General features: G+C 39.8%; 53 protein-coding genes (1 of these 53 running past the window's edge). 36 read left to right on the plus strand and 17 right to left on the minus strand.

Going from position 1 to position 57,671, the window contains the following annotated elements; translation table 11 throughout:
- Nucleotides 1–255: 255 nt before the first annotated feature.
- From B554_RS0103005 to B554_RS0103015, 3 genes are all read left to right on the plus strand, one after another.
- Nucleotides 256–687 carry a hypothetical protein gene (locus tag B554_RS0103005; RefSeq protein ID WP_227501322.1) on the plus strand — a complete coding sequence of 144 codons (432 nt, stop codon included), beginning with the start codon at nt 256–258 and terminating at the stop codon, nt 685–687.
- Nucleotides 688–937: 250 nt separating this feature from the next.
- Nucleotides 938–1,528: a hypothetical protein gene (locus B554_RS0103010; protein ID WP_025465065.1), complete on the plus strand. Its 591-nt coding sequence runs from the start codon at nt 938–940 to the stop codon at nt 1,526–1,528.
- 227 nt (nt 1,529–1,755) lie between these two features.
- Nucleotides 1,756–2,706 carry a hypothetical protein gene (locus tag B554_RS0103015; protein ID WP_019456927.1) on the plus strand — a complete coding sequence of 317 codons (951 nt, stop codon included), beginning with the start codon at nt 1,756–1,758 and terminating at the stop codon, nt 2,704–2,706.
- 133 nt (nt 2,707–2,839) lie between these two features.
- On the opposite strand, the gene B554_RS0103020 is transcribed toward B554_RS0103015, so the two are convergent.
- Entirely contained in the window at nt 2,840–3,124 is a 285-nt protein-coding gene (locus B554_RS0103020; protein WP_004794079.1) for a hypothetical protein, read from the minus strand.
- Between the two features lie 745 nt (nt 3,125–3,869).
- On the opposite strand from B554_RS0103020, the gene B554_RS0103025 reads away from it, so the two are divergent.
- Complete coding sequence (locus tag B554_RS0103025; RefSeq protein ID WP_019456928.1) at nt 3,870–5,675, plus strand: S8 family peptidase; 1,806 nt, start codon at nt 3,870–3,872, stop codon at nt 5,673–5,675.
- A gap of 180 nt (nt 5,676–5,855) precedes the next feature.
- On the opposite strand, the gene B554_RS0103035 is transcribed toward B554_RS0103025, so the two are convergent.
- The 3 genes from B554_RS0103035 to B554_RS0103045 form a co-directional block, all read right to left on the minus strand.
- Nucleotides 5,856–7,202 carry an OprD family outer membrane porin gene (locus tag B554_RS0103035; RefSeq protein ID WP_019456930.1) on the minus strand — a complete coding sequence of 449 codons (1,347 nt, stop codon included), beginning with the start codon at nt 7,200–7,202 and terminating at the stop codon, nt 5,856–5,858.
- A 78-nt stretch (nt 7,203–7,280) separates the two neighbouring features.
- The gene (locus B554_RS0103040) at nt 7,281–8,666 is read right to left on the minus strand and encodes an MFS transporter (RefSeq protein ID WP_019456931.1); all 1,386 of its coding nucleotides are present in this window, start codon (nt 8,664–8,666) and stop codon (nt 7,281–7,283) included.
- 172 nt (nt 8,667–8,838) lie between these two features.
- The gene (locus tag B554_RS0103045; RefSeq protein WP_019456932.1) at nt 8,839–9,783 is read right to left on the minus strand and encodes a dihydrodipicolinate synthase family protein; all 945 of its coding nucleotides are present in this window, start codon (nt 9,781–9,783) and stop codon (nt 8,839–8,841) included.
- A gap of 194 nt (nt 9,784–9,977) precedes the next feature.
- Between B554_RS0103045 and B554_RS0103050 the strand changes: the two genes are divergently transcribed.
- From B554_RS0103050 to B554_RS0103060, 3 genes are all read left to right on the plus strand, one after another.
- A complete protein-coding gene (locus B554_RS0103050; protein WP_019456933.1) occupies nt 9,978–10,868 on the plus strand; it encodes a LysR family transcriptional regulator in 891 nt (296 codons plus the stop codon).
- 203 nt (nt 10,869–11,071) lie between these two features.
- Complete coding sequence (locus tag B554_RS0103055; protein WP_019456934.1) at nt 11,072–11,779, plus strand: YoaK family protein; 708 nt, start codon at nt 11,072–11,074, stop codon at nt 11,777–11,779.
- A gap of 147 nt (nt 11,780–11,926) precedes the next feature.
- Nucleotides 11,927–13,840 (plus strand): lipase family alpha/beta hydrolase, encoded by a 1,914-nt coding sequence (locus tag B554_RS0103060; protein WP_019456935.1) that lies wholly within the window; start codon nt 11,927–11,929, stop codon nt 13,838–13,840.
- A gap of 49 nt (nt 13,841–13,889) precedes the next feature.
- Here B554_RS0103060 and B554_RS0103065 read toward each other — a convergent pair whose 3' ends face one another.
- From B554_RS0103065 to betI, 7 genes are all read right to left on the minus strand, one after another.
- Complete coding sequence (locus tag B554_RS0103065) at nt 13,890–15,224, minus strand: basic amino acid/polyamine antiporter (RefSeq protein ID WP_019456936.1); 1,335 nt, start codon at nt 15,222–15,224, stop codon at nt 13,890–13,892.
- Nucleotides 15,225–15,229: 5 nt separating this feature from the next.
- Nucleotides 15,230–16,108: a homocysteine S-methyltransferase family protein gene (locus B554_RS0103070; RefSeq protein ID WP_004703215.1), complete on the minus strand. Its 879-nt coding sequence runs from the start codon at nt 16,106–16,108 to the stop codon at nt 15,230–15,232.
- Between the two features lie 216 nt (nt 16,109–16,324).
- Nucleotides 16,325–16,795: a hypothetical protein gene (locus B554_RS0103075; protein WP_019456937.1), complete on the minus strand. Its 471-nt coding sequence runs from the start codon at nt 16,793–16,795 to the stop codon at nt 16,325–16,327.
- An 89-nt stretch (nt 16,796–16,884) separates the two neighbouring features.
- Nucleotides 16,885–18,525 (minus strand): malate dehydrogenase (quinone), encoded by a 1,641-nt coding sequence (mqo, locus tag B554_RS0103080; protein WP_019456938.1) that lies wholly within the window; start codon nt 18,523–18,525, stop codon nt 16,885–16,887.
- A 510-nt stretch (nt 18,526–19,035) separates the two neighbouring features.
- Complete coding sequence (gene betA / locus B554_RS0103085) at nt 19,036–20,694, minus strand: choline dehydrogenase (RefSeq protein WP_019456939.1); 1,659 nt, start codon at nt 20,692–20,694, stop codon at nt 19,036–19,038.
- Nucleotides 20,695–20,787: 93 nt separating this feature from the next.
- Complete coding sequence (gene betB / locus B554_RS0103090) at nt 20,788–22,260, minus strand: betaine-aldehyde dehydrogenase (RefSeq protein WP_019456940.1); 1,473 nt, start codon at nt 22,258–22,260, stop codon at nt 20,788–20,790.
- Complete coding sequence (gene betI, locus B554_RS0103095; RefSeq protein WP_004703204.1) at nt 22,253–22,876, minus strand: transcriptional regulator BetI; 624 nt, start codon at nt 22,874–22,876, stop codon at nt 22,253–22,255. The genes betB and betI overlap by 8 nt, the downstream gene beginning before the upstream one ends.
- A gap of 264 nt (nt 22,877–23,140) precedes the next feature.
- On the opposite strand from betI, the gene B554_RS0103100 reads away from it, so the two are divergent.
- The 4 genes from B554_RS0103100 to B554_RS0103115 all read left to right on the plus strand — a co-directional run bounded on the left by B554_RS0103100 (nt 23,141) and on the right by B554_RS0103115 (nt 28,347).
- Nucleotides 23,141–24,763, plus strand: coding sequence for a BCCT family transporter (locus B554_RS0103100; RefSeq protein ID WP_019456941.1), 1,623 nt, complete (start codon nt 23,141–23,143; stop codon nt 24,761–24,763).
- Between the two features lie 117 nt (nt 24,764–24,880).
- Nucleotides 24,881–26,947, plus strand: coding sequence for a choline transporter (locus tag B554_RS0103105; RefSeq protein ID WP_004703202.1), 2,067 nt, complete (start codon nt 24,881–24,883; stop codon nt 26,945–26,947).
- Between the two features lie 11 nt (nt 26,948–26,958).
- On the plus strand, nt 26,959–27,573 hold the full coding sequence (locus B554_RS0103110; RefSeq protein WP_004703201.1) for a MarC family protein: 615 nt from the start codon (nt 26,959–26,961) through the stop codon (nt 27,571–27,573).
- A 258-nt stretch (nt 27,574–27,831) separates the two neighbouring features.
- Nucleotides 27,832–28,347, plus strand: a complete 516-nt coding sequence (locus B554_RS0103115) for an acyl-CoA thioesterase (protein WP_004703199.1) — start codon at nt 27,832–27,834, stop codon at nt 28,345–28,347.
- Nucleotides 28,348–28,475: 128 nt separating this feature from the next.
- Here B554_RS0103115 and B554_RS0103120 read toward each other — a convergent pair whose 3' ends face one another.
- Nucleotides 28,476–28,670, minus strand: a complete 195-nt coding sequence (locus tag B554_RS0103120; RefSeq protein WP_004703197.1) for a hypothetical protein — start codon at nt 28,668–28,670, stop codon at nt 28,476–28,478.
- A gap of 500 nt (nt 28,671–29,170) precedes the next feature.
- Between B554_RS0103120 and B554_RS0103125 the strand changes: the two genes are divergently transcribed.
- Complete coding sequence (locus tag B554_RS0103125) at nt 29,171–30,169, plus strand: CobW family GTP-binding protein (RefSeq protein WP_019456942.1); 999 nt, start codon at nt 29,171–29,173, stop codon at nt 30,167–30,169.
- 42 nt (nt 30,170–30,211) lie between these two features.
- Here B554_RS0103125 and dctA read toward each other — a convergent pair whose 3' ends face one another.
- Entirely contained in the window at nt 30,212–31,474 is a 1,263-nt protein-coding gene (dctA, locus tag B554_RS0103130; protein WP_019456943.1) for a C4-dicarboxylate transporter DctA, read from the minus strand.
- A gap of 190 nt (nt 31,475–31,664) precedes the next feature.
- Here dctA and B554_RS0103135 point away from each other — a divergent pair, with 190 nt between their 5' ends.
- The 5 genes from B554_RS0103135 (at nt 31,665) to pgaD (ending at nt 36,631) form a co-directional block, all read left to right on the plus strand.
- A complete protein-coding gene (locus B554_RS0103135; protein ID WP_019456944.1) occupies nt 31,665–32,195 on the plus strand; it encodes a YaeQ family protein in 531 nt (176 codons plus the stop codon).
- An 87-nt stretch (nt 32,196–32,282) separates the two neighbouring features.
- Nucleotides 32,283–32,624, plus strand: a complete 342-nt coding sequence (locus B554_RS0103140; protein ID WP_004703189.1) for an FKBP-type peptidyl-prolyl cis-trans isomerase — start codon at nt 32,283–32,285, stop codon at nt 32,622–32,624.
- A gap of 236 nt (nt 32,625–32,860) precedes the next feature.
- Nucleotides 32,861–34,855 (plus strand): poly-beta-1,6-N-acetyl-D-glucosamine N-deacetylase PgaB, encoded by a 1,995-nt coding sequence (pgaB, locus tag B554_RS0103145; protein WP_004703187.1) that lies wholly within the window; start codon nt 32,861–32,863, stop codon nt 34,853–34,855.
- A gap of 13 nt (nt 34,856–34,868) precedes the next feature.
- Entirely contained in the window at nt 34,869–36,125 is a 1,257-nt protein-coding gene (pgaC, locus tag B554_RS0103150) for a poly-beta-1,6-N-acetyl-D-glucosamine synthase (protein ID WP_004703185.1), read from the plus strand.
- Between the two features lie 86 nt (nt 36,126–36,211).
- Nucleotides 36,212–36,631 (plus strand): poly-beta-1,6-N-acetyl-D-glucosamine biosynthesis protein PgaD, encoded by a 420-nt coding sequence (pgaD, locus tag B554_RS0103155; protein WP_004703183.1) that lies wholly within the window; start codon nt 36,212–36,214, stop codon nt 36,629–36,631.
- A 105-nt stretch (nt 36,632–36,736) separates the two neighbouring features.
- Here pgaD and B554_RS0103160 read toward each other — a convergent pair whose 3' ends face one another.
- Both B554_RS0103160 and B554_RS0103165 read right to left on the minus strand, forming a co-directional pair.
- Nucleotides 36,737–37,525 carry a crotonase/enoyl-CoA hydratase family protein gene (locus tag B554_RS0103160; protein WP_019456946.1) on the minus strand — a complete coding sequence of 263 codons (789 nt, stop codon included), beginning with the start codon at nt 37,523–37,525 and terminating at the stop codon, nt 36,737–36,739.
- Nucleotides 37,526–37,683: 158 nt separating this feature from the next.
- On the minus strand, nt 37,684–38,628 hold the full coding sequence (locus tag B554_RS0103165; RefSeq protein WP_019456947.1) for a DMT family transporter: 945 nt from the start codon (nt 38,626–38,628) through the stop codon (nt 37,684–37,686).
- 407 nt (nt 38,629–39,035) lie between these two features.
- Here B554_RS0103165 and pnuC point away from each other — a divergent pair, with 407 nt between their 5' ends.
- The 4 genes from pnuC to B554_RS0103185 are packed head-to-tail and all read left to right on the plus strand — an operon-like array spanning nt 39,036 to nt 41,083.
- Nucleotides 39,036–39,626, plus strand: coding sequence for a nicotinamide riboside transporter PnuC (gene pnuC, locus B554_RS0103170; protein ID WP_004703179.1), 591 nt, complete (start codon nt 39,036–39,038; stop codon nt 39,624–39,626).
- A 46-nt stretch (nt 39,627–39,672) separates the two neighbouring features.
- Nucleotides 39,673–40,272 carry a hypothetical protein gene (locus B554_RS0103175; RefSeq protein WP_019456948.1) on the plus strand — a complete coding sequence of 200 codons (600 nt, stop codon included), beginning with the start codon at nt 39,673–39,675 and terminating at the stop codon, nt 40,270–40,272.
- Nucleotides 40,273–40,293: 21 nt separating this feature from the next.
- Complete coding sequence (locus tag B554_RS0103180) at nt 40,294–40,761, plus strand: hypothetical protein (protein ID WP_019456949.1); 468 nt, start codon at nt 40,294–40,296, stop codon at nt 40,759–40,761.
- A gap of 22 nt (nt 40,762–40,783) precedes the next feature.
- On the plus strand, nt 40,784–41,083 hold the full coding sequence (locus tag B554_RS0103185) for a hypothetical protein (protein ID WP_019456950.1): 300 nt from the start codon (nt 40,784–40,786) through the stop codon (nt 41,081–41,083).
- A 44-nt stretch (nt 41,084–41,127) separates the two neighbouring features.
- On the opposite strand, the gene B554_RS0103190 is transcribed toward B554_RS0103185, so the two are convergent.
- A complete protein-coding gene (locus B554_RS0103190) occupies nt 41,128–41,940 on the minus strand; it encodes an IclR family transcriptional regulator (RefSeq protein ID WP_004703172.1) in 813 nt (270 codons plus the stop codon).
- Between the two features lie 273 nt (nt 41,941–42,213).
- Between B554_RS0103190 and B554_RS0103195 the strand changes: the two genes are divergently transcribed.
- The 14 genes from B554_RS0103195 (at nt 42,214) to B554_RS0103260 (ending at nt 55,669) form a co-directional block, all read left to right on the plus strand.
- A complete protein-coding gene (locus B554_RS0103195) occupies nt 42,214–42,519 on the plus strand; it encodes a non-heme iron oxygenase ferredoxin subunit (protein ID WP_000118513.1) in 306 nt (101 codons plus the stop codon).
- Nucleotides 42,520–42,546: 27 nt separating this feature from the next.
- Nucleotides 42,547–42,846 carry a recombinase-like helix-turn-helix domain-containing protein gene (locus B554_RS0103200; protein ID WP_019456951.1) on the plus strand — a complete coding sequence of 100 codons (300 nt, stop codon included), beginning with the start codon at nt 42,547–42,549 and terminating at the stop codon, nt 42,844–42,846.
- A 16-nt stretch (nt 42,847–42,862) separates the two neighbouring features.
- Nucleotides 42,863–43,930 carry an aromatic ring-hydroxylating oxygenase subunit alpha gene (locus B554_RS0103205; RefSeq protein ID WP_004703167.1) on the plus strand — a complete coding sequence of 356 codons (1,068 nt, stop codon included), beginning with the start codon at nt 42,863–42,865 and terminating at the stop codon, nt 43,928–43,930.
- Nucleotides 43,923–44,687, plus strand: a complete 765-nt coding sequence (locus tag B554_RS0103210) for an SDR family oxidoreductase (RefSeq protein ID WP_005303273.1) — start codon at nt 43,923–43,925, stop codon at nt 44,685–44,687. The genes B554_RS0103205 and B554_RS0103210 overlap by 8 nt, the downstream gene beginning before the upstream one ends.
- Before the next feature lie 11 nt (nt 44,688–44,698).
- Nucleotides 44,699–45,628: a VOC family protein gene (locus tag B554_RS0103215; RefSeq protein ID WP_019456952.1), complete on the plus strand. Its 930-nt coding sequence runs from the start codon at nt 44,699–44,701 to the stop codon at nt 45,626–45,628.
- A gap of 28 nt (nt 45,629–45,656) precedes the next feature.
- Nucleotides 45,657–46,868 carry an NAD(P)/FAD-dependent oxidoreductase gene (locus B554_RS0103220; protein ID WP_019456953.1) on the plus strand — a complete coding sequence of 404 codons (1,212 nt, stop codon included), beginning with the start codon at nt 45,657–45,659 and terminating at the stop codon, nt 46,866–46,868.
- A 42-nt stretch (nt 46,869–46,910) separates the two neighbouring features.
- A complete protein-coding gene (locus tag B554_RS0103225) occupies nt 46,911–48,134 on the plus strand; it encodes an MFS transporter (protein ID WP_019456954.1) in 1,224 nt (407 codons plus the stop codon).
- Between the two features lie 23 nt (nt 48,135–48,157).
- Nucleotides 48,158–48,679 (plus strand): cupin domain-containing protein, encoded by a 522-nt coding sequence (locus B554_RS0103230; RefSeq protein ID WP_019456955.1) that lies wholly within the window; start codon nt 48,158–48,160, stop codon nt 48,677–48,679.
- Between the two features lie 36 nt (nt 48,680–48,715).
- Nucleotides 48,716–49,540: an alpha/beta fold hydrolase gene (locus tag B554_RS0103235; protein WP_019456956.1), complete on the plus strand. Its 825-nt coding sequence runs from the start codon at nt 48,716–48,718 to the stop codon at nt 49,538–49,540.
- Nucleotides 49,541–49,555: 15 nt separating this feature from the next.
- Nucleotides 49,556–50,350 carry an SDR family oxidoreductase gene (locus B554_RS0103240; RefSeq protein WP_004703156.1) on the plus strand — a complete coding sequence of 265 codons (795 nt, stop codon included), beginning with the start codon at nt 49,556–49,558 and terminating at the stop codon, nt 50,348–50,350.
- Between the two features lie 15 nt (nt 50,351–50,365).
- Nucleotides 50,366–51,157, plus strand: coding sequence for an aspartate dehydrogenase (locus B554_RS0103245; RefSeq protein ID WP_019456957.1), 792 nt, complete (start codon nt 50,366–50,368; stop codon nt 51,155–51,157).
- Nucleotides 51,158–51,170: 13 nt separating this feature from the next.
- Nucleotides 51,171–52,637, plus strand: a complete 1,467-nt coding sequence (locus B554_RS0103250) for an aldehyde dehydrogenase (protein ID WP_019456958.1) — start codon at nt 51,171–51,173, stop codon at nt 52,635–52,637.
- 40 nt (nt 52,638–52,677) lie between these two features.
- Entirely contained in the window at nt 52,678–54,318 is a 1,641-nt protein-coding gene (locus B554_RS0103255; protein ID WP_019456959.1) for a thiamine pyrophosphate-binding protein, read from the plus strand.
- A gap of 154 nt (nt 54,319–54,472) precedes the next feature.
- Nucleotides 54,473–55,669 (plus strand): hypothetical protein, encoded by a 1,197-nt coding sequence (locus B554_RS0103260; protein WP_019456960.1) that lies wholly within the window; start codon nt 54,473–54,475, stop codon nt 55,667–55,669.
- Nucleotides 55,670–55,730: 61 nt separating this feature from the next.
- Here B554_RS0103260 and B554_RS0103265 read toward each other — a convergent pair whose 3' ends face one another.
- Nucleotides 55,731–57,029 (minus strand): MFS transporter, encoded by a 1,299-nt coding sequence (locus B554_RS0103265; protein ID WP_019456961.1) that lies wholly within the window; start codon nt 57,027–57,029, stop codon nt 55,731–55,733.
- A gap of 234 nt (nt 57,030–57,263) precedes the next feature.
- Between B554_RS0103265 and def the strand changes: the two genes are divergently transcribed.
- On the plus strand, nt 57,264–57,671 hold the 5' portion of the coding sequence (def, locus tag B554_RS0103270) for a peptide deformylase (RefSeq protein WP_019456962.1). Its footprint extends 75 nt past the window's final position; the window shows 408 of its 483 coding nt (coding positions 1–408); it begins with the start codon at nt 57,264–57,266; its stop codon lies beyond the right edge, outside the window.

Below are 57,671 nucleotides of genomic sequence, written 5' to 3' on the forward strand. Positions count from 1 at the left end.
CGGGGGGGGGGTCTTTTTAAGATTTAAATTATTCAAGTTATAAAAAATATAAGAAGATAATTTTTAACTTCTCCTAAAACTAGGAAAAGGTTTTGTGTAAAAAAAGAGCAAAATCAAAAACTATTGTTTTTAGAACAAATCTATAGAAGTTAGAATAGTGCAGTACTTTAAAAAGCTAACGAAATAAAGATTATATAAACATCTTGTAATATCTCAAATTCCTAGGCAAAAATGATTAAATCAGGTCATATCAATATGAAATTAACTTTATTAAAAAAATCCCTTACTTCATTTCTTTTAGTCAGCATGTCAATGTTTAGTGCTAATAGCTTTGGCTACACTTCCAAAGATTTACAAGGTATATGGGCAATGCATCCGCTTAATAATGGAATTGCCAACTTAGTTGAGTTTTCGGGAAATACAGCTACTTTACATCCTGTGCAATGTGATTTTGAAACGGGTTTTTATACGGTAGATAGTATTGAAAAATCGAACTTTAAAATTAATAAGCAAAATCAAATTGAGTTGTATAATGAACAGGGGGAGTTCGAGCAAGCATTAAGAATTATAAGTATCACCGATAATCAACTAGTTTTAGAAGAAGCTGCTAGCGATACGATAATGCTGAAATTTCACTACAACAAAATTAACAAGCTAACCCCAAATTGTATTAAATATAAAAAATAATATTTTCAAAAGCTTAGCTTTAATATAGCTGAAATTAAATGTCATTTCAGCTATATAACCAACTTGAATCTAATTGGTAAAAAAGTATTTAAATTTTCATTTTATTAAGCTTGAATGAGTCAAAAAGAAGAAGCAATTAATAGATAAAAAACACAGCAGAAGTAGAATTTTAATATTTTTATAAGGTCTCACTTGCGTAAAGTTTTGTAATCTCGTTATAGTCTAGCTTCTAATATAGAGGGGTTAAACTGTGAAAAAAATAATAGGAATATTTTTATTTTCCTTGATATTAGTTGGTTGTGGTAAATCGGCAGAAGATATTGCAAAAGAAAAGCAGGCTCAAGAACAGGCACTTAAAATTAAACAAGAACAAGAGAGAAAATTAAAAGAACAAGCTGAACTTAAAAAAGTTGAGGATGCTGTTCGCTATTATCTTAAAGATGGTGATTCTGCGAAATTTAGAAATGTTATTAAAAATTGTGGTGAGGTAAATGCTAAAAACTCATGGGGTGCTTATGCAGGTTTCTCCAGATTTATAGTTAAATCAGATAAACAAGTAATCTTTGATGGACCTGATAATTACTACTTTGATAGTTTGGTAAAGTTATATTGCCATAAAGATTATTTGGCTAAGTTTCCAGTAGAAACAAGTGATGAGATAGCAATTGATGCGAATACAACAGAACAAATATCAGCGGTGGCTGCTGCTGATGCGGCAGCGGGAGAAACTTTAGAAAATGAAACAAGATCAGCTAGTAAACATCAGAATGAGGAAGTAGCGGTTGAGGAATTAGCTACTGAAGATACAACGTCAGATACTGGCAGTTCTGAAAATTATTAAGGTATTTAAATTTAAGAACCCGCATATGCGGGTTTCTATATCTAAAGAATATTGTGGCAAGTAATCTTGGTATTTTATACCTAAATTTTTGGACATTATTGAACAGCATGTGAAGACATACTCTGAAATTTGGGGAAATTTCAAAAGATGATTACTCCGCTGGGGAGCGGTTTAAGAAAAGGGTAATCATCGATTCTTAAATAATTTATAAGATTTGGTTAGATCAAATGAATGACTTGATAACGAGATGTGTAAATAATCTGGGGCAGTGGCATGAAGTTGCGCTGACAATAACTAAAGCGATAGTTGCAATAGGAGTGTTGTGCTTAGTTGCATACCTTTTAACAATTAGCTATATCCCTTCAGAAATTAGCTTTGGTGATACACTTATTTTTTTACTGATTTTTGCAGCATTTTCTATTGTCTATACTGCGTTCTGCATGATGCTATTTTTCTTTGGTATCTCTTTAATGCCAGTAACTTGGTTCATCTTAAGTGTGGTTGATAAGTATTTGCCATCTCATGTAAGAATTGGACAGAAACTTCCTTTTCCAAAGATTAGTATTATCACATTGGGAGTATCTATTTACCTTCTATATGTTATTCGTGTTTTATTTTTATTAGATTGGAAAATTAATGCCTATATGGGTATTACAGTAAGTCTAATTTCTTTATTTTATTATGCTTTTTACGTTAATCAGAAGAGAGTCAAAGAATATCGTTTAAAGTTTGAAAATTTAAGAGACATTATTGATGATCCTAAAGCAAGTGAAAATCTAAAAAATTTTGCAGAAACAAAGTTAAAGCAATTAGAAATATGGATTAAAAACTCTATACAATCAGCTCTATTTCTTATTCTTACTCCACTAATCTTCATGTTCTTGATTGGAGATGTTGGCAAAATTTTTTTACATTACACAATGCAAAAAACTGGTGTAAGAATAGAAAAAGCGAATTTATACATCAAAAAACCTTATGCTAATCTAATTGAATTACCAAAACTGACCACTAAAGAACTAAGCCAAGACCAAATTTTTATTTTTAGGGAAATGGAAGTTCCTTTTCAAGGAATCGGCAAAAACACTTTAGTCTCTTACAAAGTGAAAGATATTGAAAAGCAGATTGTGATTCCTAATGAATATATTACTGTAGAGCGTATTTATAAGACTGATAAGTAAAACTATATCTCAGTCATTATTAATCAGTTAGCTTTCCCCCAAGGCCCCCATGCCACAACAGAACTTTAATTTTTGCGCTGATTTAAAGTCATCCACCATTGTGACACAGAGATAAGGGAGCTAAGCCAAACGCTTAGCCCATGTCTTCTTTATCGCACCGCCGCATCACACTAAAAAAAGTAGGAGCAAAGTCCTGTGGGAGAGCAGGACTTTGCAAACTGACATGTTCTAGACGTTGCATAAGCTTATGCGAATACACTTGTTCAAGCCGTTGGTAAATACAGTCGCAACTGGCTTGGGTGTGCCCACCAGACAGGCAAATTTCTTCAAAATCCTGCTGAGTGTGAATGTCGCAACCAGAAACACCGTAATCGCCTATTAAAAGGCTTAAAGCCAAAATAGGTTTATAAAGTTTCATATTATTCTCGTGATAATTTTCACTAAGTTATTAATAAAAAATAAGCTGCATATATTTAAAGTATTAAAATCATTTAAAAAGGCAATAGTTAACCCGCCTGAAATACAGGAAAATAAAATGATTAAAATTTTAAAATAAAATTATTTATAAATTTAAAATATTTTAGGTGAGAGAAAGCCTAAATTTTAAATAAATAAAATTACGAGAGAGGATAGGGAATTAATATAAAAAAGGTCATGGTCAACTCCTTAAAATGTATGGAGTCCTACCACCAAAAATCACCGTCAATTGATTTGGGTGGTAGAACGAAAAGGGGTTAGCAGACTGGGATCCATGGAACCAGCACGCGCAAGCGCGTCCCCCTCTCGTCCTACCGCAAAGAAAAGGGACGCAAGGGTCTAACGACTTATAGAAGAACTATAACCCGCCGTGGATCTACGGTCTGCTAAAACCGACTGGCAATGTAGGCCAGCGAGACAATAATAATCATAAGTTTTTAAACGGTCAATTCAATTTAAATAAAATATTATAAAAATTTTAATTATTAAAAAATAATAATTGATTTAATTCATTTGTTTTTATTTTAGTGATTAAAATGGTTTGAATTATTATAAAAACTTAATAAATTATATATTGTTATATTTTGTTTTGTAATTTAAGATTAAGTGAAGATAGTTTTTAAAATTAAATTATTAAAATTATCTAAATATAATCTTAACAATAATTAAAATATGGGGAGATAGCTATGACTATTTCTAGTAACGGAAAACTATTAATTCGCGTACCTAATGAGCATTTCGAAGAAATCAAAAATGTTCAGTTTAGTTATTCAATTCTCACCGAAAATTTAAAGCAACCTACCGATGGTTTGACTGGTTTAACAGGGGTTACAGAACCTCTGTTTCCAGATGAAGCAAACAATACCATGCTTAAGGGTGCATTAGATTTTACGAAAAAAAGCACTTGGCTATTGCATTCACCTACACAAAGAATTGCAATTCATCCATGGGATAAAGCTCATCAAATATATCAACAATATCAAGATGCTAAGTTAGCGGGAGATTTGTCAGATCAGGTCTATATTGAGCCAGATTTAGAACATTTCATAAGTACTAAAGAAAATGATGATACTCAAAGAAAATCATTACCTGTAGATGGAAAATCGACAGAGAATTATCCGGTAGAACCATTAAATACTCACTATCCACCCACCATGTCTAATTTAAGTAGCTTAGATTGGTATATTAAAAGAGATAACTTTGATAAAGCTTGGGCAGCAGGTTATTTGGGGCAGGGAATACGGATTGCCCATGTTGACACAGGCTATTCAGATCAGCATCAAACAAAACCATTGAATCTATTACCAGAACAAGGCTGGAACTATTATGACAATAATGCCGATACGGTAGATCCGGGCAAGCATTTAAATGCAGGCCATGGAACCGCGACATTAGCAATATTGGCTGGTAATAAAATAACCTTGAATATTCAGAATAATCCATCTTTAACTTATAGTGGTTATATTGGTGGTGCGCCAGAAGCATCTGTTGTGCCTATTCGTATTGGTGGCGTAGGTGGTTCGGTTGCACATATCTATAGCTCTAATCTCGCTCAAGGTCTAAAGCATGCTTTGGGTACTTACAATACTGCAAACGGTCAATACTGCCCGCCATGTAATGTTGTCACTTTAAGTCATGGGGGGCTGCCAACAGCAAGTTGGGCCGATGTCACAAACCAATTATATGACCAAGGTATTGTTTTAGTCGCTGCATCGGGCGACAGCTATAATGCTGTAGTCATAGATATCGCAACACATTTTACGGTTTATCCTTCTGCTTTTTGGCGTGTGATTACGGCAACAGGAGTGACCTATGACAACAAACCATATATCACTAATGATGCTGGTGTCATGCAAGGCTCTTGGGGGCCTGATGCGGTCATGAAAAAAGCAGTTGCCGCCTCAACACCAAATGTCCCTTGGATGAAGTTGGGAAGTGCTACGGGTTGGGCTTTAGATGGGGGAGGTACATCGGCAAGTACGCCTCAAATTGCTGCCGCTTGCGCTCTTTGGCTCCAAAAAAATAAAGCTGCGCTTGCTGCACTAGAAGGATGGCAAAAAGTAGAAGCTTGTCGTTTTGCTTTGTTTGATAGTGTCGCAAATAAAAATCTTAATTTAAAACAAATAGGCTTGGGTACTTTAGATGTAAATGCCATGCTCGGTATGGATATTAATCAAATTGTTGCAAAAGTAACCGATCCAAAATTTGAAAAAATAGGGCCAGATAAAGTCTCTTTTCCGTTCTGGCGTTTACTGTTTGGCTTAGCTCCTCCACAATCGGGACGCGAGGAAATGTATGAGGTTGAAGCACACCAATTACTTTATCGCTCAAAGAATATCGCGCTACAAAAAGCGTATGAGCAATATAGTGAAGCCAAAGATTTAAATGAATTGAGTCCGCAGCTTGTCCAAGACTTGAGAGAGCAATTTTTACAAGAGCCAGACATGTCGATGGCTCTAAAAAGTTATTTAGAAGCTAATTTAAATACTTAAATGATTTGATGATAAATAACCAAACCAAAGCGTAAAAGTGTCAACATAACGGTGTTTAAAACGTTATGATTGGTACTTTTACGCTTCATTGAGAACATAATTTTCAAAAAAAACCGATATTTTTCGGATTTTATAAATCAATCTAGATGAGTATTGATGATCTAAGTCGTTAGCCAACTCTTAAAATGTATAGCGGTAATTAATAAATACACGGTGCTGGTCCCAATCTTTACGGGTCATACCATTTATTTTTTCACCTAGGTTTGCATTTTCAAACTTTGACTCATAATGCAAAAATGAATAACGCACATCTAAGTTTTTTACCCACGGCAAGGTATAACTCACCATAAAGTCAAAGTAACGCTCTTTACCTTCAATATCACTGCTGATGTTACTTTGGTGCGCGCCAAAGCCATAAATATATTTCGCTTCGGTTTTTAAACCTTTCACATAGTCTTTCCAGTTATATTTCAAGCGAAGGGCAACAGCGGTTTCATCGTTATTGGTAAAGTCAGGGCCAATGGTCGCAGAAGTCGGAAACGGGTTGGTGCCGTGGTCTTGCGTTAAAACCGAGTTGCGGGCGGAGTGCACAGCAAAGTTATCTTCAATCCAAAAACCATCAAACTTTGAAACGGCAATGCCACCTTCGAGGTTATTCTTGGCTACATTTACATCGACAAAATAACCATTGCCACGGTTGTTAATGTCTTGACCTTTGACACAGTCCAGCTCGGACTCGGCACCACATTTAAACAGCTTGCCATCGTCACGTGAGAAAAATGCGCCTGTATTGAATGTCCACACAAGGCCATGCAAGGGCAATTTATATTGAGCAATTGCCCCGTACTTTTTTAAATAATCTTTGCTATTTAAATATTCGGCATTCACGCTCCAGTTTTTGTATTGATACTTGGCACCAAGCAAACCGACATAATCAATTCGTTCGTCATTCTCAGTCACCAGTTTTTCAAAAGAGTCCATGCTGCGCGGTTTCCAGCGGTCATAGTAAGCCATGTAAGTCTTTAGCTGATCATTCAGTTGAAACTGACCACTCGCACCCGAAAAGGTATCGGGCACCGCGCGGTTATTGGTGCTTTTGAGTAAAAGCGAATCGTGCAACTGACGGCCTAATTTAATTTCGCCTTTATCGCCGAGTTTTGCTTTGATGTAGAGCTGCCCTAAAGTTGCAAAGTTTTGATCGAGCTTGCCGTTATTTTCGACCTCTAAAAGCTGAGCGCTAGGCTTGCCAGAGTCAAACAACTTGGTGACCGCATAGAGTGAGCCATCTACACCTAGCCAGTCCCACATGTACGGTGACTGATAATTTAACTCAAGCCCTAAAGCGCTTTGTTCATATTCACTCGACGAAGGCGAAGGATTAGCAAGCGTGGGGTGGGCAGTGCCTTCATCGTTCCAGTAACGGGTGTTGAGTTTTAATTCTAACTTGCCAAATTCTTGAGGAAGCTCTGCATAAGCATTGCTCACACTGCCTAAACCAATACAGCCCCATAGCAAATATTTATTCATTTTAAATTCCTTTTTTAAGCATGAATAAGCCCTTTGCCTAACGCTGTGGTTAGGCAAGCTTTTTATGAAATGGATGAATTAAGGAGAGAGTTTTTCGAGCACTTGGCCTTTGGTTTCAATGGCGAACAAGAAGGTCACTAGGCCACCAATCAGCGCCACAACGGCCAGCACACTAAACACATATTGAATGCCATAGCCACCAACCACGAGGCCGACCATAATCGGTCCAATTGCAGAGCCTGCACGTAACCAAGCGGTACTAAAACCAATACCCATCGCACGTAGGCGAGTAGGGTAAAGTTCGGCAGCGTAGAGGTATAAAGAGAATGAAATGGTCTGCAAAATGGCATAGCTAATCGTTGCGAAAATTACAACTTCCATCGCCGATTTTGCGCCTAAAACCGAGAGGCTCATGAGTGGAATGATTGCCAAGAAAAACGCTGCACTGTACCAAGGGCGGCGACCGACTTTATCAATCATTAACGCACAGATAATAGAGGCAATGACACCCACACCCGAAGTAATCCAGCCATAACCTAAACTGGTTTGCAGCGACAGGCCAAAGTGTTGTTTGTAAAGAGATGGGAGCCAAGTCACCATGGCATTGTTCACCATATACACGCAAAACCACATGCCCCATAGGGTAAAGGTACGTTTACGGTAAATGCCACGGAACAGCTCACGCCAGTCGGTTTTTGCCATGCCTTGTGGATTAATTTCTTTAACCACAGGTTCAGCCAAAGTTTTACCGCTTTTGATGGCACCATCTTCAAAGCTTTTGACGACTTGATCCGCTTCTTTAAAACGGCCTTTTGAAGCAAGCCAGCGTGGTGACTCAGGCAAGAAAAACCGTAAAGGAATCACCAGTAAAGATGGAATTAGGCCCACAATAAACATGACTTTCCAGCCGTAAATTGGCATGAGGAAAAATGCCGCCATGCCTGCAAACATAAGACCGAGTGGGAATAAAACTTCATAGAGCAAGAAAAACTTACCGCGCTTTTCTGCACCAATAAACTCATTAATATAGGCACTCGCAACAGGCACTTCGCCACCTGTTCCAACACCTTGTAAGAAACGGAAAATTAATAGCGACATTCCGCTCCAAGCAAACAGACAAGAAATGTCCATTGCTACAAACAGTAAAATGGTAAAAGACAGCACTTTTAAACGACCAACTTTTTCGGCAAGAGAACCAAAAAAGATCGCACCAACAAGTTGCCCGACATAGCCCGCGGCAATGATCGCACCGACATAGGCAGGCGTCAGGTGCCATTCGGTAATGAGTTGGGGTAAAGCAAAGGCAATTGCTAGAACAGTATACGCGTCAAAAAAGGTCGCGATACCGATGGTAATACGCATAAATTGCAATCGACCAGTGACGGGTAGCCGTTCAAGTCGTGCAATAATTTCCGCATTTTTTTGATGATGACTAATTTGTTCTACATCCGCTAGATTTGTCATCTTCTATCTCCTTATTACTACATTCCTCGTAGTTTTTTTGTTCTATTTCGCACTACCTGTTCACCACAGTTTGCATGCTTTTTATTATTGTTTTTAAGAGACATGCCCGATATTTGGCCTCAGGCAGCGTACAGGAAAAAAAGGCTAGCGTACATGCTAGCCCGAATAGAATTTAAGCAACGGCTTGGGTTAAATCGACCTTGCCAATTCCAGCTTGACGCATCGCATCATGAATTTCTTGCTCAGCACCATCTGCCAGTGGAAGCAGAGGCGAACGCACAGTGGCATGGTCCAAAATTCCGCGAGCAACCAATGCATGTTTAAGCGCGACAGTGCCTTCCATGTGTGAACCGCGGTGATAGACATTGCGAGTCACTGGTAATAATTGGTCGTGAATCGCACGAGCTTTGGCGTAATCTTTAGCTTTACCTGCTTTAATCATTTCAATTAACAGTTCAGGGGCAATGTTGCCATAGCCAACCAAAGCGCCGTCTACATCAAACATGGTGTGAAGCAAATATTCATCGTGGCAGGTCAACACCTGTAAGTCTGGGCGTTCACGGCGAATAATCGGAATTTCGACATCCCAGCGGCGCATGTTACGCACACCATTTTTCATGGCAAACACGCCTGGCTGTGCAGAAATATCCAGTAGAGTTTCTAGGTCGTAAGTGGCCTTCGTTGCATCTGGATATTGGAATAAAATAGATGGCAAACCACTTTCTTCATAAATCGCTTTATAGCGGTCTTGCGGTGCGCCTTTTTGATAGCCAAAACGCAACCAGCCGTGTGAAGGATAAATCAAACCTGCCGAAGCACCTGCGCTGACTGCACGTTTTGCTTCTTCTGCTGCAACCGAAGTACCTTCGAGCGTAATCCCTGCGATTATCGGAATTTTGTCATCTACCGATTTAACAAAGCTTTCGATGACCTGCATTTGTTCTTTTTGTGACAAGAATGTTCCTTCACCTGCATGCCCAAGAACAACCAAGCCTTTCACACCATCAATACTGCCTAACCATGAACCTAAACGTTGAATTGCATTATGGTCTACTTGTCCGTCACGGGTAAAAGGAGTCACAGGTGCTGGGGTTAATCCACGTAAATCTAAACTCATAATCGTACTTCCTATACAGTGTAATTAAATATTCTCTGGTTCTTAATCTGACTTAAATCGTGTTGTAGAGAACATGATTGGAGTATAGAAATAGGTGAGCTATGTAGGAATTACCAATTCTTGAATTTCAGTTATACTGAAAATGTATAGCTCAAAATATTGCCTATTTACGATTTAGGAAGAATCGATGAATTATGAATTATGAATTATGGAAAATATTTTTAGACGCGGTAGAACTCGGTAGCTTAAGCAAAGTCGCGATGCTGCATAACACCAACCAACCGCAAATCAGTCGGCAAATGAACGAGCTTGAAGCGCAATGTGGTGGTCGATTGTTTAACCGAACTGGACGTGGCGTCGAACTCACCGATTTAGGTCAGCATTTACTTCCTAAAATTCGTTCATGGCTAAACGTAACCGATCAACTCAATAATGAAATTTTGCACTCGACCGATACACCGATTGGTACGGTGCGCATTGCCAGTTTGCCGTCTACTGCACATCCGTTGTTATCGACGCTCTATAAAGTGCTTCAACAAAAATATCCCTTAATTAAACTGTCGGTGCGTGAAGGGCAAGGGGTGCATTTGGAAAAATGGCTTGAAGATGGCAGCGTCGATTTAGCCATACTTTATCGCTTTAACCCGACACCTAAACAAGGCGATGTTTACCTTACCGAAGCCGATACTTATTTAGTCGGCTGCGAAGGTGATGAGTTAACTCAGGCCAATGAAGTCGACTTTAAAGAAGTAAGTCAGTTACCACTGGTCACGTTTTGCAGGCCAAGTAACTGGCGCAATTTTTTAGACCACATGGCTTATGAAAATGGGGTAGAGCTGAATATTGTTTTTGAAGCCGACTCGATTAGTTTACAAACCCATTTGGTTTCCGAATCTCGCATGTATACCATGCTGGGGCCGCAAGCTTTAAAAAAGGCCAGCCAATACACCTCAATTCAAGCCGCAAAAATTATTAACCCAGCACTCAAGCGCTATATTTCTTTGTCTATTTCTAAGCACGGCTATTTAACGCCTGCGTGTAAGGCAGTGATGGAAGAAATTAGGAATTTGGCTGATTTGCTTTAATCAAACCGTAACTTTATGACTGATACTGTTGCATGGTACGCATCATAATTGTTGCTATTTTGAAGACAGTGTTGCGACATTAAACAGTCTATGTTTTTACATGCTTTTTTGTTTTTATAAATGCTTTAGCTTTGATTTGTTTTTAAATATTTAAAACATCTTTGTAGTGAATTTAATGACTTTAAAATAACAGGATGCTGTTTATGCCAGAGACCTCAATTCAACAAGAGACACAAAGTACATGGGCACTATGTCGAGATCCTGTTTTACTGACTATGGTGGGTGGAGCAATTGATACCATTGGTTTTATTGCGTTATTTGGTTTTTTTATCGCGCATGTCACGGGTAACTTGGTACTTGCAGGAGCAGCCTTGGTGAAGGGCGGCACAGGTGTCTGGATTAAACTTGCTGCTATTCCATTGTTTATTTTGACGGTGGTGATCACCAAACTGTTAATTGACCGTAGTCAGGCCAAACACAAAACGCTGTCTTATTTATTTTTGTTTGAAGCTATTTTTCTATGTGCCTTTATGGTTGCTGGGCTTTACTTTGAGCCATTTAAAAATGCCGATGCGATTACCGTTGCTATCACAGGTGGACTCGGTTTAATTGCTTTAGCTATTCGTAATACTTCAAGTAAAACCCTCATTAAAAATATTAGCCCAAGTACCATGATGACAGGCAACACTACCCAGCTTGGGATTGATATTGCCAACTTGCTAAAAAACAATAATGAGGCCAATCGAGCCAGTCTGCTTAAAAGTGCCAGTATTGTCATTGGCTTTGTGATTGGTGCTTTTATGGGGGCTGTGCTTTATGTCTATTTTGACTTTTGGAGTGTAGCGCCGTTTATTTTACCTATCCTTTATTTTTCTTATTTGGCTTCACAGCAGAAGTTTAAACAAGCTTAAACAGAGCTGTTGAAAGAGCCTGAATTTAAAAAATTCAGGCTTTTATTTTTTCAATAACGCACCATTGAAGTTGAGCTGAAATTGTTCGTTCACAGCTTTACAGGCATAATGACGAATGGGGAAATACATTCGATAAAGGAATGCACAATGACAAAGTCTGGCCATTATTTAGTGCTTGCAATAATGGGACTGCTCAGCGGTTGTCAGGTCATTCATTTAAAAGAAAGTAACTTAAGTAGCGCTTTAAAAAGTAAAAATGAAAGTATTTTGACTGACAATACTTTAAGTCATCAAACCCAAAACTTACTGTATTTGGTCAAAGAAAATGAAAAGTCTTGTCTGCAAAATTTTGATGATTGTTTAAAGAAAATTCAGGGGCTGTCTGAAAATAGTAGCCGAGAAGAGCGTTATGCTGCGCTCAGTGAAATTTACTTGGCAAAAGCTTTAGATGTTGGGCGTAGCAGTCAGTGTAATGTTGGCACTAAAAATAATAGCTGTGTCGAGCAAGAGTTAACACTGTTTGATAAAAGCTTGCGTTATAGCTATGTCTATTTGTTTGACTCTGAAGAGTCACCGTTCGATCGAGTGTTTGACCATCGCCAAAATCAGGTGCGTATTTTTTATAACGTGGCTTTGTCAAAGCTTATGACCACGTATTTTAATCATTTAAATACGCTTCATTTTCCACCTTTACTAAAAGCAGATGGGCATGAGTACCAAGTCAACTTTGATCATGCCGCAGATGTACAAAAAATTGAAGTCGATACTTTTCGCTCTAGCTATAACATGAACTTTTCAGGGTTTAATACCGTCAACCGTAAGGATGGTTTAGGCGCCGAATTTATCGTGGGGCGTAAGGAGCATGATGTAAATCATGGTTTCATTTTAGACCCCGACGCTTTTTACGCTCACCAGAGCAATCCGAATATACATTTACCACGCTTCTTTCCAGTAACTGCTATTGCCTACCCAAAACAAAAGGCCACAGCCGATCAAGTCATTGCTGGAGCAGATTTAGAAATTTCCATGTTCGACCCTTATCGGCAGGACCGTGTAAAAGTTGAAGGTGTGGATTATCCACTTACTGCAAACTATTCGGCGCCTTATGGGCTGTGGCTGTCGAAATATAATTTAGGGGCAGCGGGTTATTGGTCTTTAATTAATAAAGAAACCAATTTGATTATGCCGCATTTATATATGCTGGAGCCTTTTAACCCGAATAAAAAAATCATTGTGTTTATTCATGGCTTAGCAAGTAGTCCAGAGGCTTGGGTGAGCCTAACCAATGACATTATGGGAGATGCCGAATTAAGACAAAACTACCAAGTTTGGCAGGTGTTTTATTCAACCAATATGCCGATTTTTGAAAGTCGTTTTCAGATTTATTCATTGCTGAATCAGGCTTTTCAAAATGTTGCCAAAGACAGCTATGCTGCACATGATGCAGTGTTGGTTGGGCATAGTATGGGCGGAGTGATTAGCCGCCTATTGGTAAGCGATGCTGATGTTTCAGAGCAAGCCATGCAAAAAATGAATGAAGCACAGCTAAATCGGTTAAAGGAAAATCCTGTTATTCGAGAGCGTTTTCAGTTCAAGACTTTGCCTTATTTTAAGCGGGTAGTTTTTGTTTCGGCGCCGCATCATGGTACTGACTACGCTGATCGATGGTTTACTCAAATTGCCCGCCGTGTTATCCGTTTGCCTGCTGACTTTTTTATTGCGGTTGAAATGCGAGATGAGAAAAACACAAAACTCAAAAAAGGTTTAATTGAAAATGGAGCGAGTAATTTAAGTCGCTCTTCTAGCTTTATGCAACTTACGCAAGCCATTCAGCCATCGTCCAACGTGGTCTATCACTCGATTATGGGCAATATAAATGGCACCACAGATAAGTCAAAAATGAGTGATGGGATTGTGCCGTATCAAAGTTCACATTTAGGTGGGGAGCAGTCCGAGCTGATTATTAAAGGTGGACATTCAATTCAAACTAGCCCTGAGGCAATTTTAGAATTACGTCGTATTTTAAGGTTACATTTAAAGCAGTCGCAGCTTTCAAAATAGAATTTTTTTAGAAAACCACTGCTGACGGGCTCAACAGTGGTTGAAATGATTAATTAAGCTGATTTTGTTTGAGCGATTTTTTATGCTCAAAGTAGCTGATTGAAAAAATAACCAAGCCAACCAAATACAATACGCCAGACAACAGCAGCAAGTCTAAGCCTGCTGCATAGAGCAACCAAAGTGCATAGATTGAAGCGACACTTGCAATCGCAATATGCGGCGTGCGTTTATGGCGAATCGATTCTTTAAGATAAAAAGCCGACACCAGGAAATAAGGCAGCAAAATCATCACCGATGAAATCAATAAAAGCTGAGTGTAGTTTTTATTGAAAAAATACACGGCAATCAGGGAGCCTTGTACCACAATAGTAGTGAGCCAAAGTGATGAAATCGGTACATTGTTCTGATTATTCTTTAAAAATAATTTAGGGAATGCACCATTTTTTGCGGCTAAAAATGGAATTTCGGTCGCAAATAACGTCCAGCTTAAATAAGAAGATGAAACTGAAATAATCAGGCCGATGGTAATAATGATGGTACCCGGTAAGCCGATCAATTGCTGCAAAATGGTCGCCATTGATGGGTTATGCATGCCTGCAAGGGCTTCACGACTTGCCACACCATAAGCCAGTACTGTCACCATGACGTAAAAACTTAACGCCAGTAACACACCTAAAATGGTCGCTTTACCAATGTCATTACGGTTCTTTGCACGCGATGATAAAACCACAGCACCTTCAATACCCGTAAATACCCAAAGGGTAATCAGCATCAGGTCTTTGACTTGCTGCCAAAGAGGAACTTTTAAAGAGAAGTCATTTAAGTTGAGTTTGAATAAATCAAACTTAAAGGCAATGAAAGTAAAGAAGATGAAAACCACCATTGGAATAATTTTGGCAATGGTAGCCAGCAAATTTACAACAGCGGCTTCTTTAATGCCTCGGCTCACTAACCAATGCACCAGCCATACAAAAATGCTTGAGCCAATCAGAGAGTAGAGCGTGTTACCTTCACCAAAAATAATATGGTCTTTGCTGTCGGTAAACATGCCAACGCCTGAAAAGGCAATGACCACATAGCCGACAATACCAATGGTGGTACATAACCAATAACCCCACGCCGAGCAAAAACCGATGAGATCTCCAAATCCTTCCCGTGCATAGTTATAAATACCGCCGTCTAGATCTGGTCGTTGACGGGTTAAATGCAACAATGACAGGGCTAAGAAAATAATGCCGACCCCAGTAATGAGCCATGCAACAAGAAGGGCAGATCCGTTGGCAACTTGAGCCATATTTTGGGGAAGGCTAAATACACCAGACCCCACCATAGAGCTAAATACCAGCGCTGTAAGAGACAACAATCCGATTTTGGCAGCAGACATGGTATTTATTCTTTAAAAAATTGAGAAAGTTCAGCAATGTGTTCTGGTCCAATACCACAGCAACCGCCAACCAGACTTGCACCTGCTTGTTGCCACTGTTTAGCAAAACCAAGATAAGCTGGAGCATCTAAGTCTTTACGAATTTCATCTAAGCCATCATTGGCTGTAGCGCTGTCATCTTGCGGTGGGAAAGCGTTGGCATAGGCGCCAATTTGTACAGACTCTGGAATGAGTCCTTTAATTTCATTAATCGCCTGCAAGATCACTTCAGGTTGGCAGCAGTTAAACAACACTGCTTTGGCATTGGATTGTTTGATGAAATCAGCCACTTGTTGCATGTTTTCGCCTGAACGAAGTAACGCTTGCTCTTGTTTAATTTCATCTTGCAGCGTAAATGACACCCAATAGTCCTTACCATCTTGTGGTAATAACGCGTGTACTGTTTCAACTTCTTTTAAGCAAGACTGAGTTTCAGCGAGCCAAAAGTCTACTTCTGGTGCCAATGTGTTAATGATAGGCTCAGCTAGGTTTTTAGCCTGTTCTGGTTGGAACAAGTCGGCGCGGTAAGAACCAAATAACGGTGGTAAGCAGCCTGCAATTTTGACATTTTTGCCGCTTTCTTTAACTGCATTTTTCGCTTGTTCGATGGCAACTTTAATTAAACGCACGCCGTCAGTTTCAAAGCGTTCTTGCCCAATGTGAAATGGCACAACAGCGTAGTTATTAGTCGTAATGACTTCTGCACCAGCATTAATAAAGTCTAGGTGAACTTCTTTTACTGTTTCAGGTGCTTCAATAAGTGCAAGCGCAGACCACTCTGGTTGACGAAATGGAGCGCCACGACGGGCCAATTCACGGCCTAAACCGCCATCTAAAATTTTCATAGAATTACAACATAAAGGGAGAAAAATAATTCAGGTAATCTAACGCGTAGGTGAATTCTATTCAATCACTAATATGCTCGATATATTTCAAAAAAAATGAGATGGTTATGAAAATTTTTTCTTAAAAGGAATTCTGTAAATGCTGTTCAGTTTTACTGATGAACTTCACGTGAAAATGAGCGTGTATTGGTTTGGAAACATAGAATGAAAACGATCTTACAAAGCGCCATATTGTTGCCAGCTTTCACCTGTATGCTGTGTTTTATAATAGGCTTGAAGTTGTTTAAGCTGTGAAAAATGTATACCTGACCACACCAATAAACTGATCACTATTAAAACCTTAAATACATTACGAAGTTTATTTAGGCGGGAAAAAGCCAGTAGAACAAAAAATAGTGCAGGTAAAAATATAAAGAACTGGAGAGGTGAAAAAAATAAATGAGTACTACTGAAATATAACGCGGCTGCAATTAGCAGCACATTTAAAACTGAACAGATTTTCTGGTACTTGCCGAGCTTAAATGCATAGGCAGTGATAATAAATAATACGGCTGAGCTGACATAAATTGCTGTACCACCAATCATCCATATATAAAACCCGCTTAACAAAAGATAAGCCAGTAGCAAAACAAGTACGAGCTTAAAACAAAATGATAAGAGGCGAGGTGATGCGTTTAAAGGCGTCATAGCGAATCTATATCTCAACTAAGGTCTTAAAAAACAAAAGGACGAATCGAAATTCATCCTTTTGATATTTTACTTATACATCGTCAAACTTAGTTTGCTTTTGCAACAGGGGCAGCAGCAGATTCATCGTTTGCAGCTTTGAATGGAGATGTATAGTTCAAGCCAAGCGTAGAACTTGTGTACTGACGAACTTTGTCGAGTAACACAGGGTCTTTGCTCAAGTCTTGTTTATAAGAAACCACGATTTCATGAAGCTTCTGGTTCCACTTACCTTCAGTTTGCTGAGGGAAAGCTTTTTCAAGCAAGTTAAGCATGATGTATGGAGAAGTCGAAGCACCCGGAGACGCACCTAACAACGCAGTTACAGCGCCATCTTTAGAAGCAAAGATTTCTGTACCGAATTGAAGTGTTGCAGGTTTACCCGGTTCTTTCTTGATGATCTGAACACGTTGACCACCTTGGCTTAAACGCCAGTCTTCAGCTTTCGCATCTGGGTAGTATTTACGAAGTTCATTTAGACGATCTTGGTCTGACATCATCACTTGGCTCACCAAGTATTTAACAAGATCAAGGTTTTCCAATCCAACAGTCGTCATTGGTAAAATGTTGTTTTTGTTGGTTGATGCAAGCAAATCAAGCTGTGAACCATTTTTCAGGAACTTGTTTGAATACGTTGCAAATGGTCCAAACAATACATATTTTTTACCGTCGATATAACGTGTATCAATATGTGGTACAGACATTGGAGGCGCACCAAGTTCAGCACGACCATATACTTTTGCGGTATGTTGAGCAGTAATTGCTGGGTTATCAGTAATTAAGAACTCACCGCCTACAGGGAAGCCAGCATATTGTTTCGCTTCTGGTAAACCAGTAAGTTGCAATAATTTAACCGCTGCACCACCTGCACCGATAAATACAAAACGTGTTTTAACGTGATCTGTTTTACCAGTTTTCAAATCTTTGAAAGTTACAGTCCAAGTTTTGTCATCATTTTGGCTGATGCCAGAAACTTCAGTTGAAGTCTGTAATTTGAAATTTGGGTTTTGGCTTAAGTGTTTTACTAACTGATTCGTGATTGAACCGTAGTTAACGTCTGAACCAACTTCCATACGCGTCGCTGCAACTTTTTGAGTTGGGTCACGATCGTTCATCACTAAAGGTGCCCATTGCTTAATTACAGCTGGATCTTCAGTAAATTTCATACCTTTGAACAACGGGCTTTGAATCATGGCAGCATAACGTTTTTCTAAGAACTGAACGTTATCGCCCCAAACGAAAGCAATGTGCGGAACAGGGTTAATGAATGATTTTGGTTCAGCTAAAACGCCTTGTTTTACCTGATATGACCAGAACTGTTTTGCTACTTCAAACTGAGAAGCAACTTTTTCAGCTTTGGCAATTTCCATCTTACCGTTTTTCTCTTCGGTATAGTTCATTTCCATAAAGCCAGAGTGGCCTGTTCCGGCATTGTTAAAGCCGTTTGAACTTTCTTGAGCAACTTGATCAAGACGCTCATACATACGAATTTGCCAATTTGGTTCAAGCTCAGTGAAGTAAGTACCGAGAGTGGCACTCATGATGCCGCCGCCAACAAGAACGGCATCAACAACTGGCTCATCTTTTGCAGTTTGCACTTGTTTTGACGCAATCGGTCTAAACAAGAAAACAATACCTGCAATTAAAATAATAATGATTAATACCAGAAGGTATTTCAAAAACTTTTTCATGCAAGGGGAACCTTAAAATAAGTTATTTGAGTCACTTAAGGTGTGAGGAAACCTAGACAGCGTATCCAGACAAAACGGATATAAATGCGAAAGTAAAATTCTCCAAAACAGAGAACTTTAAAAAAAGAAAAATTACTTGGGATTATCGCAAACACTCTATATTTTAGACTAATTTTGCATTGACAAGACAATTTTTATAATAAATGGGTTCTATCAAAATCATAAATATGATTTATATTTAATCAAATTAAGCTTTTATAAGATTATTTTTTGCTGATATTTTTATATAAGCATTTGAAAATTATTAATTTAGATAATTGTGGTTAAAATTAAATCATTTGATGGTAATTTGCATATAAAAATAGATTAATTTTTATTTCATGCCATATTTGTGTAAATGTTTAGCTTATAGCCGCTTATTTTTTGTCATACATAGTTCTTATTAATGTTTATGCAGTACCTATTAAATTAAGGGCATATTTCTGTATAAGAAATATGCCCTTAACGGTTTTATGACGCGACATAGAACGGTGCAGTTGAACGTGGTAATGCTTCACGTCCACGAATTTGGTCTGCAATTTTCTCGGCAATCATAATGGTGGTGGCGTTTAAGTTACCAGTAATAATGAGCGGCATAATTGAGGCATCAACTACACGTAAACCATTCATACCGTGTACGCGGCCTTGACCATCTACAACAGCCATCTCGTCTTCGCCCATCTTACAGCTACAAGACGGGTGGTAAGCCGTTTCTGCATGGTTACGAACAAAGTCGTCAAGCTCTGCATCACTTTGCAAATGTTTACCCGGACTAATTTCTTCACCACGATATGGATCAAGCGCAGGTTGCTGCATGATTTCACGTGTAATACGAATTGCATCGCGGAACTCACGCCAGTCTTGTTCAGTCGACATGTAGTTAAACAAAATACTTGGATGTTCAAACGGATCTTTCGATTTAAGTTTGATACGACCACGTGAAGGCGAACGCATTGAGCCTACGTGTGCTTGGAAACCATGTTCTTTTACGGCATTACTACCGTTGTAGTTAATCGCAACTGGCAAGAAATGGTACTGAATGTTTGGCCACTTGAACTCATCGGAACTACGGATAAATCCACCCGCTTCAAACTGGTTACTTGCGCCAATACCTGTACCGTTAAATAACCACTCGGCACCAATGGCAGGTTGGTTATACCATTTTAAAGCAGGGTATAAAGAAACAGGTTGCTTACATTTATACTGTAAGTACATTTCCAAATGGTCTTGCAGGTTTTCACCTACACCCGGCAAATCATGAACCACATCAATGTCCATTGATTTTAAGAAGGTACTTTGACCTACGCCTGAGCGCTGTAAAATTTGTGGTGATGCAATTGCACCTGCACATAGTAAGACTTCGCGTTTAACCAAGGCACGTTGCAAGTTGTTTTGATCAGCACCAATAATGTATTCAACACCAATCGCTTGTTTTTGATTAAACAAGATTTTATTGGTTGTGGCGTGGGTCAAAATAGTCAGGTTTGGACGACCTTTTGCCATATCTAAATAACCACGTGCAGTACTTGAGCGACGGCCTTTTGGGGTAACCGTGCGGTCCATTGGACCAAAGCCTTCTTGCTGGTAACCATTTAAGTCATCAGTACGTGGGTAACCTGCTTGTACACCTGCTTCAACCATGGCATGGAACAGCACATTGTTGCCATTTTTAGGTGTAGCAACGGATACAGGGCCATTGCCGCCATGATAGTCATTTTCACCAATGTCACGGGTTTCGGCTTTTTTGTAGTAAGGCAAACAATCGGCATAAGTCCAGTTTTCAAGACCTTTATGAGTTGCCCATTGTTCTAAATCCATTGCGTTACCGCGGATATAGCACATGCCGTTAATTAAAGATGAGCCACCTAAACCTTTACCACGACCACATTCCATACGGCGGTTATTCATGTGTGGTTCAGGGTCGGTTAAATAAGCCCAGTTATAGCGACGACCTTGAAGAGGGTAGGCCAAAGCTGCCGGCATTTGTGTACGGAAATCTAAGCGATAATCTGGTCCGCCCGCTTCTAAGAGTAAAACGGTGGTATCTTTGTCTTCAGTCAGACGCGCAGCAAGTACATTTCCGGCAGATCCTGCGCCAATAATAATGTAATCATATTCTTTAATATTCATAACTATCCTTTTTACTAACAGTTTGCCTGAGCAATCTATAAAGACTGCTCGGCATATGTGATTTAGGTTGAAGGTTTTAGTGCGATTGAGGCATTAAAAAATACTTTGATAATCGCCAAGTTCAACTTGAATAGATTTGATACGGGTATAGTGCCCAAGTGTAGTCAAGCCATTTTCTCGGCCCACGCCAGATTGTTTGTAGCCACCCACTGGCATCTCGGCAGGCGATTCGCCCCACGTGTTAATCCAGCAAATACCGGCTTCAATTTGGTGAATAATGCGATGAGCGCGGCTAATATCTTGCGTAACAACGCCAGCAGCTAAACCAAAGGTCGTGTCGTTAGCACGGCGGATGACTTCTTCTTCGGTTTCATAGCTTAAAATGCTCATGACAGGTCCAAAAATTTCTTCTAGAACAATGGCCATCTGGTCGGTGCAGTCACTAAATACTGTCGGTAGTACATAAGCGCCTTTGGCAAGCTCGCCTTCGGTCGCACGGCCGCCACCAATTAACACCTTAGCGCCTTGTTGTTTGCCTGACTCAATGAAAGACAACACTTTTTCCATATGAGGGAAGCTAGTGAGCGGACCAAAGTTCGTGTCTTCAGCCATTGGGTCACCTATGCGAATACGTTTTACACGCTCTACAACCGCTTTTTCAAAGTCGGCTAAACGTGATTTTGGAACAAATACGCGCGTACCGTTGGTACATACTTGACCTGAGCTAAAGAAGTTCGCCATAACCGCGATATCTGCGGCACGGTTCAGATCGGCATCTTCACAAATAATGAGTGGTGACTTCCCACCAAGCTCCATGGTCACTTCTTTCAGTGTAGAGCCAGCAGCGCTTGCCATGACTTTTTTGCCGGTTTCCACACCACCCGTGAATGAGATTTTTTCAATCACAGGATGTTCAGTGAGCCATTGACCAATTTCACGACCTGCACCTTGCACCACGTTAAATACACCGTCTGGTAAGCCAGCTTCTGTATAGATTTCTGCAAGTTTAAATGCAGTAAGTGGGGTTGTTTCACTTGGCTTGAAAATCATGGCATTACCCGCAGCAAGAGCAGGGGCAGATTTCCATAAAGCGATTTGAATTGGATAGTTCCAGGCACCAATACCGGCAACCACGCCTAAAGGTTCACGGCGTGTATAAAAGAAACTTGATTCGCGAAGCGGAACTTGTTCACCCTGAATGGCTGTTGCAAGTCCTGCGTAATATTCGAGTACATCGGCACCAGTCACAATATCGACGGTAGATGTTTCGCTATAGGCTTTACCTGTGTCGAGTGTTTCAAGACGGGCAAGCTCATCATTACGTTCACGGAGAATGTCGACAGCACGACGTAAAATACGTGAACGCTCCATGGCAGTCATGGCAGCCCAGATTTTTTGTCCTTGTTGGGCACTTTTTACAGCAGCTTCAATGTCTTGTTCAGATGCCTGTTGAAGAGTCGCGATTGTCTCGCCGTTGGCAGGGTTAATACTATTAAATGTTTTACCACTGGTTGCTTCAACGTAGCGTCCATGGATATACAGTTGATAAGCTTGTACATCACTCATTTTGTCTCTCCTGCAAAGGCTTGTTCGCAAATTGCAATTGCGTTTTTACATAATCGTAAGCAATAGAACGGGCCAGTTCGCTGTCAAATTCGTTATGACGGCTTAAACTGCCGCGTAGCCATAATCCATCAATCAATGCTGCCAACCCTCTTGCGGCAACACTGGCCTGTTGTTCATCTATTAACTTGAGGAAATAAAACTTCAAGTTGGAGTACAGGCGTTGATCATTAATCTTTTGCAAACGGCTCAGGTCTGGTACATGCATACTTGCAGACCAAAAGTCTAACCAGACCCGCATTGCTTTTTCATTTACCTGACTAATGTCAAAGTTAGAGTCAATAATTGCCTTAATTTGGCTTTCCGGATGCGAATCTGCTTCTGCTCTGTATTGTTCGGTTTTCCGACGCAAAACATTTAGCATTTCTTGCATACAAGTATTTATTAACCCTTGTTTGTCGCCAAAATAGTGGCTAACAATGCCGGTCGACAGCTCGGCTTTTTTTGCAATTTGTGCAATGGTGGTATTGGATAACCCCACTTCATAAATTACGTCGAGTGCAGCGTTCATAATCTCTTCACGGCGCACATGCTCTGGTTTTACTCTGCGTTTTGTCATGATTTTCCACATCAGCACTTTTATGGGTGCTTTAAATTCAGCATGTTAACTTGCAGAGCATCATAGCACTTTTTTTATCATACTTGTTATTGATTGAACGTTCAATCAATAACAAGTATGATGTGTAAAAATCAATGAATTTTTGAATCTGACTTCGGAGAAGAAGAGATAGAATCGAAAGTTCTTAGGGATATGATGATGCGCATAAGTCCAGTACTTATCACGTTATTTTAGAAAAATACACCGATTGCAAGGAGCAATAAGATGGTGTTGAAAAGTGATAAATATTCTTCAGACCATATTCGGTTAAATCGTTTTGTATTTTTGAGTTCGGCAGTCAGTATCGGTATTTTTGGCCTGTTATTTGTACTGTTTCCGCAAAAAAGTCAGTTTTGGCTGACCTATGTACAAGAGCAAGTAAACCACTTTTTCGGGTGGTATTACATGTTGGTGATTGTGCTGTGTTTAGGCTTTGTGGCGTGGCTTGCCTTTTCAAAAGTAGGGCAGATTCCTTTAGGAAAAGACCACGACAAACCTGAGTTTGGCTATTTGGCTTGGACCTCAATGCTGTTTTCGGCAGGTATTGGTATCGCACTACTTTATTATGGCGTTGCTGAACCTGTTGACCATTTTCTAAGACCACCAGAAGGTGAGGCAGGTACTATTCAAGCTGCTCGAAATGCCATGACCTATAGCTTTTTGCACTGGGGTATTCATGGTTGGGTGCTTTATGCGTTGCTCGGCGTGACATTAGGTTACTTTGCTTTTAGACAAAATTTACCACTCGCGCTACGCTCGGCGCTCTATCCAATTTTCGGAGAACGAGTTCATGGCTTAGTGGGTGATTTTGTCGATGGCTTTGGTATTTTAGCAACCGTCATTTCGCTCGTGACTAATTTAGGTATAGGAGCTTTAGTATTAGTTTCAGGCATTTGTTATTTAATTCCTGAAATACCGCATAGCTCTGCAACCTTAATTACAGCTGTTCTCGTCATGATGAGTGTTGCGACCATTACAACAGTGGTCGGCATTGAAAAAGGCTTGGCATGGTTATCGCGTATTAATTTGCGTTTGCTCTATGCTTTACTTTTATTTGTATTTTTAACAGGGCCAACTAACCATTTGTTAAATGGCCTTGTGCAAAATGTCGGTGATTATCTCAACAATTTTATGGGTAAAAGTTTTGATATGTATTTATACAATCAAAAAGCCAGTGGTTGGTTGGGTTCATGGACTGTGTTTTATTGGGCATGGTGGATTGCTTGGGCACCTTTTGTAGGAATGTTTATTGCCCGAATTTCCAAAGGTCGAACCATTCGTGAAGTGGTGTTGGGTGTATGTCTGATTCCACTCGGCTTTACACTGGCTTGGATTTCAGTTTTTGGAAACACTGCGATTTACTTAATTCTCAATCAAAAACATAAAGTTTTAGGAGATATGGTTTTAAGTGATCCAGCATTGTCATTATTTAAATTACTCGAATATCTCCCGTTTAATCCGTACATTGCGGGGATTGTTGTTGTAATTTGTTTCGTTTTATTTTTGACCCCTGTTGGCTCTGGTACACTAATGATCGCCAATTTGTCCTCGAAAGGGGGCACCAGTGATAGTGATTCACCGATCTGGTTACGCATCTTTTGGTCTGTGGTCATCACCATTGTCAGTATCGGTTTACTCTTAGCCGGTAGTTTCAACTCCATGCAAAGTGCAGTGGTGTTATGTGGTTTACCATTTTCTGTAATTATTTTGCTTTATATGTTTGGTTTAGCCAAAGCCTTAAAGCAAGATGAGTTTGACCCGAATGTTGCGAAAAAGCAGTTAGCTATTTCAAAAGACATTTCTACTCCATCGAATTGTGACCAGAACAAAGTAACCGAGGTTTCATAATCTTGGTTCATCACATTTATTTATATTTTTTTGCGTTCAAAGCAGTCTTTTCATTATGGTTAAATAGTGAAAAGACTAAATTGAATATTTTATTTTCTTCTATTCCTTGAGGATTGTATGGCAACAGATAATCCAAGAGCAGTTGATGATTTAACATTATCTAAATCTAAAAAAGACCCGCTTAATCGTGTGGTTTTTTATATTTCAGCTCTAATTATTTTAATCTTTTCTCTCGTTACTTTTTTGTTTAACGATTTTGCAAATCGAACAATTAACACCGTACTTGCGTGGGTAACGTCAACTTTCGGCTGGTATTACTTACTGGCTGCAACACTGTATATGGTGTTTGTTATTTTCATTGCCTGTTCCAGATATGGTGAAATTAAACTTGGCCCTAAACACTCAAAGCCTGAGTTTAGTCTACTGAGTTGGTCTGCCATGCTGTTTTCGGCAGGTATTGGTATCGATTTAATGTTCTTCTCGGTGGCCGAGCCATTATCTCATTATATGCAGCCGCCTGTTGGCGTAGGCCAGACCTATGAAGCTGCACGCCAAAGTATGGTGTGGACGCTATTTCACTATGGTTTGACCGGATGGTGTATGTATGCCTTGATTGGTATGGCACTTGGCTATTTCAGTTATCGCTATAACTTACCGCTGACCATTCGTTCTGCGCTTTACCCAATTTTCGGGAACAGAATTAATGGGGCAATTGGCCATAGTGTGGATACTGCCGCAGTCATCGGGACAATTTTTGGTATTGCGACCACCTGCGGGATTGGCGTGGTACAGCTGAACTATGGTTTACATGTTTTATTAGGACTGCCAGAGAATATCTGGATGCAGTTTGCGCTGATTGCCATTGCAGTCGGTATTAGTATTATTTCAGTGACATCTGGGGTGAATAAAGGCCTTCGGATTTTGTCTGAAATCAATATTTATGTATCAATTGGTCTTTTGCTGTTTATTTTGTTCTTAGGTAATACCGAGTTTTTACTCAATGCTTTGGTACAAAATATTGGCGACTATTTAACTCGATTCCCGACCTTAGCACTTCAAAGTTTTGCTTTTGAGCAACCTAAAGATTGGATGAGCAGTTGGACCTTGTTCTTCTGGGCATGGTGGATTGCTTGGTCTCCATTTGTAGGACTCTTTTTGGCACGTATCTCAAGAGGGCGTACTATTCGTGAGTTCGTGTGCGGGACTTTAATTATTCCTTTGTTATTTACCTTAACGTGGTTATCCATTTTTGGTAATAGCGCCTTACACAGCGTGATTTTTGAAGGCAACCAGACTTTGGCTGCAACGGTACTATCAAATCCTGCACATGGTTTCTATGACCTGTTAGCGCAGTATCCGGGTTTTACTTTTATTGCTTCAATCGCGACGGTGACTGGTCTTTTATTCTATGTGACTTCTGCCGATTCGGGTGCATTGGTTTTAGGTAATTTCACGACCAAGCTCACCCATATTGATAATGATGCACCACGTTGGTTAAGCGTGTTCTGGGCAATTGCCATTGGCTTATTAACGCTTGCAATGTTGATGACCAATGGGATTACCGCTTTGCAAAATGCCACCATTATTATGGGACTACCGTTTAGTTTCGTAATGTTCCTTGTGATGGCAGGGCTTTATAAGTCACTCAGACTTGAGGACTACAGGCATGCTAGTCGAAGTATGAATGCAGCACCCGTGGTAGGTAACGTCGACATCCTTAACTGGAAAAAGCGGTTGACCCGAGTGATGCACCATCCGGGAACAACTGAAACCAGACGTATGCTCGACACAGTTTGTCAGCCTGCTGTTCAAGCTGTTGCCGATGAGCTTATTAAGCAAGGCGTGAATGTAGATGTACAGCAGACACCACTTGAAGATGAAGAGGCGTTATATCACCTCGATATCACTATTCATTTGGAAGAAGAGCAAAACTTTGTTTATCAGATTTGGCCTGTCCGTTATAGCGCGCCTAACTTTAGTCAGCGTGTAAAACGAGGCAAACAGTTCTATTACCGTCTCGAAACCTATCTTTATGAAGGTTCTCAAGACAACGACCTTGTTGGTTACAGTAAAGAACAGGTCATTAATGACATTTTAGATAAATATGAAAGACATATGACTTTCTTACATATTAATCGTATTAGCCCAGGGAACCGTCCATTGTTCCCAGATCCGCAAGCTTAAGAGGAAAATGCATGGCTTCTCCTTATCTACATTCTTTTGCTTTATTTTTCTCATTGCTCAATCCATTTTTAATGAGCATTTATATGATTGGCCTAATCCGCCATTCAGAAGCTAAGGTGTTTAATAAAGCACTGATTCAGGGAAGTTTGATTGCTTTTATTGTATTCATGCTGTTTGCATGGGGCGGTGAAACAATTTTTAGTAAATATCTGAATGTACGTTTTGAAGCCTTTCAGATTTTTGGTGGCCTGATCTTTTTGGTGATTGGCTATCGTTATGTGTTTCAGGGTGCTGATACCATTGGTGAAATGCGCGGTGCTCCTGAGCATTTAGCTGGAACCATCGCTATGCCATTTATGATTGGGCCAGGTACTATTAGTGCTGCTGTAGTCACAGGCATAGAAATGTCAATTGGTGAAGCAGCCCTAGTGATTGCATTTACGTTATTTTTAACCTGTAGTATTTTGATTTTGATGAAATTTTCACATGATCATTTACGCTATAAACATGCCAAACATATTGACCGCTATTTTGATATTGTCGGGCGTTTATCAGCGTTATTAATCGGTACGATCGCTATTGATATGATTATCAATGGTGTGACAGGTGTGATTAATAAAGTTTAGCAAGTATCAGTCAGCATCGTGCTATGCCATTTAATATCGAAAAATGGCATAGCACTTTTTTATTATTTTTAATTTCTTAATCAATTTTTATTTAAGAAAAACTAAAAAATAATTAAAAATAATAGATTAAAAAAGCTTCGTTCAAAAAAAGAATAAACAATATTAAAAAATACGATGCTATGTTGTGGATTTAAGCATGTTTTTTTTGTGAATTATCAACCATAATGTTTCTGAGCTTGTTTGAGACAGAGTTGAGTCATGCCTACATTAGATGAAATGACAACCGTAACTGATGATCAGTCAGAATTAACCATGTCAGTTTTAATGACCCCTGATATGGCAAATTTTTCAGGTAATGTTCATGGTGGAACAATTCTTAAGCTGTTAGACCAAGTCGCCTATGCTTGTGCAAGCCGTTATTCGGGCAGCTATGTGGTGACTTTGTCTGTAGATAAAGTGAATTTTAAAGAACCGATTTATGTAGGTGAGTTAGTTACCTTCTTGGCAAGTGTGAACCATGTAGGCCGTACTTCAATGGAAGTTGGTATTCGTGTTGAAGCACAAAATATTCAAAAGCGCACCGTTCGCCATACCAATAGCTGTTATTTCACAATGGTTTCGGTTGATGAGCATGGTAAACCACGCGAAGTTCCTCAATTGAAGCTAGATACCGAGTGGAAACGCTGTCGATTTGAAGCGGCAGAGCATCGTAAGGTGTTGCGCCTACAAGAAAATCATAATCCTTCTTGTAGCATGTATAAGAAAACGTCTTAATCAGATCGAATTAAAAAAAGATCGAACCGCAGCATGGTTCGATCTTTTTTTTCATCACTGAAATTTAACGTCCTGTTTCATTTCAGCAAAATTATCTCTGAGCTTGGAGGAGAGTACAGAGATAATAATTATTGAGCAGCAGGAGCGGCTTCAGAAGCTGAACCTACAGCGTCAGATGCAGCATTTGCAGTATTGGCTTGTTCTTGAGTTGAAACTACAACTTTATCTTCTGGAGCATGAACCTTGTCATGTTTAGAAGCAGCGAAAGTTGAAGCAGCAGTTAAAGCTAGAGTAGTAGCAAGTAAAGTTTTAGCTAATTTCATTTTATGGCATCCTTAAAATTCATTAAACAATAAATTAAACCTAATCGTTCTTACCAACATGAAATCAGTATGGCTGAATGATTAAGCTAGGACACATGCTAAGCCGAGCTTTGGATTGCATCAATTAACTTAACAATCTATTACGGCTATCTTAACAATATGAAATATACGGGCCGTTTATGTGCGTCTACTGTAAAATTACCGCGCTGGTTGAACGTTTAAAATGTGAAAAAATATTTCATGTTGAATAAAAAAAAGTCAGGTTGGTTACGTAAACAAAACACTCTGGTATGAATTATGAATTCCTTAAAATAGAATATTCCGTTTGATAATAAATTATTTAAAGTAAATTTAGATAAGTAATGAGACTTTATTCTCATATTTAATATTTTTACCCACTTTTTAAAAAGATGACATCAAAAAGAAAAATCATTTTCATGCCACTTAAACAGTGATATACCTTTCCTAGTTTTTTTGAACCTTGTTGATTTGAGTTGCTTGTGAAACTGATTCCCCAAAAAACTATTCCTACCCATATTATTTCAGGATTTTTAGGGGCAGGGAAAACCACATTATTACAGCATTTATTAAGTCAGAAACCCAAAAATGAAGTGTGGGCGGTCTTAATGAATGAGTTTGGACAAATTGGAGTCGACCAACAACTTTTACCGCAAGAACAAGGCTATGCCGTAAAAGAATTATTAGGTGGGTGTTTATGTTGTAGTAGTCAACTCCCCATGCATATTGCTTTGGCTCGTTTGCTAAGTGAACAAAAACCAGACCGACTCTTTATTGAACCTACAGGGCTTGGACATCCTTCACAACTGTTTGATCAGTTAACAGAACCTCATTGGCAAAACAGTCTGGCTATGCGTGCATTAGTCACGGTTGTCGATGGTAGTCGTTTGCATGACAACAATTGGGTTAAGCAAAATCTTTATGAAGATCAGTTAAAAGCCGCGCAAATTGTTGTGGTTTCTCATGCTGATACGATGTGTTTTGAAGATGAACAAGCATTAGACCAATTGAAACAAGAGTATCAACCTTATCAACAACAATGGTTAACGACAGAGCATGGTCAACTCGAACTAGCACAAATTGATGTCGCTGCTCGTTTAACCGCACGTTCTATACAACCTTTACTTAAGCTTCAAAAGCAGATGAGTGAAGCTGAAGTAGCAAAAGAAATTCGCCAATTGCCTTATCACTATGTTGAGTCAGCGCAGGGATATACTGTTGCAGGCTGGAAATTACCTAAACGTTGGAAATTCGAATTTTATGCTTTGCTCGATTTGCTCTGCGCACAGCAAGACTGGCTGCGTATTAAGGGGATTTTTCATACAGATCAGGGGTGGAAGACTTTTAACTTTAATCCTGAACAGTTTAATTATAAGTCTGGTGAAGAGGGCATTGATAACCGTATTGAAATCATTAGCCAACATGAGCATGACTGGCTGGCATTTGAAACTGAGTTATTAACTTGCAGAATTGATGAATAGAGAACATTGAAAAGATAGCTCAATGTTCTCAAAAATCTTCATCTATTTTTTAATGTCGAGTACAGCTTTGGCTTGGGTATGATCAATATCTTTTTCCCAATGGGCAATGACTACGGTCGCAACACAGTTACCAATTAAGTTGGTACAGGCACGAATAATCCCAATAAACCAATCTACAGACAGTAAAAGTACTAGGCCAATTGCAGGTAAGCTTGGAATAACTGAAAGTGTAGCCGCAAGAATAACTAAAGCTGACCCCGGAATACCATGCGCACCTTTAGAGGTAATCAGTGAAACCAGTAAAATAGCTAACAAGTCATGCATGGAGAGATCGATATTGCAGGCCTGCGCAATAAAAATCACTCCTAATGTTAAATAAATGGAAAAGCCATCTAAGTTAAAAGAATAACCAGTTGGAATGACTAGACCGACTGTTGAGTCTTTTATGCCTAGGTTCTTAAGCTTTTTCATGACTTGAGGAAGAACTGAGTCGGAAGAGGCAGTACCTAAAACAATGGCAAGTTCATCTTTAAAATAGCCTACAAACTTGAAAATGTTGAGGCCAGCAAGCTTTAGAATTAAACCTAGAACAATGACAACAAATAAAATGCAGGTTGCATAAAAGAGTAAAACTAAATAACCGAGTTGTAGGAGTGAGTCTGATCCAAATTTTGCAGTGGTATAGGCAACTGAACCGAATACCCCAATTGGAGCTAAGCGAATGATTAGCCCCATAATTTTAAAGAAGACTTCAGAGAAAGCTTCAAGTGCCTGACGTACTAGCTCTGCTAAATGTTTAGGAATTAAAAGTAGAGATACGCCAAATAAAATCGCGATGAGTAAAACTTGTAAAATATCGCCGTTGGCAAAAGCGCTAGTAAATGTTTTTGGAATAATATTAAGAAGAAAATCTGAACCTGTATGCATGTCGTGAGCACGTTCGGTATAGGTACTTAAATCTTTAGCATCTAAATGGCTAATATCAATATTCATACCGACGCCCGGTTTAAAGACATAAGCAACAATAATTCCCAAAATTAAAGCAATACTTGTGACTACTTCAAAATAGAGAATCGTTTTTGCACCGACTTTGCCCATTTTTTTAATATCGTTTGCACCATAAATTCCCAGTACTACGACACAAAATACAATTGGTGCAATCAACATTTTAATCAGTGAAATAAAACCATCACCAAGCGGTTTTAAAGCTAGAGAGAAGTCATGAAAAGCAAGTCCTACTGCGATACCGAGGAAGAGAGCGCACAGAACTTGTAGGAATAAACTATGTTTAAGTTTTTGCCACATAAGTCATCAAATCAAAAGAGAGGAATACAAACCCTTTAAAGCAAAAAGCCCGCCAACTTGGAAAGCGCTTGGATGTTTTGGAAGAAGATGCAAATTTAGAGTGAAAGAAGTTTTGTGTTACTGCGTTTTTTCTATAATTTTTTAATTGAAATCGAGTATTCTTAGCGCCAAATTTTTGGACATATTAACCATGGCGCTTAAAGCAACAATTTATAAGGCAGACTTGAATATTGCCAATATGGATGACCATATCTATGGCGATTATCAATTGACACTCGCATTGCATCCTTCAGAAACTTTAGAACGGTTAATGGTTCGTGTTATGGCATTTGCACGTTTTGCAAGTGAAAGTCTTGAATTTACTAAAGACCTTTTTGAAACTGATGAGCCTGCACTTTGGCAAAAAGATTTAACAGGTCAGTTAGAAAATTGGATTGAAGTCGGTTTACCTTCTGAAGATAAAGTGAAAAAAGCCAGTGCACGTTGTAAAGCTGTAGCAATTGTTGCGTATGGTTCACAGGTCGAAGACTGGTGGAAGAGAAACAGTAAAATTAAAACATTAAGTAATGTCCAAGTTTGGCAAATTGCACCTGAAAGTACAGTAGAGTTAGAACAGCTTTGTGAACGTACGATGCAGTTACAGTTAAACGTTATGGACAATGAGTGGACTTTACTAGGCGAGAATGGCCAAGCAAATGTAGTGTGGACTCAATTACAGTAAAATTGGAAAGCGCAACAAAATTTACAAAACTAGTTGCTAGACTAAAGATTGAGTCTGGGCTGTGAATTTAAATGAAACGGAAATGTTATGATCACTGAATTAGAAATTATCGATTTAAAAGTAGGCGAAGGTAAGGAAGCGGTTAAAGGTGCCTTAATTACCACTCACTATACAGGTTGGTTAGAGGACGGTACCAAATTCGACTCTTCAATTGACCGCGGAAATTATTTCGAATGTGTCATTGGTACTGGCCGTGTGATTAAAGGTTGGGACCAAGGCATCATGGGAATGAAAGTTGGCGGAAAACGTAAACTTATTGTTCCTGCGCATTTAGCTTATGGGGAACGCAAAATGGGCAAAGTTATTCCGGCGAACTCAAATTTGATTTTTGAAATTGAGTTATTTGACGTAAAAACTCGCGATGAATGAAATCAAAATTTTACCGTTTGATTTTTTTATATAAGCTTTAAATATGAATATATTAGTTATTTATATTTTAGCTTTTTGAATATTTAAGATTATTTTCAGTTTATTTGATTATAAAGGTGAACTGAAAAACTGTTCATTTTGGGCAGTTTAAACTTAAGGGCTAAATAGACGTCGGTTTTAGTTCTTAAGTTTAAATTTCACATAAATAATCTATATTGCTATTGAGACGCTATTTCATGATTACCCGCTTTGCATCTCCTTTGTTGAATCTAACGCTTGGCTTGGCTTTAGCAGGCTTGTCAGGTATGGCATTAGCTGCTCCTCCTAAAATAGATGCTTCAGAACTTACTGTTATTGGCTATCATGAAATTACCGATACTAAGAATGCCTTAATTCCTCAATATGCGGTGACTACGAAACAATTTAGTGAGCATATCGATTGGCTGCAAAAAAACGGTTTCCATTTTATTACTGTAGATCAGTTAATTCGCGCTCATCAGGGTAAAGTTGCACTGCCAAGCAAACCAGTTTTATTAACTGTAGATGATGGTTATCAGACTTTTTATCAAAATGCTTATCCAGTGATTAAGGCTAAGAAAATACCAGTAGTACTTGCTGTTGTTGGTTCATGGTTAGAGCCAAAAGAAAATCAGAAGGTAGATTTTTCTGGTGAAGAAATTCCACGTGATAAAATCTTGAGCTGGCCTGAACTTAAAGAGATGCAAGATAGCGGTTTTGTTGAAATTGCAAGCCATAGCTATCACTTACACCGTGGTATTAATGGTAATCCACAAGGAAACTCTGAACCTGCGGCCACCACACGTTTTTATGATGATAAAACTAAAACATATGAAAACGACAGCCAGTATCAGGCTCGAATCTATAATGATTTAAAAAAGAATAATCAGTTGCTCAAACAACATGGTATACGTTCGCCACGTATTATGGTTTGGCCATACGGTCGCTATAATATGCAAACGGTCCAGATTGCTAAAAAGCTTGGTATGCCAATTACCATCACACTTGATGATGGGGCAGATCATGCTAAACAATCACTACAGAATATGAGCCGTATTTTGGTAGAAGGCGGAATGAGTACCAATGATTTGGCTCAAGAGATTAAAAACCGTGAATTAAACTTAACGGATAACAATCGCCCGCAAAAAATTATGCATGTTGATCTCGACTATATTTATGATCCAGATCCGAAACAACAAGAGCGTAATTTAGGTAATCTACTCGACCGTATTAATGCGATGGGCGTAAACACGGTTTATTTACAAGCTTTCTCTGATGCAGATGCGAATGGTTCTGCCGATATGGTATACTTCCCAAATCGACATATTCCTATGCGTGCTGATCTATTCAACCGTGTTGCATGGCAAATTCAAACACGTACGCCTGTAAGCCGTATTTATGCGTGGATGCCTTTATTGGCATGGGAACTACCAAAAACTGATCCTGTATCAAAAGATTTGGTTGTAACCCAGCAGGATAAAACGAGTGAGCATCTCAATATGGGATACATTCGCTTAAGTCCTTTTTCACCTGAAGCGCGTCAAACTATCCGTGAAATATATGAAGATTTAGCGAAGTCATCGTCTTTCAATGGAATTTTATTCCATGACGATGTGACCCTGTCTGATTATGAAGATGCAAGCCCAGATGCCTTAAAAGCTTATGCGAAACAAGGTTTACCAACAGACTTGGCAAAAATTCGTGGAAATGACGAAGATTTGCAGAAGTGGACTGCATATAAAACAAGATATTTAGATGATTTTGCGATGGAGCTTGTTGGTGAGGTTCGTCAGTATGAGCCATTCCTGCTTACAGCACGTAATTTATATGCACAAGTGGCTTTAAAACCATATGCGGAAAATTGGTACTCTCAGTCACTTGAAGAGTCATTAAACCGTTATGATTTTACTGCTATTATGGCGATGCCTTATATGGAGCAAGTGAAGAACCAAGATCAATTCTATAAAGATATGGTTGATCGTGTGAAACAGTATCCAAATGGCATTAAGAAAACAGTTTTTGAGCTACAAGCAACGAACTGGCGTAATAACGAAAAGGTACCTTCAACTGAAATGGCTGCGACAATTCACTCTCTCTATGAACAAGGTGCAATGCATGTTGCATATTACCCAGATGACCCAATTAAAGATCATCCGGACGTGAACGTGATGCATAAAGCATTTGCTGAAAAGTCATCTCGTCTTGTGCCGTAGACGAGGCTGAAACATGACAATCTTTGCTGCAATATGGTCGCAGGCTCTAAAGTTCGTTTTTTATTATCCATTGTTTATGTCATATCTATGGATGATTGGTGCGATCATTTTCTATTGGAAAGAACGTAAGGCTCCACCTTACGATCAACCAGCTCCATTAGAAAGCTATCCGAAAGTTGCTGTACTTATTCCTTGCTTTAACGAAGGCGATAATGCAGAGGAAACCATTAGTCACGCTTTAAAATTGGATTACCCTAATTTTGAAGTCATTGCGATTAACGATGGTAGTTCGGATAATACGGGTGAAGTCCTAGATCGTTTAGCTGAACAATACGAAAAACTTCGTGTTGTTCACCTTGCACAAAACCAAGGTAAAGCAATGGGCCTACAGGCTGGTAGCCTCATGACCGATGCCGAGTTTTTAATTGGTATCGATGGGGATGCTTTGCTTGACCCGCATGCAGCAAAATGGATGATTCGTCATTTTCTTCAGAATCCAACAGTTGCAGCCGTAACTGGAAACCCACGTATTCGTACGCGTTCAACTTTGTTAGGACGTATTCAAGTCGGTGAGTTTTCTTCGATTGTGGGAATGATTAAGCGTGCGCAGCGTACATTTGGTCGTTTGTTTACAGTGTCTGGTGTAATTACGGCTTTCCGTAAAAGTGCTGTTCACCAAGTCGATTATTGGTCACCAAATATGTTGACCGAAGACATCGATATTACTTGGAAATTGCAACGTGCAGGCTGGGACATTCGTTTTGAACCGAATGCCTTGGTCTGGATTTTAATGCCTGAAACATTAAACGGATTGTGGAAACAGCGTTTACGTTGGGCAATGGGTGGGGCACAGGTATTAATTAAAAATATTGATGTGTTCACCAAACCAAAATTGAATTTTTTATGGCCTTTAATGTTTGAGCTTTGCTTAACTTTAGTCTGGTCATATTTAATGCTGGCAATGGCTTTATTGTGGTTGGTACATTTTATTTTCCCAGTCCCTGCATTGGCCGTTGTGAGTTCCCCATTTTTACCGTATGGTACAGGTATTTTATTGGGGGCAACCTGTCTAATTCAGTTTGCTTTAAGCAAATGGATGGATAGTCGTTATGAACCGAATCTAGGAAAAAACTATTTCTGGATGATTTGGTATCCATTGGTCTTTTGGCTAATTACCATTTCGGCAACCATTGTGGCATTTCCAAAAGTCTTACGACGTGGAGATGAGAAACGAGCACGTTGGGTGAGCCCGGATCGGGGCATTCGTTAGATGAAATGCAAGAGTCATGAGATTTTAAAGATCGTGCTGTATTGATGTCTGGGGAAAACCGCAGCACTTCGTTAGGTAAAAGAGAAATGAAGACAAATTCGTTGATTATTGATTTACGTCGTCAATTACCGTGGCACAAGCGCTATGTTTCTACAACAAGCACAGCCATGATGTGGGGCGGTTGGTTGTTGTTGTGGCGTCCGTTCGTGTTTGTATGGCTATTGGTTGAACTACAAAAAACACATTTGGTACACCGTTTATTTAGTGCCTTTGGTGTGGGAATTGAGCATGGCTTTACAGCACTCATTGCTTGTGCAATTGGTTTGTTGCTATGGAGTCATATTTTGCCTGAACGCCGTGTGGGTGGTGATGAACTTGACATGAAGCAGACAGATGATTATGCACGCTACTTTGATTTACCTGAGCAAGAAATTGAGCAGGGACGTAGCCAAAAAATTACGATAGTTCACCACGATGAATTTGGTAAAATTGTTAGAGTTGAATAAGCCAAATTAATTCAAGAAAGCCCACATCATGTGGGCTTTCTTTTTACATATATGTTTTTAGAGAGTAATAAGTTTTAAATCTTGAAAGCTATGTCTAAGTAGGCTTTATTTACCTTTGAAAACAGGTGGACGCTTTTGTAGCATGGCAAAGACACCTTCTTGAACATCTTCTGTGGTCAGCAAAGGCTGTAAATGAGTTTGCAATTGATCAAAAGCAACCTCATAGCCTTCATTAATGGCTTCGCGTGCAGAGGCAAGAGTGGCTTTGACAGCAAGTGGCGCAGCTTGGGAAATATGTTCCGCAAGTTCTATCGCACGGTTAAGCTCCGTCCCTTCAGGGCATATTTCTGTAATCAGATTCATATCAAATGCTGCTTTTGCATCGAAAGAATCACCAGTGAGTAAATAACGCATGGCTTTGGCCCAACCAGCAGCTTGAGTAAAGCGAGCAGTCGCGCCGCCAAAAGGTAAGATGCCACGTTGGACTTCCATTTGAGCAAAATGTGTATTTTCACTCGCAATCGTAATATCTGCGTTGAGAAATAGTTCGATACCCGCGGTATAACAGTAGCCCTGTACAGCTACAATTAATGGTTTACTCAGTTTTCGGCCAACTGTACCCCATGGGTTAATTTCTTCATCATTAAAATCGAACACGCCTGTAGCAAGCTTAGGTTGTAACTCAACTAAATCTAAACCCGCCGTAAAATGATCGCCATGAGCAAAAATAATCGCACAGCGCAGAGCATCATTATTTTCATATTCGGTAAGTGCTAGAGATAAATCTTTAATGAGGTGGCTATCAAAGGCATTGCGTTTTGCTGCCCGATCTAAACCAATTAAAAAAATATGTCCTCGAGTTTCACGGCTGACTTTTCCTTCTTGATTTGACATATTGTCGCGCTCTGTATTTGTGTTTCATTATCTTTTAAACAATCATTTAAAAACGATCAAATACAATTTGTTGATGAGTTGGTAAGTGAAAATAAAAGCATGCTGTCAATACTCGTCAAAAGTCAACCTGACGCATAGATGTATCAGGTTGAGCAAGTTTATGCAGAGCGCCTTGAATACATTAATAGCCCTAGACATAACAGGGTTAAACCTAAAACAAGATGTGAGCTAAGTTGTTCATGGTTGAACCATGTTCCCCAAAAGGTGGCTAAAACAGGGGTGATAATTGTAATAAGTAGTACCGTCGTCGGTTGGAGTACCTTAATGAGTTGATAATAAAAAATCATGGCAAGTACAGAAGAAAAGACAGCACTATAGAAGACCGCGAGTGAAATTTTCAGACTTGGAAGTTCAGTTGGAAGATGTGACCAAAAGAAAGGCAACAAGCATACATAACCCACCCATGAGACAAGGCTAGAACCCGTCATTTGTATAATGGGATGAATGTGCGCTCCGACAGATTTTACGGCAAAAGTCGACAATACATAAAACAGCATAGCGATTAGCTCTAGCATAATACCAATACTGTTGAGCTGAAAACCTGATGAAGATAGCCCTAATGTAAAACTCATCCCGACAAGCGCAATACCTAGACCAAGCCACTGCCATGATGAAAAACGCTCACGCCCTAATACAAAAGAACTGACAAGCCCAGATACTAACGGAGAGGTGCCGTAAATAATTGAAATAATGGCTGATGGAACTTTATCTGCCCCCATGTAGCAAAAAGCCATGGAACCAAATAAACCAATGGCTCCTGCACAGTAGCTTAAAACCGCTTTTTTACTAAAGATCAGTTTTAAACGGAAAAACTTTAGACATAGTAAAGCAATCGGAATAGCGATGCTAAAGCGAAGGAATAATCCCCATGCCCAGTGAAGTTCTTGTACTGTCCAGACGGCGGCGAGTGGTGTAAGCGACCAAATAATAATGACCGCAATAAATTGGCCGGCTGTAGCGAGTCGAGTCGGAGATGAAGGTAATGCTACAGCCGGCTGAATCTGCGGGCTGGACGTACTCTGTTGTTCAAATAAAGGCTTCATATAAAGCTCCATAAATTGATGTTTTGTAGGATGAACGGGCATAAAAAAAGCCGCTTTTTATGGCGGCTTTTTAAGAAAAATCAGAGGAAATATTATGTAAGTAACTTCTTGATTTTTTTATTCAAAGCGCCAAATTGTCTGAAATAAGGGCGTCGGCAATTGACCACACAGAGCATCATCTCTGAGGCGTGGAATTGACGCGCTAGACAATAATGGGCTTTAGATAAAAACATGATAAGTATATTAAAAATATAGATGATATTTTTATAACATATAAACAGAAAAGTACAAATGAGATTCAAGCGTGGAATATAGATTTTTTTGAATACGTTAAATTAGTTGTTTGCTTAGCCCCATATTTTTCTCATAATACCTCGTCAAATTGATCTCAATAAGCAGCTGCTCTTATGTCACCTTTAGAAATCTTTGCGGTCTTAATTAGTCTAATTGGAGTCGGATTAACTGTAATTCGCAATATGTGGTGCTGGCTGTTTAATTTCTTTGCCTTTGTTCTATACGCCTATTTGTTTTATGAATTTAAGCTTTATGGTGAAACGATTTTGCAGTTCTTTTTTATGGCTGTAAATTTTTATGGTTTTTACTATTGGCTCAAAGGAAAGCAGCAAGATCATGACATTCGTATAGAACCAATAGCCCCTAAAGTTGCAATTTTTCAAATGATCATTGCCGCGGTAGGTGGTTTACTTTTTGGTTTGATACTTAAAAACTTTACCGATGCAGCAGTGCCTATGCTCGACTCACAGCTTGCAGCATTTAGTTTGCTTGCAACTTATTGGACCAGCCGAAAACATATTGCGACTTGGATACTTTGGGTATTTGTCGACATTATTTATGTGGGTATGTTTATTTATAAAGATCTATTTTTAACTTCAGCCTTATATGCAGCCTTTGTGTTAATGGCAGCTTATGGTTGGTATCAATGGGAAAAGGTTAAAAGAAAGCAGGTTGATCATATAGACTTGAAAAAAACGATTTAATGTGTGAGAAAATATTAAAACAATAATCCTCTTTGGAAATTATTTGATGACTCATACTTTAAAAAAACTTTTATTTTGTTTATTTCTTTTTTCTGGTTATGCACAAGCTCAGGTTAACGCTGTTCCTTTAAACCAGCTCAGTAAACTACCTGATTCATGTCAGAAAGATGAACCTGTTGAAAATAATAAATTAGTTATACAGACGGCACAGATAAAAATACAAAGCTATTCTTGCTTTAAGCCTGATATGGCTGATGCGCTAGGCTATAATGTATTTGCTATTCATTTAGATAAAAATAAAACTTATTATTTTAAATCGCAAACTCAGGATATATCCTCAATAGCTGGTCAGAACATACATAAAATTGATTCTGAAACTTTTGCAATAGACAACTATCAAGAGCGTGGCGGAAATTTCATTATTTTTTGGATAGCGAATTGGTCAAATATTTATACACAAGATATTAGTTATTATACGGATGATGAAACTTCCATGGATAGCTTTATTAAAGACAGACAGATTTATTTACAGAAGAAAAAATATTTGAATAATACCAAAACTGCAAAAGTTGGATCTCCCTTAATCATTATGAAAGACAAACAAAAAGGTTTGATTATTAATAAGACTAAGGCACAAAACTTTTAAATCATTAATTTCAGGACTTTTATGAAAAATTTAACTCATATATTTTTATTTTGTATTGGCTTTTTAGTAGCAACGACCTCTTATGCGCAAGTAAATATTAAACCTTTATGGCATGGTAAAGTATTGAACAGTTTTGATATTCCCTTAAATAACCTGAAAAAGCCAAAGCAGGTTATTAAAGGTGAGGCTGATGAATGCAATGGTGGTTATTTCCCAGATCAATGGGTATATGAAGATGGAGTGGTACTCTCTACGGGTTCTTTAGATAAGGTATATGTAAGCCAGCAAAATGGTCTAAAGTATGGTTCCCGATTATTTAATCATTTAACTTCTGAGAATGAGTTTAAAAATTTTTTTGGTAAGCAGATAGCTATGTCTGAAAATCATACTTACTCTATCTTTCCTTGGAAAGGGAGTAATGATGGCTTACATTTTCATTTCCATAATGGAAAACTACATTACTATACGCATTCTATTGATGACTGCTAGTAATTAACTTTTAAGAATAACCATGATCCTGAATTTAGTCATATATAAACAGCAACAGTTTGATGCAGTGGCCCAAAAAATTATGGCTGAACCCACAAAATATATAGATTTTAATTCAGTATCAGATTTCTATAAGGCTGCATGGCTCAAAGATTTTCCACAAGGAACTCAGGTCTCTGCGACAGGTTTAGATGATGGAGCCGAAGAGTTTTATGCAGTAGTACAGTTTAAACAGCAGTATTTAAAATTTGATATTAAAGAAAGCCATTCGACACTGAGTTTTCAGGACATGAATGGTGAAATTTTTAAGCGTAATTTTTAATTGATGAAATAAAAGTACAAAAAAGCGACTTAACGTCGCTTTTTTTAATAAATAAATTTTGAAATTTTATCTGCCGTTGCGATGACCAGAGCGGCGATATCTTCTTTAAAGGTTTTTTCATCATAAGTGGTAATTGGACAGCTCACCGAAAGGACCGCCACCATTTTTCCATTAGATTGTTTGAAAATAGGAGCACCACAAGCAGCCATATCATGATTGTAATGACCCCAGCTCACCATCGATTTTTGGGTTTTTACATAATTTAGTTTTTGTAAGAGTGCTTTCAAGTTAGTTGGGGTAAGTTCTGAGAAACTATCCCACTCATTGAAGTTACGATAGCGTTGTCGTACTTCTGCCTCTGGTAAATCCGACAATAACATTTGACCAATAACGGTAGCATGGGCCGGCCAGCGAGTACCCAAACTAATATTGCTGGTAAAAGTACCCATTGATTGAACATTATTTACAAAAACAATATGTGTACCTTCCAAAACAGTCAGATGTACTGCCAGTTTGGTCTGATCACGTAGTTCTTTCATTAAAGGAGTGGATAAATCGAGTAATGAAAGCTTCGATAAACTGTTAAAACCAAGCTCCATAACTTTTGAGTCAAGCGCATAAGTTTTTTGGGATGCTTTCCTTAAATAGCCACAAGCTTCGAGTGTATAAATAAGACGAAATGCACTAGAACGGTTCACTTCCAAAATTTCGGCAATTTCTGTAATCGTCATTTCTTGTGCTTGTTGATTAAATGCTTGCAAGATGGCTAAACCACGCACAAGCCCTGGTACTAAATATCGATCATCATTTTTTGTCGTTTCTGATTCTTGCAAATCTTCTTCAATCTCTAGGCTCATTTGTGTTGTTTTCCTATAAATAAAAAAGGGTTCGAATTGGGGCATTATGCTTTATTTTAGAACTATTGTAATTATAAAGATCGCATAAAACATTTTTTATATTTAAAACAAAGTTTTCTTTTTGAAACGTAACAAATTATTTAAAATAAATTAATACAATGATTTTTATAATTATTTTTACTTTGACAAAAATTAACCAAGAGTATTATTCTTTGCTTGTGTTTTGAAAATGAAATTAAGTTTTGTATATAAAACAAAATGAGGACGCAAAGTATGAGTTGGATCTCAGTTTGTCAGCAGGGTGACGTTAGCGAAGATGAGCCGAAGGCTATCGAAGTTGAAGGAAAAAAAATTGGCGTATTTTTTGTCGATGAAAATTACTTCGCTATCGAAAATGTTTGCCCTCATGCGTATGCCTTATTAACCGAAGGATTTATCGAAGATCAAACTGTTGAATGTCCATTGCACGAAGCAATTTTTGACATTCAGACAGGTGAGCTAAAAAGTGGGCCCGGGTGTAGAAACCTATGTACGTACCCAGTTCGTGTTGAAGGACAGGATATTCAAATTCAACTCTAGTCCTCACATGTACAAGGAAGCAGAACAATGAAGACATTTAATGAAAAGTTAGCAAGCTGGATTCATGCAACGCCAGCAACCGAAGCAGGTATCAACAATATTCAAATTCCTGGTCAATCTGAATTGTTGGTTTGGCAGACACGTTATAAAGAACCGACTCTCTACGAGCAAGATTTTGTAAAGAACTTGATTCAAGCATTCTCTGCGGGTGCAACAGCGCTAGATGATGTTGTTTCTGCACTTAATCAACAGGGTTTCCGCTGTGAATCTGGTGATGAATGGACTTCTGCAAGCTTTACAGAAGAAATGCAACGTTTAGGTTATTGATTCAGGGAAGAATAAAATGAACGCAATCGTATCAACTTCACAAAGTGCTGAAGAATATTTAGAACTTGGTTTACGTGACCAATGGCATCCGGTTTTGGCAAGTTGGGAAGTCGCTGCTAATCCGGTCGGAATTACCCGTTTAGGCGAAAACATTGTGGTTTGGCGTGATGCTGAAGGGCAGGTTCATGCACTTGAAGATCGCTGTCCACATCGCGGCGCTCGTCTTTCCCTCGGTTGGAACTTGGGTGACCGAGTTGCTTGTTGGTATCACGGTGTTGAAGTTCGTGCTGATGGTGTGGTTGCCGATGTGCCAGCAGTTCATGAATGTCCAATGACTGGAACTAAATGCTTAAAGAACTATCCAGTAATTGAGCAGCATGGTGCAATCTTCATCTGGTTTGGTATTGATGCAAATGAACAACCAGCACCGCTTGAGTTCCCAGAGCAACTTGCAAGTGAAGAGTGGAGTGCCTTCCTTTGCCAAGCAGACTGGAAAGTAAACCATCAATACGCGATTGATAACGTGATGGACCCAATGCATGGTAGTTATTTACATGCGACATCGCACTCGATGGCAGATGGTGATCGTACCGCAGAGATGAAACATCGCACGACCGATAATGGTTTTATTTTTGAAAAAGAAGGTCAATTAGGTGTGAACTTCGATTGGGTTGAATATGGTTCAACAGGTGCGAGCTGGTTACGTCTGTCAATTCCATACCGCAAACAATTTGGCCCAGGTGGTGAGTTCTGGATCGTGGGCTATGCAACGCCAATTGATGCTAACAATACCCGCGTATTTTTCTGGCGCTGTCGTAAGGTGAGTGGCTGGCAACGTAATGTATGGCGCTTCTTGTATCGCAATCATTTAGAGCAGTTGCATTGGGATGTATTGGAACAAGACCGAATTATTTTAGAAAATCTTGCGCCAAATGCACGTGAACAAGAATTCCTCTATCAACACGATGTTGGCCTTGCTCGTTTACGTCGTTTAATGAAAAAAGAAGCTGAAAAGCAATTAAAGAAAATTGCTGCGCTAAATGCATCAAACCGTATTGAGATGCAGGAAGAAGCTCATGGCTAATGTAGCGTTGTTGCAAGGCAAAAAAGTTTTAGTGACTGGTGCTGCACGTGGTTTAGGCCGAGATTTTGCTCAAGCTATTGCCGAGGCTGGTGCTGAGGTTGTAATGGCAGATATTTTATCTGACTTGGTGCAACAAGAAGCACAAGCTTTGCAAAAACAAGGACTGAATGTTCATGCTGTTACCGTTGACCTTGCCAATGCAGACTCTATTGAAAATGCGGTTGCAAAAAGTGTTGAGGTACTCCAAGGACTAGATGGCCTTGTGAACTGCGCGGCACTGGCAACCAATGTTGGTGGAAAAAATATGATTGATTACGATCCTGAACTTTGGGATCGGGTCATGAATATTAATGTGAAAGGCACATGGCTCATCAGTAAGGCATGCGTTCCTCATTTAAAGCAATCGGCTGCAGGAAAGATCATTAATGTTGCTTCCGATACAGCACTTTGGGGCGCACCAAACCTGATGGCTTATGTTGCAAGTAAAGGTGCAATTGTTGCCATGACGCGTTCAATGGCAAGAGAGTTGGGACAATCTAATATCTGTGTCAACACATTGTCACCGGGACTTACTCTGGTTGAAGCAACCGAGTATGTGCCTCAAGAACGTCACGATTTATATGTCAATGGAAGAGCGATTCAACGTCAGCAACTTCCACAAGATTTAAATGGAACAGCATTGTATCTACTGTCGGATTTGTCCTCTTTTGTGACAGGTCAAAATATTCCGGTCAATGGCGGTTTTGTCTTTAACTAAGGAGTAGTCAAATGATTACAGGGATCGAGATTTTAAAGTTTGGAGTTGAGGATAGAGCCGCTTCAAACAAGTTTCTAGCAGATTTTGGTTTAAGCCAAAGTACTTCGGATATTGAAGGTACAGATTTATACCAAACTCAAAATGGCAGCAAGATTTATCTATTTAATTGTGATGATGATCGTTTGCCACCTGCGATTGAACAAGGCTCAACTTTACGTGAAGTCACTTGGGGTGTTGATAATTCTCAAGACCTTGAAGACTTGGCAGCTCGTTTGGCCGATGTAGAAGGTTTTAAGCCTTCTGAAAATACAGTTCAGTGTCTTGACCCAAATGGCATGACCATCCGTTTTGAACAAAGCTTTGTTAAAGATGTGTCTGAACTTAAAACGGAAGGCATTAACCAATACGGCAATATTCAACGTGTGAATGCAGCAAGTCCTGTCTATGAAAAAGGACAACCTGTTGCGATTGGACACGTAGTGTTCTTTACACCAGATTTGGCAACAACTGAAAATTTCTATATTGAAAAAGTAGGCTTTCATTTATCGGATGCCTATAAAAACCGTGGTGCATTTTTACGTTGCCGCGGTGAAGGTTATCACCATGATTTATTCTTGCTCAGTGTTCCAAATAAACCTGCTGGCTTAAATCACGTTGCGTTTGTAGTACGTGATATCCATGAGGTGATTGGGGGCGGTTTAAATATGAATCGTTCGGAGTGGTCAACCTTTATTGGGCCGGGACGTCACCCAATTTCTTCTGCTTATTTCTGGTACGTCAACTCACCATTGGGTGGTGCATTTGAATATTACACCAACGATGATTATTTGACAGAAGAATGGCAGCCACGTGTAGAAGAACATCGTCTAGAGCTTTTCACCGAATGGGCGATTGAAGGTGGTCTTGATGACACAACCCGCCGTCAGGTGAAGCCTGTTTAACAGGTATGGCTGAACAAGGAAGATGGCTATGGAAAAGATCGTAATTGTAGGTGCCGGACAGGCAGCGGGTTGGGCAGTAAGTACCTTACGCCAAAATGGTTATGTGGGCGAAATTCACGTGGTTTCAAATGAAGATCAAGTGTTTTACGAGCGTCCACCACTGTCTAAGCAAGTACTTTCAAAAGAAGCTACTTATGAAAGTTTGAATCTGTTCTCACCTGAACAGGTTCAAGAGTTCAACGTTCAATGGCATAAACCAGAAATTGCGACAAAAGTCGATCGTGAGCAAAAACAGGTTCATTTAGAAAGTGGCCAAGTTTTACCGTATGACAAATTGCTGATTGCAACTGGAAGCCGTGCACGTGTACCCGTCAATACATGGCAGTTTATTCCAAATGTTGTGACCCTACGTAATGTGCATGACTGTGAACGTTTGGCTGAAATTTTAAAGACTGCAAACAATGTCGCTGTGATTGGCGGCGGCTGGATTGGTTTAGAAATTGCTGCAACTGCACGTAAGCAAGGTAAAGAGGTACATGTTTTTGAATATGGCGACCGTTTATGTGCAAGAAGTGTGAGTCCTGAAGTTTCTGCATTTTTAAAAAATATGCATGAAACACAAGGCACAAAAATTCATTTAGACAGCAAAAGCCTTCATTTGGTTGAAGCACCAGATCGCAAAGTTGAAGTGGTAAATCATCCTCAACATAGCCAGTTATTTGACTGTGTTGTGGTAGGTGCTGGTGCTGAAATTGCCAAAGAGTTAGGTGTGCACGCTGGTCTCGATGTGAAAGATGGCATTGTGGTGAATTGTTTTGGGCAAACCTCAGATCAAAACATTTATGCCGCAGGTGATGTCGCAATTCATCCGAGCTTGGGTTATTGCATTCAGTCTTGGGCAAATGCACAAAATCAAGCGATTGCAGCAGCAAAATCAATGCTCGGAATTGATACTGAATATACCGATATTCCATGGCTCTGGTCTGATCAGTACCACTTCAATATTCAGATTTTAGGTACGTATCAACCAGATAGAACCAAAGAAGTAGTGATTCGCCAAGGTGGTGAGGATCAGGTGAGTTATTTATATCTCGACCATGAAAATCGTTTGCTGAATATGATTGCCATTAATGATTCGAAGCTGATCAAACTGGCAAAACGTTGGATGCAAGCCAACACCATTTTAGATCCAAAACTATTAGTAGATGCCGAATTTAATGTCATGAAGTTAAAACCGTAAGCATTAAATCTGGTTCTCATTACCAAATCGAAGGAATGACGCATGAGTAATGAAGAAAAAAGTGGATTGAAGCATTGGGTGCCTGCTTTTGTCCTTATGGTGTGTGTGGTACTGGCATTTTTCGACAAGATTAGTATTGCGGTTTTATTTTCAGATCCTCATTTTCAAACTGCAATGGGAATTGCTGAAGATAAGGCCAAGCTTGGATGGCTCATGACAAGTTTCTTGCTTGCTTATGGCTTTTCATCGGTTTTTCTAAGCTTCTTGGGTGACATTTTTAACCCAAAGAAAATGCTGTTCTGGAGCGTAACATCATGGGGTTTACTCATGTTCTGTATGGGCTTCACCACCAGTTATTCAGGCATGTTGATTTTACGTGTACTACTTGGTTTGGCAGAAGGACCACTGTTTGCTTTGGCATACACCATTGTTAAGCAGACTTATACAGACCGTCAGCAGGCACGTGCTTCTACTATGTTTTTGCTTGGAACTCCGATAGGTGCATTCCTTGGATTTCCAATCACGGCAAATGTTTTAGCTCACCACGACTGGCACACCACTTTTTTTGTGATGGCTGCGCTAACCCTAATTGCCATTTTCAGTATTGTTTTTGGTTTGCGTAACTTACAGCTCAAGAAAACTGTCGAAATTGAGGGCGAGAGTAAACGTACCAATTTCAAAGGCCACATTGCTAATACTAAATTGCTGCTCAGCAACAGCGCGTTCTGGCTGGTTTGCCTCTTTAACATTGCATTAATGACTTATTTGTGGGGCTTAAACAGCTGGGTTCCTTCTTATCTTATGCAAGACAAAGGATTCAATCTCAAAGAGTTTGGGATGTATTCAAGCTTTCCATTCATTGCCATGTTAATTGGCGAAATCATCGGTGCGTTTTTATCTGACAAGTTAGGCCGCCGAGCAATTCAAGTCTTTAGCGGTTTATTACTCGCGGGCATCTTCATGTATGTGATGGTCATTATGACTCAACCATTATTGATTATTGCTGCCATGTCTTTAAGTGCGATGGCGTGGGGTTTTGGAGTAGCAGCTGTATTTGCTTTGCTTGCCCGAGTAACCACCTCAAATGTAGGGGCGACTGCGGGTGGAATATTTAACGGTTTAGGTAATTTTGCAAGTGCAATTGCGCCTGTTCTTATCGGTTACATCGTGATGCAAACACATAGTTTTAATTTAGGAATTAGCTTCTTGGCTGCTGTCGCTGTCATTGGGTCGTTGTTCTTGGTTCCTCTTTTAAAACGTTATTAATTCACTGTATAGGAGTTTAAAAAATGACTACACAACAATTCGAATCGTGGGCACAACCAGAGGGTGCTTCTTTAGAAGATTGGTTAAACACACGTATTGCTCGCTTTGAGACACGTAAATATGACTTCGATGCTTTGAAGTTCCAAGCAGATTACGATCCGAAGTATCGCCGTGCACAAATGCGTTACATGGGTACGGGTGCAACAGGTGTTGCAAATGACGGTAACACTGTTCCAGCAGAAAACTTCACATTTTCCACAATGGTTTTGCCTGCGCAGTGTGAAGGTCCTTTGCACATTCACCACGACGTTGAAGAAGTGTTCTTTATGCTTCGCGGCGAAATTGATTTGTTCATTGAGCACAACGGCGAAAAATTTGAGACCCGTTTAAAAGAGCGTGACCTGATTTCAATTCCACCGGGAATCTATCGTGGTCTTTTTAACCCAGGTCAAGAAGATGCCTTGATGTGTGTGATGTTGGGAACAGGTAAACCAACCATTCCGAACTATCCACCAGAGCATCCATTGTCTCAAATCAAACGTTAATTGTTTGATGAAGTGAATGAAAGGAAAGAGTTAAAAATGATGACACTCATTGAAAAGTTAGCAGAATTTCCAGTGAAAACCGTGACTGTTCAAGGTCTGCAACAAGCCTATCGGGAAGCCGGTCAGGGCGAGTACCTTGTGCTGTTGCATGGCATTAGTTCAGGTTCTGCTTCATGGGTGAACCAACTTGAAGTGCTGTCTCATCATTTTCATGTCATTGCCTGGGACGCACCGGGCTATGGCAAATCAGATGAACTTTTAACGGATCAACCGAATGCTACCGATTACGCAAAGCGTTTGGCAGCGTTATTCAATACTTTAAAAATTGAAAAATCAATTGTGGTCGGACACTCATTAGGTGCCTTACAGGCGAGTGCATTTGCTGCACTTTACCCAGAGCGAGTGAAGCACTTAGTTGTTGCTAACTTGGCTCAAGGCTACCAACGCCACGATGAACAAACACAAATTCAGGTTTTTGAAAAAAGACCAAAAATGTTGAAAGAACTTGGTGCTAAAGGCATGGCCCAAAGCCGTGGACCTCATTTGATTTATAAACAAGAACCACAGGCCTTAGCTTTAGTGTCAGAAGTAATGCAGCAGTTGACCTTACAAGGTTTCACCCATGCATCGTACTTACTGGCATATGACGAAATACGTAATTACCTAACCGATTTAAAAGTCCCATGCACAGTCATTGCAGGGCAGCAAGATCAAATCACTCCTGCGTTAGGTATACAAGAGCTTGCTCAGGAATTGCAGTTGGAACAGCGCTTCGTCATAGAAGATGCAGGACATTTAAGTTATGTCGACCAACCGCAAGCATTTAACCAAATTATGTTGACGATTCAGGAACAATCGTAAGAGAGATTAAGGATTATGAGCTTCCAAGTTGAAGGAAAAGTTGCAGTTGTTACCGGTGGCTCATCTGGGATTGGGTTGGCTGCTGTTGAAATACTGGTTGCAGAAGGTGCAAAAGTTGCTTGGTGTGGTCGCGATGAAGAGCGTTTAAATGCTTCTAAGCACTATATTCTAGAAAAATTTCCACATGCCAATATTTTTACCAAAGCATGTAATGTGTTGAAAAAAGAAGAAGTTCAGCAATTTGCTAAAGACGTCAAACTCAATTTGGGCAATGTGGACATGCTCATTAACAATGCTGGGCAAGGTCGTGTTTCAAATTTTGAAAATACGCAAGATGAAGACTGGATGAAAGAAATTGAGCTGAAATATTTCAGTGTTTTACATCCGGTAAGAGCTTTTCTTGATGACTTAAAACAGTCGGCAAATGCCTCAATTACCAATGTGAACTCGTTACTGGCATTGCAACCAGAGCCACATATGATTGCGACGTCATCTGCACGAGCTGCACTGTTGAATTTGACCCATTCTTTAGCGCATGAGTTTACTCAATATGGCGTTCGCGTGAACTCGATTTTACTTGGGATGGTCGAATCTGCGCAGTGGAAACGCCGTTATGAAACCCGTTCAGATTTGAATCTGTCATGGGAAGAGTGGACTGGCAATATCGCAAAAAATCGTGGCATTCCTATGCAGCGTTTAGGCCGCCCAGAAGAGCCAGCACGTGCTTTAGTTTTCTTGGCATCACCATTGGCATCTTACACCACAGGTTCGGCGATAGATGTCTCGGGTGGTTTTAACAAACATTTATAAATATCAGGTGCTGTCATGAAAAAGTTGATGATGATTGGTTTTGGCGCAATGGCAGCAGAAGTGTATGCCCATTTGCCTCAAGATCTGCAACTCAAATGGATTGTCGTGCCATCTCGCAGCATTGAAAAAGTGCAGTCACAAGTCTCTTCCGAGATTCAGGTAATTTCCGATATTGAGCAATGTGATGGTGAGCCTGACTATGTCATTGAGGTGGCAGGTCAAGCAGCAGTAAAAGAGCATGCTCAAAAAGTTTTAGCTAAAGGCTGGACTATTGGTTTGATCTCGGTTGGAACTTTGGCTGATAACGAGTTTTTGATTCAGCTTAAGCAAACTGCTGAAAAAAATGATGCCCATCTGCATTTACTTGCAGGGGCTATCGCAGGCATTGACGGTATTTCTGCGGCTAAAGAAGGTGGTTTGCAAAAAGTCACTTACAAGGGCTGTAAAAGCCCAAAAAGCTGGAAGGGTAGTTATGCAGAGCAATTGGTCGATTTAGACCATGTTGCTGAACCTACGGTCTTCTTCACAGGAACTGCGCGTGAAGCTGCCATGAAATTTCCAGCCAATGCCAACGTTGCAGCAACCATTGCACTTGCAGGGCTTGGAATGGATGAAACCATGGTTGAGTTAACTGTTGATCCAACTATCAACAAAAACAAACACACCATTGTGGCAGCAGGTGGCTTTGGGCAAATGACCATTGAATTGGTGGGCGTGCCGTTACCAAGTAACCCAAAAACATCAACTTTGGCTGCGCTTAGCGTGATTCGTGCTTGTCGCAACAGTGTAGAAGCAATACAGATTTAAGAAGGATTTGATCATGGCGAAGGAAATTTATATTGCAGGTGAATGGCGATTAGGCCGTGGTGCAGTCATTCAAAGCCTGTTTCCGGCAGATCAGTCGGTTAACGCTGAGCTTTCAACAGCAACGCTTGAAGATGTAAATGAAGCAATTGAAAAAGCGGATCAGGCTTGGCGTGAACCAAGTTGGAGAAACAGCTTGCCGCATGAGCGCGCACGTATTCTCTACAAAGTTGCAGACATTATTGAAGCGCGTGTAGATGAATTAGCGAAATTACAAACACGCGATAATGGTAAGCCTTTAACTGAAACTCGTGGCTTGGTGATGAGCGCGGCGGCAACTGCACGTTATGTTGCTGCGGCATGTGAAACATTGAACGATGAGCTCACCACTCAACGTGCTCCAGACTTTATGACCATGAGTGTGCATGAACCAGTGGGCGTTGTGGCAGCCATTACCCCTTGGAACTCTCCAATTGCGAGTGAAGTTCAAAAGCTTGCTCCAGCTTTGGCAGCAGGAAATGCCGTGGTGTTAAAACCAGCAGAAGCAACTTCACTCATTGCTTTAGAGCTTGCCAAAATTTTTGAAGAAGCAGGTTTACCAAAAGGCTTACTCAGTGTGTTGGTTGGCCGTGGTTCTGTAATTGGTGACGCAATTGCTCAACATCCATTGGTTCGCAAAATTTCTTTTACAGGTGGGACAACCACGGGTCGTCATTTGGCACACATTGCCGCTGACAAACTGATTACCACTTCACTTGAGTTGGGTGGTAAGTCACCAACCATCGTTTTGCCGGATGCAGACGTTGAATTGGCTGCTAAAGGTGTCGCGTACGGCATTTTTAGCTCGGCAGGCCAAGCGTGTATTGCAGGTTCTCGCTTGTTTATTCATAGCAGTCTTTACGATCAGTTTTTAATGCGTTTGGTTGAAATTACCAAAGGCTTACGTGTGGGCCATCCGGAACAGGCGGGTGTGCATTTAGGGCCACTGGTCAATGATAAACATTTGCAGTCCGTTGACCGCTATGTGCAGCTTGCTAAAAGTGAAGGTGGTCAGGTTCTGATTGGTGGTGAGGCACTTACCACTGGTGACTATGCCAAAGGAAGCTATTACTTACCGACCATTATCACTGGCTTAAATAACAGTGCTCAAACCTGTCAGGAAGAAATTTTTGGCCCTGTTTTAGTCGTTATTAAATATGACAACGAGCAAGATTTAATTGCCCAAGCCAATGACAGTTGTTTTGGTCTTGCCGCAGGTATCTGGACTGAAAGCTATCGCAAAGCTTGGCGTATTGCACGTGCATTAGAAGTGGGAACGGTGTGGATTAATACCTACAAAAAATTCTCGATTAGTGCACCGTTTGGTGGCTTTAAAGACAGTGGGATTGGGCGCGAAAAAGGCCGTTTGGGCATTTTATCGTACATGCAACAAAAGAGTATTTATATGGGGCTGAATGAACAGCCTAACCCTTGGTGCGATTAATAAATTCAAGGACTGAAAAAACAAATTTTGAGGAACAGACATGACTGAACGTGTAAATGTAGGCGAAGCAATCGCAAGAGTTTTAGAAGCGCACCAAGTTGATAGTATTTATGGTGTTATTTCCATCCACAATTTACCTATTGCAGATGCAGTAGGTCGCCGTGAAAAAATGCGCTTTGTTGCAGCCCGTGGTGAAGCGGGTGCGGTCACTATGGCAGATGCACATTCACGCTTTAAAGGCCTAGGTGTAGCGTTGACCAGTACGGGTGCTGGTGCAGGTAATGCGGTAGGTTCACTCATTGAAGCAATGAATGCTGGTAGTCCTGTATTGCATTTAACTGGTCAAGTTGAGCGTGAATACCTCGACCGTGATGCGAGCTTCATTCATGAAACTAAAGACCAACTTACATTCTTACGTGCATCAAGCAAAGCAGCGTTCCGTATTACCAGTCCAGACAATGCAGTTGGTGTGATACGTGAAGCAATCCGTGTAGCAACCACAGTTCCAATGGGACCGGTAAGTGTTGAATTACCAATTGATGTACAAGCAGCAGAAATTGATTTGCCACTTAATCTTGGGCCAGTGAAAGCACTTGAGTTGCCACAGGCAGAACAAGCTGAAATTGATCTTCTTGTCAGTGAAATCAAAAAAGCAAAACGTCCGATTTTCTGGATTGGTGGTGGAACTTTAAATAGCGTTGCCGAAGTTAAAGCAATTGCAGATTTAGGTATTCCAGTTGTGTCGTCTACGCACGGCCGCGGTGTTTTGGCAGATGATCACCCACGTAGTTTAGGTGCTTTCCATAACTCAGCAGGTGTTGAGCAGTTATTAAAAGATGCTGACTTGATGGTTGTGGTGGGTTCTCGTTTACGTAGTAATGAAACTAAAACTTATTCGGTTGAATTCCCTGAAAACATTATTCAGGTAGATGCAAACCCAGTGGCTCAGCAACGTAATTACAAAATCCGCAACTTCATTTGTGGCGATGCCAAAGATGTCTTAACACGTGTGTTGGAACAGCTTAAAGGAACTTCAAAAGTTGATGCCGATTACGATGCTGCTGTAGTGGCTGCTAAACAGGCTGCAATTGATGCACTGCGTAAACAAATCGACCAGTACGCTTTAATTTGTGATCACTTGCGTTCAGCTTTACCGCAAGACGGCATTTTTGTACGAGACATCACCATGTCGGGTAGCACATGGGGTAGCCGTTTATTCCCTGTAAAAGCACCAAATCAAAACATTCACTCACTCGCGGGTGCAATTGGTTTAGGCCTTGCAACTGCAATAGGTGCTTCGGTTGCTAACCCTGACAAAAAAGTGATTGGTTTAGTCGGCGATGGTGGCTTAATGCTGGGTATTGGTGAAATTGCAACTATGGTGCAAGAAAACACCAACATGGTCTTAATGATTATGAATGACGGTGGTTATGGCGTAATGCGTGGCATTCAAAATAACTACTTCGGTGGTCGTCAGTATTTCAATGAATTGCATACACCTGACTACAAACTTCTTGGCGAATCAATGGGTGTGAAAAGCTGGAAAGTCGGTAGTGCAGATGAGTTTAAAACGGTTATTCAAGAGGCTGTTGCTTTTGAAGGGCCAACCGTGATTGAGCTCGATATGAACTCGATTGGACCATTAAACTTTGCGGGTCCACCGCAAAAGAAACTGTATTAACCAGTTTGGATGGTTTAGTACATATGCGATGGGAGCTGCTAAGCCATCCTTTTTTAGATAAATTTTTTTGTCTAAAAAACAATAAAAACTAAGTTTTACAGGTAAAACAAATAAAGTTCCAGCAGGACGCTGGAACTCAATAAAGGATGTAGAGATGAAAAAGACTTCATTGATCATGGCATTCATTGCACCGTTTACGCTGGGGGTAAGCGTCAATGCTTTTGCAAAAGATTCATTACTTGAGTGGAAAAGTGATGATGGAACTGAGTCATTAAAGTTGGGTGGGGTGGTTCGGTTAAATCAACGTTATGAAGATTGGGAAGGACCAAACCGTGGTTTTGGTAAGCTCTATTTCGACGTGTTCAGGGTTGATCTGAAAGGTAAGTTTGATGATGCCTACATCAATGCCAGCTATCTGTTTCAAGATCAACAGAAAACTGCCATTGAAAAAGCCTATGTGGGTTATAACTTAAATGCCAATAACAGCATTGAAGCAGGTTTGGTTTATAAACCTTTTACGATTTATCCCTATCCACAAAATGGTTGGACTTACCACATTCCATTCTTTTTAGGTTATGGCAATAATATTGCACCAGGACTTAACTGGAATTATCACGACAAAGACTGGGATGTAAAACTCGGTTATTACCCACAAATGTTAGAGACCAACTTACGTTATTCACCCGATAGTGCAACTTATGATGACTTGGCAGGAAATGCATTTCCATCTCAAAAAGCCTATCAAAATGAAAAGCGCAATCAGGTGAATACCCGTATTGTACGCAAGTTAGAAACTGACTTTGGTAAGCAAGAGTTTGGCGTATCGGGTGCAATTGCACAGCTACATAACAAAGTGACTGATAAAGACGGCAAATATTATGCAGTCGGTTTGCATACTGAAAATAATTACAATCGTTTTAATTTACAAAGTTCAGTCATTCACTATCAATACGATGCGAAAAATCCGGATGGTGTAAATAGTGACATGACCTTAATGGGCAATAATGGTTTTACACCTGCTTATTTCATTGCTTCGGAAGGAACGATTGCCAGTTTAAACCTTGCCTATACATTGCCTGTCACCAATATGGGCAAGCTAAAAGCTATTAAGTTTTATAATGACTATAGTTACCTTGATAAAAAACGCGATGATTGGTCCGACTCGCAAATGAACACCACAGGTATGATGTTTATTGCTTCACCCTTTATGGTTTGGGCAGATTATACGTGGGGTAAAAACTCCAACATTATTGGTGGCTCTACAAACTCAACGGGTTATACCTCTGCAACCTCGCCAAATAGCGATAAATGGCTATACCGTATTAACTTTAATATCGGCTTTACTTTCTAAAGTAAGCAGCATTAAAAAACCACGCAATCGGCGTGGTTTTTTATTTAATAAGTTAAAGTGTTTAATACCTGTTTTTTTCAAACTTATTCCAAAACACAAAGGCAGTTACAAAGGCCAAAATAGTCAGCGCGAAAATATAATACATCGCACCAATATCACTATATTGACTGAGCCAATGAACGAGAGGCAGTGTCATACCGCCAACAATCGCATATGACAAATTATAAGAAAATGAAATGCCCGAGAAGCGCACAGGCGCGGGGAACATTTTGACCATACTGCTCGACACCATGCCAACCGTACCTGAGCATAGGCCCAACAACATATATAAACCAAAAATGGTTGAATGGGCAGCATGTCCTAAACTGTTATAAAAAACTGCTGCTGTGAGTGCTACTGCAAGTGCACCGACCATCATCACTTTGCCACAGCCAAAACGGTCAGCAAAATAGCCTGCTAAAATACAACCGACCATTTGCATGACAATGGCTGCACTTTGCATTTCAAAAGTCTGTGCGCGCTCAAAGCCAAATGAACCAATCAATAAATTCGGCATGGCTAAAATCACCACCACCACACAGCCAGTTAAAAACCACGTAAATAACATACCAATCGCAACGGCTGTTTTATGCGTTTTTAAGACTTGCTTCACAGGCATTTCTTTTGAAATTTCTTTACGTACCTGCATAGCTTTAAACACTGGGGTTTCTTTTAAATAGGTCCTTAAATAAAGTGCAACCAGACCAAAAATACCGCCTGCAATAAAGGGTATACGCCAAGCCCAGTCATGGATTTGTCCTTCACTAAAATTCAGTGAAATCCATAAAGACATCAGTGCGCCTAGTAAAATTCCTAGAGACAGTCCGGCAGTGAGTAAACCATTTGCCAGACCAATTTTTCTTTCAGGTACATGTTCAGACACAAATGTCCATGCAGCTGGAATTTCACCCCCAATCGCAATCCCTTGTACCACTCGCATAAGCAATAAAAGTAGCGGTGCCAAATATCCAATATTTTCAAAGGTGGGCAATATCCCGATAAACAGGGTAGGCAGCGCCATTAGCAAAATAGAAAGTGAAAACAGTTTTTTACGCCCGACTAAGTCACCAAAATGGGCCATAACCACCCCACCCAAAGGCCTAAAAAAGTAACCTGCTGCGAAAATGCCGTAAGTGTTAAGCATGGCCCAAAATGGACTGAGCGTACTTGGGAAAAACAGGTCAGAAATGATTTTGGCGTAAAAGACATAAATCACAAAATCATAAAACTCTAAAGCGCCACCCAATGAAGAAAGGGCCAGCGTTCGTTTATCTTCTTTATTAAGATAGTTCGCATCCTGCAAAGTTAAGTCCTGATCCATTTTTTTACTTAATTGTTGTAATTGAAGTTTGGATATTAATGGAAAAGTGAAGTAAAAGTAAATGGAGGAAATTTGTTCTATTGTTCAAGTACGGACTAGGCTAAGTAATATAAAAGCTTTAAAACAAAAAATGCATTAGATGAAACAAAAACAGATGTAGGAATGACTTTTCTTTTGAGCTGTTCAGCGACACAATAAAATTTGTCATAGCCAGTTTAATGAGAGATTCAAAGGATGAGCGTAGTTTTACCAGTCGCAAAACGTGGTGAAGATATTTTGAAGTTGATTGCTGCTCCTATCTCGGCAAATGAGTTAAACAGTGATTGGCTTTATCAGCTTGCTGCTGCTATGCAAGCAACCATGCTTGAACGCAATGGGGTGGGGATTGCTGCACCGCAAGTTTATATCTCTAAACGCGTCATTATTGTGGCATCTCGTCCAAATCCACGTTATCCCGATGCACCTGAAATGGATGCTGTGGTGATGGTAAATCCTGAAATTTTAGAATTTTCGAGTGAAACGCTTTTGGGTGAAGAAGGTTGTTTAAGTGTGCCAGATGAGCGTGGACAAGTTGTGCGTGCAGAAATGGTCAAGGTCAAATACTTAACGCTTCAGGGGGAGGCTGTTGAAACAATTTTTCAT

The organism is Acinetobacter sp. GG2 (assembly GCF_000292385.1).
Taxonomy (GTDB): Bacteria; Pseudomonadota; Gammaproteobacteria; order Pseudomonadales; family Moraxellaceae; genus Acinetobacter; species Acinetobacter seifertii.

Bases quoted from the DNA above. Each gene is read 5' to 3' on its own strand.
- pgaD (WP_004703183.1), top strand. From the start codon at position 36,212: ATGAAGACAAATTCGTTGATTATTGATTTACGTCGTCAATTACCGTGG.
- B554_RS0103240 (WP_004703156.1), top strand. From the start codon at position 49,556: ATGAGCTTCCAAGTTGAAGGAAAAGTTGCAGTTGTTACCGGTGGCTCA.
- B554_RS0103255 (WP_019456959.1), top strand. From the start codon at position 52,678: ATGACTGAACGTGTAAATGTAGGCGAAGCAATCGCAAGAGTTTTAGAA.
- B554_RS0103005 (WP_227501322.1), top strand. From the start codon at position 256: ATGAAATTAACTTTATTAAAAAAATCCCTTACTTCATTTCTTTTAGTC.
- B554_RS0103065 (WP_019456936.1), bottom strand. From the start codon at position 15,224: ATGTCTGCTGCCAAAATCGGATTGTTGTCTCTTACAGCGCTGGTATTT.
- B554_RS0103220 (WP_019456953.1), top strand. From the start codon at position 45,657: ATGGAAAAGATCGTAATTGTAGGTGCCGGACAGGCAGCGGGTTGGGCA.
- B554_RS0103265 (WP_019456961.1), bottom strand. From the start codon at position 57,029: ATGGATCAGGACTTAACTTTGCAGGATGCGAACTATCTTAATAAAGAA.
- B554_RS0103260 (WP_019456960.1), top strand. From the start codon at position 54,473: ATGAAAAAGACTTCATTGATCATGGCATTCATTGCACCGTTTACGCTG.
- B554_RS0103075 (WP_019456937.1), bottom strand. From the start codon at position 16,795: ATGACGCCTTTAAACGCATCACCTCGCCTCTTATCATTTTGTTTTAAG.
- B554_RS0103100 (WP_019456941.1), top strand. From the start codon at position 23,141: ATGGTGTTGAAAAGTGATAAATATTCTTCAGACCATATTCGGTTAAAT.
- B554_RS0103235 (WP_019456956.1), top strand. From the start codon at position 48,716: ATGATGACACTCATTGAAAAGTTAGCAGAATTTCCAGTGAAAACCGTG.
- B554_RS0103110 (WP_004703201.1), top strand. From the start codon at position 26,959: ATGGCTTCTCCTTATCTACATTCTTTTGCTTTATTTTTCTCATTGCTC.
- B554_RS0103060 (WP_019456935.1), top strand. From the start codon at position 11,927: ATGACAAAGTCTGGCCATTATTTAGTGCTTGCAATAATGGGACTGCTC.
- B554_RS0103105 (WP_004703202.1), top strand. From the start codon at position 24,881: ATGGCAACAGATAATCCAAGAGCAGTTGATGATTTAACATTATCTAAA.
- B554_RS0103215 (WP_019456952.1), top strand. From the start codon at position 44,699: ATGATTACAGGGATCGAGATTTTAAAGTTTGGAGTTGAGGATAGAGCC.
- betB (WP_019456940.1), bottom strand. From the start codon at position 22,260: ATGAGTGATGTACAAGCTTATCAACTGTATATCCATGGACGCTACGTT.
- betI (WP_004703204.1), bottom strand. From the start codon at position 22,876: ATGACAAAACGCAGAGTAAAACCAGAGCATGTGCGCCGTGAAGAGATT.
- B554_RS0103045 (WP_019456932.1), bottom strand. From the start codon at position 9,783: ATGAGTTTAGATTTACGTGGATTAACCCCAGCACCTGTGACTCCTTTT.
- B554_RS0103035 (WP_019456930.1), bottom strand. From the start codon at position 7,202: ATGAATAAATATTTGCTATGGGGCTGTATTGGTTTAGGCAGTGTGAGC.
- B554_RS0103175 (WP_019456948.1), top strand. From the start codon at position 39,673: ATGACTCATACTTTAAAAAAACTTTTATTTTGTTTATTTCTTTTTTCT.
- B554_RS0103040 (WP_019456931.1), bottom strand. From the start codon at position 8,666: ATGACAAATCTAGCGGATGTAGAACAAATTAGTCATCATCAAAAAAAT.
- B554_RS0103070 (WP_004703215.1), bottom strand. From the start codon at position 16,108: ATGAAAATTTTAGATGGCGGTTTAGGCCGTGAATTGGCCCGTCGTGGC.
- pnuC (WP_004703179.1), top strand. From the start codon at position 39,036: ATGTCACCTTTAGAAATCTTTGCGGTCTTAATTAGTCTAATTGGAGTC.
- B554_RS0103015 (WP_019456927.1), top strand. From the start codon at position 1,756: ATGAATGACTTGATAACGAGATGTGTAAATAATCTGGGGCAGTGGCAT.
- pgaC (WP_004703185.1), top strand. From the start codon at position 34,869: ATGACAATCTTTGCTGCAATATGGTCGCAGGCTCTAAAGTTCGTTTTT.
- B554_RS0103140 (WP_004703189.1), top strand. From the start codon at position 32,283: ATGATCACTGAATTAGAAATTATCGATTTAAAAGTAGGCGAAGGTAAG.
- dctA (WP_019456943.1), bottom strand. From the start codon at position 31,474: ATGTGGCAAAAACTTAAACATAGTTTATTCCTACAAGTTCTGTGCGCT.
- B554_RS0103115 (WP_004703199.1), top strand. From the start codon at position 27,832: ATGCCTACATTAGATGAAATGACAACCGTAACTGATGATCAGTCAGAA.
- B554_RS0103225 (WP_019456954.1), top strand. From the start codon at position 46,911: ATGAGTAATGAAGAAAAAAGTGGATTGAAGCATTGGGTGCCTGCTTTT.
- B554_RS0103050 (WP_019456933.1), top strand. From the start codon at position 9,978: ATGAATTATGAATTATGGAAAATATTTTTAGACGCGGTAGAACTCGGT.
- B554_RS0103165 (WP_019456947.1), bottom strand. From the start codon at position 38,628: ATGAAGCCTTTATTTGAACAACAGAGTACGTCCAGCCCGCAGATTCAG.
- B554_RS0103020 (WP_004794079.1), bottom strand. From the start codon at position 3,124: ATGAAACTTTATAAACCTATTTTGGCTTTAAGCCTTTTAATAGGCGAT.
- B554_RS0103025 (WP_019456928.1), top strand. From the start codon at position 3,870: ATGACTATTTCTAGTAACGGAAAACTATTAATTCGCGTACCTAATGAG.
- B554_RS0103230 (WP_019456955.1), top strand. From the start codon at position 48,158: ATGACTACACAACAATTCGAATCGTGGGCACAACCAGAGGGTGCTTCT.
- B554_RS0103210 (WP_005303273.1), top strand. From the start codon at position 43,923: ATGGCTAATGTAGCGTTGTTGCAAGGCAAAAAAGTTTTAGTGACTGGT.
- mqo (WP_019456938.1), bottom strand. From the start codon at position 18,525: ATGAAAAAGTTTTTGAAATACCTTCTGGTATTAATCATTATTATTTTA.
- pgaB (WP_004703187.1), top strand. From the start codon at position 32,861: ATGATTACCCGCTTTGCATCTCCTTTGTTGAATCTAACGCTTGGCTTG.
- B554_RS0103190 (WP_004703172.1), bottom strand. From the start codon at position 41,940: ATGAGCCTAGAGATTGAAGAAGATTTGCAAGAATCAGAAACGACAAAA.
- B554_RS0103250 (WP_019456958.1), top strand. From the start codon at position 51,171: ATGGCGAAGGAAATTTATATTGCAGGTGAATGGCGATTAGGCCGTGGT.
- B554_RS0103245 (WP_019456957.1), top strand. From the start codon at position 50,366: ATGAAAAAGTTGATGATGATTGGTTTTGGCGCAATGGCAGCAGAAGTG.
- B554_RS0103160 (WP_019456946.1), bottom strand. From the start codon at position 37,525: ATGTCAAATCAAGAAGGAAAAGTCAGCCGTGAAACTCGAGGACATATT.
- B554_RS0103135 (WP_019456944.1), top strand. From the start codon at position 31,665: ATGGCGCTTAAAGCAACAATTTATAAGGCAGACTTGAATATTGCCAAT.
- B554_RS0103180 (WP_019456949.1), top strand. From the start codon at position 40,294: ATGAAAAATTTAACTCATATATTTTTATTTTGTATTGGCTTTTTAGTA.
- B554_RS0103185 (WP_019456950.1), top strand. From the start codon at position 40,784: ATGATCCTGAATTTAGTCATATATAAACAGCAACAGTTTGATGCAGTG.
- B554_RS0103195 (WP_000118513.1), top strand. From the start codon at position 42,214: ATGAGTTGGATCTCAGTTTGTCAGCAGGGTGACGTTAGCGAAGATGAG.
- B554_RS0103055 (WP_019456934.1), top strand. From the start codon at position 11,072: ATGCCAGAGACCTCAATTCAACAAGAGACACAAAGTACATGGGCACTA.
- B554_RS0103200 (WP_019456951.1), top strand. From the start codon at position 42,547: ATGAAGACATTTAATGAAAAGTTAGCAAGCTGGATTCATGCAACGCCA.
- B554_RS0103205 (WP_004703167.1), top strand. From the start codon at position 42,863: ATGAACGCAATCGTATCAACTTCACAAAGTGCTGAAGAATATTTAGAA.
- B554_RS0103120 (WP_004703197.1), bottom strand. From the start codon at position 28,670: ATGAAATTAGCTAAAACTTTACTTGCTACTACTCTAGCTTTAACTGCT.
- betA (WP_019456939.1), bottom strand. From the start codon at position 20,694: ATGAATATTAAAGAATATGATTACATTATTATTGGCGCAGGATCTGCC.